The 56,767-nt window shown below is 63.1% G+C and carries 48 protein-coding genes and 9 tRNA genes (2 of these 57 only partly in view); 33 read left to right on the plus strand and 24 right to left on the minus strand.

The features are described 5' to 3' along the window. The 6 genes from AC5WNJ_RS01285 to AC5WNJ_RS01310 all read left to right on the plus strand — a co-directional run. Window positions 1-532, plus strand: the 3' portion of a protein-coding gene (locus tag AC5WNJ_RS01285) for a sulfite exporter TauE/SafE family protein (RefSeq protein WP_253062861.1). It extends 248 nt beyond the left edge of the window; only the last 532 of its 780 coding nucleotides appear in the window; the start codon falls outside the window, past its left edge; it ends in the stop codon at window positions 530-532. Between the two features lie 179 nt (window positions 533-711). Then, entirely contained in the window at window positions 712-1,707 is a 996-nt protein-coding gene (locus AC5WNJ_RS01290; protein ID WP_253062863.1) for a zinc-dependent alcohol dehydrogenase family protein, read from the plus strand. A 65-nt stretch (window positions 1,708-1,772) separates the two neighbouring features. Next, window positions 1,773-1,904 (plus strand): entericidin A/B family lipoprotein, encoded by a 132-nt coding sequence (locus AC5WNJ_RS01295; protein ID WP_084589348.1) that lies wholly within the window; start codon window positions 1,773-1,775, stop codon window positions 1,902-1,904. 21 nt (window positions 1,905-1,925) lie between these two features. Beyond that, entirely contained in the window at window positions 1,926-2,057 is a 132-nt protein-coding gene (locus AC5WNJ_RS01300) for an entericidin A/B family lipoprotein (protein WP_495930344.1), read from the plus strand. 151 nt (window positions 2,058-2,208) lie between these two features. Beyond that, complete coding sequence (locus tag AC5WNJ_RS01305; protein ID WP_043333217.1) at window positions 2,209-2,340, plus strand: entericidin A/B family lipoprotein; 132 nt, start codon at window positions 2,209-2,211, stop codon at window positions 2,338-2,340. A 124-nt stretch (window positions 2,341-2,464) separates the two neighbouring features. Then, window positions 2,465-3,352, plus strand: coding sequence for a LysR family transcriptional regulator (locus tag AC5WNJ_RS01310; RefSeq protein ID WP_253062865.1), 888 nt, complete (start codon window positions 2,465-2,467; stop codon window positions 3,350-3,352). A 69-nt stretch (window positions 3,353-3,421) separates the two neighbouring features. Here AC5WNJ_RS01310 and trhO read toward each other — a convergent pair whose 3' ends face one another. Then, a complete protein-coding gene (trhO, locus tag AC5WNJ_RS01315; RefSeq protein WP_253062867.1) occupies window positions 3,422-4,531 on the minus strand; it encodes an oxygen-dependent tRNA uridine(34) hydroxylase TrhO in 1,110 nt (369 codons plus the stop codon). A gap of 336 nt (window positions 4,532-4,867) precedes the next feature. Here trhO and AC5WNJ_RS01320 point away from each other — a divergent pair, with 336 nt between their 5' ends. The 5 genes from AC5WNJ_RS01320 (at window position 4,868) to AC5WNJ_RS01340 (ending at window position 10,200) form a co-directional block, all read left to right on the plus strand. Continuing rightward, window positions 4,868-5,659 (plus strand): formate dehydrogenase accessory sulfurtransferase FdhD, encoded by a 792-nt coding sequence (locus AC5WNJ_RS01320; RefSeq protein WP_253062869.1) that lies wholly within the window; start codon window positions 4,868-4,870, stop codon window positions 5,657-5,659. 31 nt (window positions 5,660-5,690) lie between these two features. Beyond that, on the plus strand, window positions 5,691-8,078 hold the full coding sequence (locus tag AC5WNJ_RS01325) for an FdhF/YdeP family oxidoreductase (RefSeq protein WP_253062871.1): 2,388 nt from the start codon (window positions 5,691-5,693) through the stop codon (window positions 8,076-8,078). 172 nt (window positions 8,079-8,250) lie between these two features. Further along, window positions 8,251-8,691 carry a VOC family protein gene (locus AC5WNJ_RS01330; RefSeq protein WP_176676014.1) on the plus strand — a complete coding sequence of 147 codons (441 nt, stop codon included), beginning with the start codon at window positions 8,251-8,253 and terminating at the stop codon, window positions 8,689-8,691. 332 nt (window positions 8,692-9,023) lie between these two features. After that, on the plus strand, window positions 9,024-9,812 hold the full coding sequence (locus tag AC5WNJ_RS01335; RefSeq protein WP_253062873.1) for a GGDEF domain-containing protein: 789 nt from the start codon (window positions 9,024-9,026) through the stop codon (window positions 9,810-9,812). Continuing rightward, window positions 9,787-10,200 carry a GGDEF domain-containing protein gene (locus AC5WNJ_RS01340; RefSeq protein ID WP_495930345.1) on the plus strand — a complete coding sequence of 138 codons (414 nt, stop codon included), beginning with the start codon at window positions 9,787-9,789 and terminating at the stop codon, window positions 10,198-10,200. Before AC5WNJ_RS01335 ends, AC5WNJ_RS01340 begins: the two co-directional genes overlap by 26 nt. 52 nt (window positions 10,201-10,252) lie before the next feature. Here the strand turns inward: AC5WNJ_RS01340 and AC5WNJ_RS01345 are convergent, their stop codons facing one another. Continuing rightward, window positions 10,253-10,936 (minus strand): phosphatase PAP2 family protein, encoded by a 684-nt coding sequence (locus AC5WNJ_RS01345; protein WP_253062877.1) that lies wholly within the window; start codon window positions 10,934-10,936, stop codon window positions 10,253-10,255. 532 nt (window positions 10,937-11,468) lie between these two features. Here AC5WNJ_RS01345 and AC5WNJ_RS01350 point away from each other — a divergent pair. Further along, window positions 11,469-11,975, plus strand: a complete 507-nt coding sequence (locus AC5WNJ_RS01350; RefSeq protein WP_253062879.1) for an META domain-containing protein — start codon at window positions 11,469-11,471, stop codon at window positions 11,973-11,975. A 111-nt stretch (window positions 11,976-12,086) separates the two neighbouring features. On the opposite strand, the gene AC5WNJ_RS01355 is transcribed toward AC5WNJ_RS01350, so the two are convergent. Further along, window positions 12,087-14,930, minus strand: coding sequence for a valine--tRNA ligase (locus AC5WNJ_RS01355; RefSeq protein ID WP_253062881.1), 2,844 nt, complete (start codon window positions 14,928-14,930; stop codon window positions 12,087-12,089). A 263-nt stretch (window positions 14,931-15,193) separates the two neighbouring features. Here AC5WNJ_RS01355 and AC5WNJ_RS01360 point away from each other — a divergent pair, with 263 nt between their 5' ends. Beyond that, entirely contained in the window at window positions 15,194-18,148 is a 2,955-nt protein-coding gene (locus AC5WNJ_RS01360; protein ID WP_253062883.1) for an ATP-binding protein, read from the plus strand. 15 nt (window positions 18,149-18,163) lie between these two features. Here the strand turns inward: AC5WNJ_RS01360 and AC5WNJ_RS01365 are convergent, their stop codons facing one another. The 3 genes from AC5WNJ_RS01365 to AC5WNJ_RS01375 form a co-directional block, all read right to left on the minus strand. Further along, window positions 18,164-18,634, minus strand: coding sequence for a DNA polymerase III subunit chi (locus AC5WNJ_RS01365; protein WP_176676019.1), 471 nt, complete (start codon window positions 18,632-18,634; stop codon window positions 18,164-18,166). A 262-nt stretch (window positions 18,635-18,896) separates the two neighbouring features. Next, window positions 18,897-19,991 (minus strand): branched-chain amino acid aminotransferase, encoded by a 1,095-nt coding sequence (locus AC5WNJ_RS01370; RefSeq protein WP_253062893.1) that lies wholly within the window; start codon window positions 19,989-19,991, stop codon window positions 18,897-18,899. 145 nt (window positions 19,992-20,136) lie between these two features. Then, a complete protein-coding gene (locus AC5WNJ_RS01375) occupies window positions 20,137-21,657 on the minus strand; it encodes a leucyl aminopeptidase (RefSeq protein WP_253062895.1) in 1,521 nt (506 codons plus the stop codon). 412 nt (window positions 21,658-22,069) lie between these two features. On the opposite strand from AC5WNJ_RS01375, the gene lptF reads away from it, so the two are divergent. Genes lptF through AC5WNJ_RS01390 form a run of 3 tightly spaced genes read left to right on the plus strand, consistent with a single transcriptional unit; the run spans window position 22,070 to window position 24,703 of the window. Then, window positions 22,070-23,164, plus strand: coding sequence for an LPS export ABC transporter permease LptF (gene lptF, locus AC5WNJ_RS01380; RefSeq protein ID WP_253062897.1), 1,095 nt, complete (start codon window positions 22,070-22,072; stop codon window positions 23,162-23,164). Next, window positions 23,164-24,246, plus strand: a complete 1,083-nt coding sequence (lptG, locus tag AC5WNJ_RS01385) for an LPS export ABC transporter permease LptG (RefSeq protein WP_253062899.1) — start codon at window positions 23,164-23,166, stop codon at window positions 24,244-24,246. The genes lptF and lptG overlap by 1 nt, the downstream gene beginning before the upstream one ends. Continuing rightward, complete coding sequence (locus AC5WNJ_RS01390) at window positions 24,239-24,703, plus strand: RDD family protein (RefSeq protein ID WP_253062901.1); 465 nt, start codon at window positions 24,239-24,241, stop codon at window positions 24,701-24,703. Before lptG ends, AC5WNJ_RS01390 begins: the two co-directional genes overlap by 8 nt. 146 nt (window positions 24,704-24,849) lie before the next feature. On the opposite strand, the gene AC5WNJ_RS01395 is transcribed toward AC5WNJ_RS01390, so the two are convergent. Continuing rightward, window positions 24,850-25,674, minus strand: coding sequence for a hypothetical protein (locus AC5WNJ_RS01395; RefSeq protein ID WP_176676024.1), 825 nt, complete (start codon window positions 25,672-25,674; stop codon window positions 24,850-24,852). Between the two features lie 617 nt (window positions 25,675-26,291). On the opposite strand from AC5WNJ_RS01395, the gene AC5WNJ_RS01400 reads away from it, so the two are divergent. Continuing rightward, the gene (locus tag AC5WNJ_RS01400; RefSeq protein ID WP_176676025.1) at window positions 26,292-26,495 is read left to right on the plus strand and encodes a bacterioferritin-associated ferredoxin; all 204 of its coding nucleotides are present in this window, start codon (window positions 26,292-26,294) and stop codon (window positions 26,493-26,495) included. 398 nt (window positions 26,496-26,893) lie between these two features. After that, window positions 26,894-27,373, plus strand: coding sequence for a bacterioferritin (bfr, locus tag AC5WNJ_RS01405; RefSeq protein ID WP_131431198.1), 480 nt, complete (start codon window positions 26,894-26,896; stop codon window positions 27,371-27,373). 109 nt (window positions 27,374-27,482) lie between these two features. Here the strand turns inward: bfr and AC5WNJ_RS01410 are convergent, their stop codons facing one another. The 8 genes from AC5WNJ_RS01410 to bufA2 all read right to left on the minus strand — a co-directional run bounded on the left by AC5WNJ_RS01410 (window position 27,483) and on the right by bufA2 (window position 34,077). Continuing rightward, window positions 27,483-28,604, minus strand: coding sequence for a 5-(carboxyamino)imidazole ribonucleotide synthase (locus AC5WNJ_RS01410; RefSeq protein WP_253062903.1), 1,122 nt, complete (start codon window positions 28,602-28,604; stop codon window positions 27,483-27,485). Window positions 28,605-28,607: 3 nt separating this feature from the next. Next, the gene (gene purE / locus AC5WNJ_RS01415) at window positions 28,608-29,126 is read right to left on the minus strand and encodes a 5-(carboxyamino)imidazole ribonucleotide mutase (RefSeq protein ID WP_043333193.1); all 519 of its coding nucleotides are present in this window, start codon (window positions 29,124-29,126) and stop codon (window positions 28,608-28,610) included. 216 nt (window positions 29,127-29,342) lie between these two features. After that, window positions 29,343-29,600: a DUF1653 domain-containing protein gene (locus AC5WNJ_RS01420; RefSeq protein WP_225996526.1), complete on the minus strand. Its 258-nt coding sequence runs from the start codon at window positions 29,598-29,600 to the stop codon at window positions 29,343-29,345. An 80-nt stretch (window positions 29,601-29,680) separates the two neighbouring features. Further along, a complete protein-coding gene (gene tcdA / locus AC5WNJ_RS01425) occupies window positions 29,681-30,574 on the minus strand; it encodes a tRNA cyclic N6-threonylcarbamoyladenosine(37) synthase TcdA (protein WP_175090077.1) in 894 nt (297 codons plus the stop codon). 230 nt (window positions 30,575-30,804) lie between these two features. After that, window positions 30,805-31,626, minus strand: a complete 822-nt coding sequence (locus AC5WNJ_RS01430) for a pseudouridine synthase (protein ID WP_253063169.1) — start codon at window positions 31,624-31,626, stop codon at window positions 30,805-30,807. Window positions 31,627-31,853: 227 nt separating this feature from the next. After that, window positions 31,854-32,690: an HvfC/BufC N-terminal domain-containing protein gene (locus tag AC5WNJ_RS01435; protein ID WP_253062905.1), complete on the minus strand. Its 837-nt coding sequence runs from the start codon at window positions 32,688-32,690 to the stop codon at window positions 31,854-31,856. Further along, window positions 32,687-33,646, minus strand: coding sequence for an MNIO family bufferin maturase (gene bufB, locus AC5WNJ_RS01440; RefSeq protein WP_253062907.1), 960 nt, complete (start codon window positions 33,644-33,646; stop codon window positions 32,687-32,689). The genes AC5WNJ_RS01435 and bufB overlap by 4 nt, the downstream gene beginning before the upstream one ends. 164 nt (window positions 33,647-33,810) lie before the next feature. Further along, window positions 33,811-34,077 (minus strand): BufA2 family periplasmic bufferin-type metallophore, encoded by a 267-nt coding sequence (gene bufA2 / locus AC5WNJ_RS01445; protein ID WP_253062909.1) that lies wholly within the window; start codon window positions 34,075-34,077, stop codon window positions 33,811-33,813. A 270-nt stretch (window positions 34,078-34,347) separates the two neighbouring features. On the opposite strand from bufA2, the gene AC5WNJ_RS01450 reads away from it, so the two are divergent. After that, complete coding sequence (locus AC5WNJ_RS01450; protein ID WP_253062911.1) at window positions 34,348-36,846, plus strand: fatty acid cis/trans isomerase; 2,499 nt, start codon at window positions 34,348-34,350, stop codon at window positions 36,844-36,846. Window positions 36,847-37,059: 213 nt separating this feature from the next. On the opposite strand, the gene fnr is transcribed toward AC5WNJ_RS01450, so the two are convergent. The 4 genes from fnr to AC5WNJ_RS01470 all read right to left on the minus strand — a co-directional run bounded on the left by fnr (window position 37,060) and on the right by AC5WNJ_RS01470 (window position 40,575). Then, window positions 37,060-37,809, minus strand: coding sequence for a fumarate/nitrate reduction transcriptional regulator Fnr (gene fnr / locus AC5WNJ_RS01455; RefSeq protein WP_253062913.1), 750 nt, complete (start codon window positions 37,807-37,809; stop codon window positions 37,060-37,062). Window positions 37,810-38,178: 369 nt separating this feature from the next. After that, entirely contained in the window at window positions 38,179-38,448 is a 270-nt protein-coding gene (locus AC5WNJ_RS01460) for a hypothetical protein (RefSeq protein ID WP_176676031.1), read from the minus strand. Between the two features lie 22 nt (window positions 38,449-38,470). Beyond that, the gene (locus AC5WNJ_RS01465) at window positions 38,471-39,088 is read right to left on the minus strand and encodes a cbb3-type cytochrome c oxidase subunit II (RefSeq protein WP_253062915.1); all 618 of its coding nucleotides are present in this window, start codon (window positions 39,086-39,088) and stop codon (window positions 38,471-38,473) included. Next, window positions 39,085-40,575: a cbb3-type cytochrome c oxidase subunit I gene (locus AC5WNJ_RS01470; RefSeq protein ID WP_253062917.1), complete on the minus strand. Its 1,491-nt coding sequence runs from the start codon at window positions 40,573-40,575 to the stop codon at window positions 39,085-39,087. The genes AC5WNJ_RS01465 and AC5WNJ_RS01470 overlap by 4 nt, the downstream gene beginning before the upstream one ends. A 322-nt stretch (window positions 40,576-40,897) precedes the next feature. Here AC5WNJ_RS01470 and AC5WNJ_RS01475 point away from each other — a divergent pair, with 322 nt between their 5' ends. From AC5WNJ_RS01475 to AC5WNJ_RS01530, 12 genes are all read left to right on the plus strand, one after another. Continuing rightward, window positions 40,898-41,764 (plus strand): alpha/beta family hydrolase, encoded by an 867-nt coding sequence (locus AC5WNJ_RS01475; protein ID WP_495930346.1) that lies wholly within the window; start codon window positions 40,898-40,900, stop codon window positions 41,762-41,764. A 216-nt stretch (window positions 41,765-41,980) separates the two neighbouring features. Next, window positions 41,981-42,056, plus strand: a tRNA-Val gene (locus AC5WNJ_RS01480). A gap of 78 nt (window positions 42,057-42,134) precedes the next feature. After that, window positions 42,135-42,211, plus strand: a tRNA-Asp gene (locus AC5WNJ_RS01485). A gap of 41 nt (window positions 42,212-42,252) precedes the next feature. Next, a tRNA-Asp gene (locus AC5WNJ_RS01490) sits at window positions 42,253-42,329 on the plus strand. A gap of 49 nt (window positions 42,330-42,378) precedes the next feature. Beyond that, window positions 42,379-42,455: transfer RNA gene (locus tag AC5WNJ_RS01495), tRNA-Val, on the plus strand. A gap of 4 nt (window positions 42,456-42,459) precedes the next feature. Beyond that, window positions 42,460-42,536 (plus strand) — tRNA-Asp (locus tag AC5WNJ_RS01500). Window positions 42,537-43,006: 470 nt separating this feature from the next. Further along, window positions 43,007-45,034: an FAD-dependent oxidoreductase gene (locus AC5WNJ_RS01505; protein WP_495930347.1), complete on the plus strand. Its 2,028-nt coding sequence runs from the start codon at window positions 43,007-43,009 to the stop codon at window positions 45,032-45,034. 203 nt (window positions 45,035-45,237) lie between these two features. Next, window positions 45,238-46,311, plus strand: coding sequence for a 1-aminocyclopropane-1-carboxylate deaminase/D-cysteine desulfhydrase (locus AC5WNJ_RS01510; RefSeq protein WP_253062923.1), 1,074 nt, complete (start codon window positions 45,238-45,240; stop codon window positions 46,309-46,311). A gap of 199 nt (window positions 46,312-46,510) precedes the next feature. Further along, window positions 46,511-47,596 (plus strand): threonine aldolase family protein, encoded by a 1,086-nt coding sequence (locus tag AC5WNJ_RS01515; RefSeq protein WP_253062925.1) that lies wholly within the window; start codon window positions 46,511-46,513, stop codon window positions 47,594-47,596. A gap of 693 nt (window positions 47,597-48,289) precedes the next feature. Beyond that, on the plus strand, window positions 48,290-50,212 hold the full coding sequence (locus tag AC5WNJ_RS01520; RefSeq protein WP_175089999.1) for a PrkA family serine protein kinase: 1,923 nt from the start codon (window positions 48,290-48,292) through the stop codon (window positions 50,210-50,212). A 97-nt stretch (window positions 50,213-50,309) separates the two neighbouring features. Next, a complete protein-coding gene (locus AC5WNJ_RS01525; protein WP_107335619.1) occupies window positions 50,310-51,593 on the plus strand; it encodes a YeaH/YhbH family protein in 1,284 nt (427 codons plus the stop codon). An 83-nt stretch (window positions 51,594-51,676) separates the two neighbouring features. Next, on the plus strand, window positions 51,677-53,242 hold the full coding sequence (locus tag AC5WNJ_RS01530; protein WP_253063171.1) for a SpoVR family protein: 1,566 nt from the start codon (window positions 51,677-51,679) through the stop codon (window positions 53,240-53,242). A 178-nt stretch (window positions 53,243-53,420) separates the two neighbouring features. Here the strand turns inward: AC5WNJ_RS01530 and AC5WNJ_RS01535 are convergent, their stop codons facing one another. Then, window positions 53,421-53,738 carry a high-potential iron-sulfur protein gene (locus tag AC5WNJ_RS01535; protein ID WP_253062927.1) on the minus strand — a complete coding sequence of 106 codons (318 nt, stop codon included), beginning with the start codon at window positions 53,736-53,738 and terminating at the stop codon, window positions 53,421-53,423. A 448-nt stretch (window positions 53,739-54,186) separates the two neighbouring features. On the opposite strand from AC5WNJ_RS01535, the gene AC5WNJ_RS01540 reads away from it, so the two are divergent. After that, on the plus strand, window positions 54,187-55,053 hold the full coding sequence (locus AC5WNJ_RS01540) for a DNA/RNA non-specific endonuclease (RefSeq protein WP_253062929.1): 867 nt from the start codon (window positions 54,187-54,189) through the stop codon (window positions 55,051-55,053). Between the two features lie 331 nt (window positions 55,054-55,384). Here AC5WNJ_RS01540 and AC5WNJ_RS01545 read toward each other — a convergent pair. The 4 genes from AC5WNJ_RS01545 to AC5WNJ_RS01560 form a co-directional block, all read right to left on the minus strand. Next, a tRNA-Leu gene (locus tag AC5WNJ_RS01545) sits at window positions 55,385-55,471 on the minus strand. Window positions 55,472-55,571: 100 nt separating this feature from the next. After that, window positions 55,572-55,658: transfer RNA gene (locus AC5WNJ_RS01550), tRNA-Leu, on the minus strand. Between the two features lie 42 nt (window positions 55,659-55,700). After that, window positions 55,701-55,787, minus strand: a tRNA-Leu gene (locus AC5WNJ_RS01555). A 123-nt stretch (window positions 55,788-55,910) separates the two neighbouring features. Then, window positions 55,911-55,997 (minus strand) — tRNA-Leu (locus AC5WNJ_RS01560). A 340-nt stretch (window positions 55,998-56,337) separates the two neighbouring features. Between AC5WNJ_RS01560 and rnr the strand changes: the two genes are divergently transcribed. Next, a protein-coding gene (gene rnr / locus AC5WNJ_RS01565; RefSeq protein WP_253062930.1) for a ribonuclease R crosses the window boundary here: on the plus strand, window positions 56,338-56,767 show its 5' portion. The gene runs 2,282 nt beyond the window's last position; the window shows 430 of its 2,712 coding nt (coding positions 1-430); its start codon is at window positions 56,338-56,340; the stop codon falls past the right edge of the window.

Genomic DNA, 56,767 nt, shown 5'->3' on the forward strand with positions numbered 1-56,767 from the left:
GGTGGCCTGGCGGCTGGCCGTACCCGCCGTGGCAGGCGCCATGCTGGGGGCCTGGCTGGCGACCCGTATCAGTGCCGAGGCCTTCGAGAGCGTTCTGATCGTGGTGATGGTGGTGTGTTCGATCATGATGCTGCTGCCGACGCCACGCATCGACACCCGTGAACTGACGCCGGAGCGCATCACGCCCGTGGTGGTGATGGCGATGTTCGGCATCGGCATTTATGGTGGCTTCATCCAGGTCGGTGTCGGCGTGCTGTTCATCGTGGTGCTCTACCGGCTGCTCAAGATCGACCTGACCCAGGTCAACGTCTTCAAGGTCTTCATCGTGTTGATGTATACCCTGCCGGCGCTGGCGGTGTTCGTGTTCGATGGTCAGGTGCGCTGGGCCTATGGTCTGGTGCTGGCGGTCGGCAACATGAGCGGCGCCTTTCTCGGCGCGCGGGTCAACATGAGTCCCGCGGGTGCGCGGTGGGTCAAGTGGCTGACGGTCGCGGTCATCTTCATCATCGTGCTCAAGCTGGCACTGACCTGATGCTGGCCTGATGCTGGCCTTATGCTGACCTTATGTTAGACACGGAGTAAGCTCGAGGTAGTCTTAACGGAACGCCGGCCTGTCCTGTCGACACACCGGTATACCGCTCACCTCTTATTCATGATGGCGCCGAGCCCGGCTATGGCGTCTCTTCCTTCATCGTTCAGGAGTCTTTCCTCATGCAAGCCATGGTCATCGAGCAGTACGGCGGTCCCGAAGTGTTCGTCGAGCGCGAACTGGAGACCCCGACACCGGCGCGGGGGCAGGTGCGTATCAAGGTGACGGCTTCCAGCATCAATCCCATCGAGACCAAGCTGCGCAGCGGGCTGGTCAAGTCGCACCCGGAATTCCCGGCCATTCTCAATGGCGATGTCTCCGGGGTGATCGATGCCGTCGGCGAAGGCGTGACGGACTTCTCCGTCGGGGATGAAGTGCTGGGCTGTGCCGGTGGTGTCAAGGGCTGGCAGGGCGCTCTGGCGGACTACATGATCGCCGACACCCGGGTGATCGTGAAGCGCCCGAGCCTGGCGGCGCTGACGCTGGAAGAGTGCGCGGCCTTGCCGCTGGTATTCCTGACGGCCTGGACGGCGCTGGTCTCGCGCGGTCAGATCAAGGAAGGCGAGCACGTGCTGATCCACGCCGGCACCGGCGGCGTCGGCCATGTCGCGGTACAGATCGCCAAGTATCTCGGCGCGCATGTCACCACCACCGTGTCCAGCGAAGCCAAGGCGGACCTCGCACGCCAGCTGGGGGCGGACGAGATCATCAACTACCGCGAGGAAGCGGTCGCGGACTACGTGACTCGCCTGACCTCCGGGCGTGGCTTCGATCTGGTCTTCGACACCGTCGGTGGCGACAACCTGGATCGCTCCATCGAGGCCACCGCGACCTCCGGTCGTCTGTGCTCCATCAATACCCGCTCGACCCACGACCTGACCCAGCTGCACTCCAAGAACCTGTCGCTGCACGTCATCTTCCGCTCGGTACCGCTGCTGACAGGTATTGGTATGGACGACCAGCCGGAGCTGCTCAACGCCCTGAGCGAGATGCTGGAGGCCGGCGCGGTACGTCCGCTGCTCGACGAGCACCAGTTCAGCTTCCGTGACGTCGCCAAGGCGCATGAGTTGCTGGAATCCGGCGAGGCGCTGGGCAAGATTCTGCTGGTAAATCGTTGAGTATTGGCACCTTCGGCCAGTGAGAGTGTCTTACCTTCGTTGGCCGTTGATCAGGAAGAGAAGTGATGAGAATGACGCGTTTGATGGTGGCTGCCCTGTTGGTGGCCAGTGTGAGTCTGGCCGGCTGCAATACCGTGGCCGGTTTCGGCAAGGACCTGGAGCATCTGGGCGGTTCGATCGACAACGCCGCCAGCTGATTGCCCAAGAGAGGAATGCCCATGCGACGATTCATGATGATGACTGGCACCGCGCTGCTGTTCGGCCTGCTGTTGGGTGGCTGCAATACCGTGGAAGGTTTCGGGGAAGATCTCGAACACCAAGGGGGTTCCATCGAGGAATCGGCCAGTTGATGGCACTGTCCATGACATGGGCGGCGAGTGAACAAAACATGAATCTCACCCCTTGAAAGCCCATGAGGTGGCCCAAGGTATGAGGGTAGAGGCGCAGGAACTGGCGTCTTTACGAGATTCCTCGATATTCACTACCGCAAGGAGCATGACCATGTCCCGCACCATTGCACTCATCTTCGCCTCTTTCTTCACTCTGGCAGCGCTTTCCGGCTGCAACACCGTTGACGGTGCCGGCCAGGATGTCGAGCATGCTGGCGAAGCTGTCCAGGACGCCGCGCAATAAGCGACGCTCCGGATAGTGGTGATATCCAACGCCCGGCCATCGCGCCGGGCGTTTTCGTGTCTGACCCGCTGGCCATTGCCTGTCATCATGCCAGCCTTCCTTCAGCAAGAATCAAGGCCCCGACATGGATCATCGACAGTTGAGTTTTCTGGTCGCGCTGGCAAGCGAGCGCCATTTCGGTCGTGCGGCGCGAGTCTGCCATGTCACTCAGCCGACGCTATCGGCGCGCCTCAAGCAACTCGAGGAAGAGCTGGGTACGGCGTTGATCGTGCGCGGTCATCGCTTCGAGGGCTTCACGCCGGAAGGCGAGCGCGTGCTGACGCATGCTCGGCGCATTCTCGCTGAGCTGGATGAGCTGAAGGGAGACCTGTCACCGGACGCGGTGCTGACCGGGCGCCTGTCGCTGGGCGTGGTGCCATCGGCGCTGGCAGCGGTCGGCGAGTTCCTGCCGCGACTGCGCGAGGCCTTTCCGCAGCTCTCGCTGCGCCTGCGCGAGCTGTCGACCTCGTCGCTGGCCCAGGGGCTCGAGGATGGCGAGCTGGATCTCGCGGTCGGCTACCCCGCGGCGCCGGCCATGAGCGGCTTCGCCTGTCGTCCGCTCTATCAGGAGCATTCGGCGCTGATCGCCAGTCAGACGCATTTCCGCCTGCCCGACGCGCCGCAGTGGGAGTGCCTGCGTGACTATCCGCTGGTGTTGCTGACGCCGGAGATGCAGCAGCGGCGACGCCTCAATCAGCAGTTCGAGCTGCTGGGGCTGCAGCCTTCGCCCTTGCTGGAGGCCAATTCGGTTTCCGGCCTCGGCGCGATGCTGGAGGCTGGCCTGGGGGTCAGCGTGCTGGCGGAGAACCTGGCCGATTCGCGGCTTGGTGAAAAGCTGATCGCGCGCCGACTGCCCGGGGAGGGCGAGACGGTCGGGCTGTTGTGGCGCAGTGGACAGCAACGTAGCCGACGGCTGGACGCCGTGCTTGAGCTGCTGCGTTCGCTGCCTCACTCGGCGGGTGTGGCCGATTGAGGGAGCCTGCAATGCAGAACACCCCGTCGAGACGGGGTGTTCGGGTAGCGAAAGCGGTGTTGGCTGCTATCAGCGCTTCTTGCTGGGCTTCTCGCTGGCCTTCAGCGCGGCACGGCGGGCGGCTTCACGCTGCTGCTGCTTGGCATCCCGGCGTGCCTGCATCTGGGCGACGGCGTCCATGCCCAGATGGGCTTCGCCACGTTCTCTGGCGAGGCGAATCTGGTTCTCGCGTTCGGCGAAGCGCGCCTTCTGGGCGTCGCTCAGCTTGTCGTAGCAACGTGGGCAGCTGACGCCTTTCTGGTAGCGCTCGCTCTGCTTGTCTTCCTCGGTGATCGGCAGGCGGCAGGCATGGCACTGATCGTACTGGCCGGGACGCAGCTGGTGGTCGACGGTGACGCGCTCATCGAACACGAAGCACTCGCCCTGCCACAGGGTCTCTTCCTCGGGCACCTCTTCCAGATACTTCAGGATACCGCCCTTGAGGTGATAGACCTCATCGAAGCCCTGCTCCTTGAGATAGGCCGTGGACTTCTCGCAGCGAATGCCGCCGGTGCAGAACATCGCCACCTTGCGGTGCTGTGTCGGGTCCAGCTCACGCGAGACATAGTCCGGGAAATCACGGAAGGCAGTGGTGTTCGGGTTGACGGCACCGGCGAAGGTCCCCACTTCCACTTCGTAGTCATTGCGCGTGTCGATCAGCAGTACTTCAGGATCGGAGATCAGCGCATTCCAGTCCTTCGGCTCCACATAGGTCCCGACGGTGTGACGCGGGTCGATGCCCTCGACGCCCATGGTGACGATCTCGCGCTTGAGCTTGACCTTGGCGCGCAGGAAGGGCGCCTGTTCGGCCAGCGACTGCTTGGTGTCGAGCTCGGCCAGGCGCGGGTCCGATGTCAGCCAGGCGAGCAGCGCATCGATGCCGGCGCGTGAGCCGGACACGGTACCGTTGATGCCTTCGCGGGCCAGCAGCAGGGTGCCGCGGATGGCGTGCTCGTTCATCACTGTCAGCAGCGGGTCGCGCAACGCCTCGAAGTCCTCGAGGGTGACGAACTTGTAAAGTGCGCAGACCACATGCTGCGGCGCCAGCGGGCTGGGGCGGGCGGAGGCAGTCGTGCTGCTGGTCAGCTGCGGGGTGCTGGCCTGATCAGGCGTGGCAGTCAGGTCGGGAGTGTCGGTCATGCGAAGGTCCTCATGCGGGCCGGAACGTAAATCCGGAGCAGGATGATCGAGAGATGAGAGCGGCCGGCGGACGGGGGATAGCGCGACAGCAGGCGCACCCTCAAGGGGCGGCGACGCATTTTACGCGACTCGCGCGCGAATTTCTCGCCCGCCGCGATGCCCCGCCTGCCCGGCATCGACCGGACGCCATCTTCATTGTCGGTGTCTATCAATTGGCGGCTCGGCTCAATTGGTCGCCCTCATGGCATGGCGGTAGGATATTCCCATATTGCGCAGAGGTCGGGTGAGGGTTGCGCGCACCGTTCTCGCCACGCATCTGCGCCACGGAGAGCCGTAATGAAAGATTCGCTCTATCAACAAGCGCCAGGCGCTGCAGGCTACACGGATGCCTGCGAGGTGCCGCTGCGCGAGCTGGATGGCCCATCGGAGCTGCCGGTGAGCCTGGCGCTCAATGACACTGCGATGGGCACCTTGCTGGCCAGCCCAGAGGCCCTTGAGCCGCTGGCGCTGGGGCATGCCTTCACCGCGGGCTGGATCACGCGGCGTGACGAGGTCTCGGCGATCCATCTCTCGCGGCTGCGCCATGGGCTGGCGGTGCGTCTCGAGGTCAGTGACTCGCTGGTGCGCAAGGCTGAGCGTCACCAGCGGCGTGAGAGCAGTGTCTCGAGCTGCGGCGCCTGTGGCGTGCAGGACGAAGCGGAGCTGATGGCGGGACTCATGCGTCTGCCGCCACGGGCAGCGCTGGCGCCCGATGCACTGATGCGCGGGCTGAAACGTCTGGAGCGCGCCACGCGCCGCGGCATGCATCTGGCGCTGGGGCTGGACAGCGAAGGCGGTCTGATCTCGCAGGGCGCCGATATCGGTCGCCACAATGCGCTGGACCGCGTGATCGGCATGAGCCTCGACAGTGGTGTGTGGCCCGAGGCGTTGCTGGTGTCGAGCCGCTGCAGCCTGGAGCTGGTGCAGAAGACCATCCGTGCGCGCATTTCGACCCTGATCACCCTCGCGGTACCCTCGCGCCTCGCCGTCGAGACCGCCCGCGCCTGCGACCTCAATCTGATCTGTGCCCACCGCGGGCGTCGACTCGAACTGCTCAGCGGTCACGCTGATCGCCCTCGTTCATCCTAGCTCCTGTTCCTTCTAGCCACTGGATCCTGACATGACCGACATTGCTGCCCCCGAGATCGAGACGCCTGCGTCTGCCAGCCTGCCCCGTGAGGATGCGCAACAGACGCGTCATCCGCGCATTGCCGCCTATTCCGGGCCGGCAGGTGGCTGGGGTGCGCTCAAGAGCGTCGGTCAGCATGTCAGTCACTCCAGGGCGCCGTGGAAGAGCGTGCGCTCCCTGCTCAAGGCCAATCAGGACAAGGGCTTCGACTGCCCGGGTTGTGCCTGGGGGGACCCGGAACACGGCTCCTCCTTCGAATTCTGCGAGAACGGTGCCAAGGCGGTGGCCTGGGAAGTGACCGCCAAGCGTGTCACACCGCGCTTCTTCGCTCAGCATACCGTCACGGAGCTGCTGGGCTGGGACGACTTCATGCTCGAGGATCAGGGCCGCCTGACCGAACCGATGCGCTACGACGCGGCCAGCGATCGCTATATGCCGATCAGCTGGGACGCGGCCTTCGCGCTTGTCGCCGAGCACCTCAGCGCGCTGACGTCGCCGGATGAGGCGCTGTTCTACACCTCGGGGCGTGCCAGCAACGAGGCGGCCTATCTCTATCAGCTGTTCGTGCGTCTGTTCGGCACCAACAACTTCCCCGACTGCTCCAACATGTGCCACGAGGCCAGCGGTGTCGGCATGAAGACGAGCCTCGGCGTCGGCAAGGGCACGGTGCTGCTGGAGGACTTCGAGCATGCCGATGCCATCTTCGTGTTCGGTCAGAACCCCGGCACCAATCACCCGCGCATGCTGGGCGATCTGCGGCGTGCCTCACGGCGTGGCGCGCGCATCGTCAGCTTCAACCCGCTGCGTGAGCGGGGGCTGGAGCGCTTTGCCGACCCGCAGTCGCCGCTGGAGATGATGACCCTCTCCAGCCAGCCCATCAGCCATCGCTATTACCAGCCGCGCATGGGCGGCGACATGGCGGCGGTGCGTGGCATGGCCAAGGCGCTGTTCGCGATGGAGGCGCGGGGCGAATTTACGCGCGCCGCCAGCTTCATCGAGGCGCATACCCATGGCGTCGAGGCCTGGCAGGCGCTGGTCGAGGCGACCGAGTGGGCAACCCTCGAGGACCAGTCCGGCCTGACGCGCGCTCAGCTCGAGGAGGCGGCCGCCATCTTCGCGGGTGCCGGCAACGTCATCTGCACTTGGGCAATGGGCATCACCCAGCATCTGCATGCCGTCGAGAGTGTGCGCGAGATCGTCAATCTGCTGTTGCTCGGCGGGCACTTCGGCCGCCCCGGTGCCGGGGCCTGTCCGGTGCGTGGCCATTCCAACGTCCAGGGCGATCGCACCATGGGCATCGACGAGAAGGCGCCCACTTGGCTGATCGATGCGCTGGAAGCGCGCTACGGCGTCAGCATGCCGCGTGCGCCGGGCTACAACACCGTGGAGAGCCTGGCGGCGCTGGAGCAGGGCAAGGCGAAGACCTTCATCGCGCTGGGCGGCAACTTCACGCGTGCCACGCCGGACAGCGAGCGAACCGAGGCCGCGATGCGCAACCTCGAGCTCAACGTCCAGATCAGCACCAAGCTCAACCGCAGTCATCTGGTGATGGGCAAGCAGACCGATGCGCTGATTCTGCCGTGTCTCGGTCGCAGCGAGATCGATCGCTCCTCACAGGTGGCTTCCCAGCACATCAGCGTCGAGGACTCGATGTCGATGGTGCATTCAAGCGCCGGCATCAAGGCGCCAGCCAGCCCGGCATTGCGCTCCGAGCCCGCCATCATCGCGGCGATCGCGCGTGCGACCCTTGCCAGCGTACTGCCTGCGCGCGGCGTGAATGACCCGGTGGACTGGGAGGCGCTGAGCGAGAACTATGATCTGATCCGTGACGAGATCGCGGCGGTCATCCCCGGTTTCGCCGACTTCAATGCGCGTCTGGCTCACAAGCGTGGCTTCCACCTCGTCAACCCGGTACGCGAACTGCGCTTCGCCACCGCCAGTGGTCAGGCCGAGTTCTCGGCCGCCGCATTGCCGGAGTCCGTTCTGCATCAGCAGCTGGCGCGGCGTGACGGCTGGCTGACGCTGCAGACCATGCGCAGTCACGATCAGTACAACACCACCGTCTATGGCTACAACGACCGCTATCGTGGCGTGTCGGGTCAGCGGCGGGTGATCTTCATCAATGGTGAAGACCTGGCGCGGCTGGGGCTGGCCGACGGTGATTGGGTCGACATGCTCGGCGAGCCGCGTCCGGACGGCAGCGAGCGACGTGCGCCGCAGTTCCGTCTGGTCGAGTACGACATCCCGGCCGGTTGCATCGGGGCCTACTATCCGGAAACCAACGTGCTGGTCGCGTTGGAAAGTCACGGCGCTGATACCGGCACGCCATCCTCCAAGGCGGTGCCCGTACGCCTGGAGCGCAGTTCACGCATCGCCTGATGGCGCGAGATGCCAGCCGCAGGGTGCATGCATCGCCACACTGCCGTGCCGCGAGGAGACTCGTCGCGCGGCAGTCGCGTGTCTAGAATATCCCGTGCGCCGAGCCAGCTGCGCTCGGCCACGCCTTTTCCATCCTCAGTGCTGCCTCAGCCACCGTTCAAGAGAGTGATCCATGCAATATCTGCACACCATGCTGCGTATCCGTGATGTCGACGCTTCACTGCATTTCTTCCGTGACCTGCTCGGCATGGTCGAGATCTCGCGCAAGGATTCCGAGAAGGGCCGCTTCACGCTGATCTTCCTGGCAGCCCCGCAGGATGCCGAACGCGCCCGTGAGATGAAGGCGCCGATGCTGGAGCTGACCCATAACTGGGACCCGGAGGAATATGAAGGTGGGCGCAACTTCGGCCATCTGGCCTATCGCGTCGAGGATATCTACGCTACCTGTCAGCATCTGATGGACAACGGCGTGACCATCAACCGCCCGCCGCGTGACGGCCACATGGCGTTCGTGAAAAGCCCGGATGGGATTTCGCTGGAGCTGCTGCAGGCCGGTGACGCCCTTGAGCCGCAGGAACCCTGGGCCTCCATGAGCAATACTGGCAGCTGGTAAGCAAGGTCGCATATTGACGTGCGCGTAAGCGTCGCATCCAGGCAACGCAATAGCCGAATTACGACTGGTGCATCGCCCATCAGGGCTTATGATGTAATGAAGCTCATAAGCCCCGTAGCATGATGCGTGACATATCGTGCTCGGCCTTAGTGGAGTGTCATCGCGGCAGGCAGGTATACCTTCTTCCTTTTTCCTGCTGCCCGCCTGCCGCGATGTTGCACCTCCTTGAGTCGCGTGAGGGACCGCCACGCGGACACTGCCTAGCTGGCAAGGACTGCCTGATGCCGAGAGTCATAAGAGCCTGGCTACGTCATGAACCACGATTGCTCGCCGTGGAGCATCGTCGTTTCTACCATGCCTATCTTTGGGTCTATCTGATGCTGATGGGCCTCTTCGTGGTGTGGGTTCCCTTCTTCACTCTCTTCAACGAGCCGCGGCTGGCATTCGTCAGCGGCATCATGGCGCTCGTGTCCGTGCTGGGCGTGATGATGCATCGGGCGCATCAGCTGACGCTGGGCCTGGCCCTGATGATGAGCGCCTTGACGCTGATGGCCTGGCTCTCGGTTTTCTGCTTCGGGCTCTCGGCGGGCTATGAGTACTATTTCTTCATCGTGATGGCCGGGATTCATCTGGCACCGCTGGCGCCGCGCATTCGTGTGGTGACGACACTGATGCTGTTCATGGCAGCTGTCTCGGCATTGATGGTCTCGCCAGTCCTGTATGAGGGAGACCTCTTGCCGACCTGGATGCTGCAGTCTGCCAACCTGTTCGCGGTCTTCCTGATGATGGTCACCTTCCTGTGGCGCATGCTGGCGCTTACCGAACACTTCGAGCGCCAGTATCTGAAGGATGCCAGTCGTGATGAGTTGACCGAATTGCTCAATCGCCGCCAGATATTCCGCCACGCCGAGGACTGGTGGGGTGACGGAGTGCCCTGTGCGGTCTTGATGCTGGATGCCGACAACTTCAAGCGCGTCAATGACCTGCATGGTCATGCCGTCGGTGATGAAGTGCTGCGCCATCTGGGCCGCCTGCTGACGGCCACACTGCGTCAGGGCGATCGCGCCGGGCGTGTCGGGGGGGGAGGAGTTCCTGGTGCTGCTGCCGCGTATCGGGCGTAGCGAGGCCATCTCCGTGGCGGGACGCATGCGCTCCCTGCTGGCCAAGTCTCCTCCGGTCTTCGCCGGCAAGTCGGTGCCGGTCACGGTTTCCATCGGCGTTGCCATCAGTCATGAGGTCGATTCGCTGGATGAGCTGATGCAGCTGGCCGACAGGCGGCTGTATCGCGCCAAGCACAATGGGCGTGATCAGGTGGTGGCCGGTGGGGAACATGAGATGACAGGCTTTGCCACGGCCGATGTCAGCCCTCCACCTCCCGGCAATGACGGCGGCGGACTTGGCAAGGCAGAGGCCATGGAGGAGGGCACTCGCGACAAGGAGGATGACCGCCAGGAAAAGCAGCATCACAAGGACTCCAGCCCTTTCTCGCGGAAGCCCCTCGTTGGCTGACATGCGCTCGTTTCCGCTTTTACTCCTGCCATTTCACGAGTGCAGCTCTTGATCAGGAGCGCTGCTTCAATCGGGCCAGCGCGTTCTCCATGCCACGGGCAACGGTGGCCGCCAGTGGTGTGCACAGCACCCAGGGCAACGCGATCAGTGCAATGCTGAGCGAGCCCAGATAGACATCGCTGAACCAGTGAGCGCCGACCATGATCCGCGGAGCGCTCAGGAGTACCACGAACGCCAGACTGAACAGCGCGATGCGGTGCGGTGCGAAGGCCAGCATGAAACTCGCGAATACCATCAGCATCAGGCCGTGATCCCCCGGGAAGCTGTTCGACGCCGAATCCTTGGTCTTGAAGGACACCAGCTCGGAGAGATGCTGTGCGTGGCTGAAGACGCGCGTCGGGCTGGCATGGCCATAGCTGATGGCGCGCAGCACGAACAGCGAGAGCAGGCCCGCCGTCAGCAGCATGGTGATGCCGATGCTGGTCCAGCGGCGGTAGCGGGCAGGCTGTTGATCATTGAGCATCGCCCAGCAGAACAATACTCCCATCATGGCGAAGGCCACGGCGTCGAAGGCGCGCGTGTTCAGAATGCCGAGCAGCGCGTCCCAGCGTGGATTGAGCGGTGTGATGAACTGGTTGAAGCCCCAGAAGACATCGCTGTCGAGGGGGGGCCAGAAATCCAGCGCCGGTATCCACCAGCACGCCAGCAGCGCCACTCCCAGCGCATTCAGGAGCACCAGTCGTCGCGGGTTGAATCCTGTCTGCGCCCTGCGCGGGCGAGGCGGGGGCGAGGGTTGCACGTACGGGGCCTGCTGCGAACCACTGGTTCGCTGTGAAGACGCAGTATCAGCGGCGTGCATGGAAGGACTGTCGGGGGCGGCGGGAGTCATGTCGTGTCAGCTCTGCAGGGCTTATGTCGGGATAGGCGCACTCAGGCCGGTAGCTCGCTGGCTTGGTGGCCAGATGGCTCGAGACAGGCGACGTTGAGTGGCGATCTGGTCGAAATTCTAGAGCAGGCTCCGCTTTGGAAACACTGTTTTCAAATTTTGCGAGGTGGACAGATGGTTGCGTCCATCGCGCTGGTGGCAAGCTGGCGGCAGCCTGACAGGTGACACTCAGACGTATGGCGTGAAGGCTTGTCGTTCATGACAGCCGTGCGCATGATCGCTACCCTTGCTGTCATGTCCGTCCCTTACCCACCGTTCTTTCCGCCTGCCGGGTGACTGCCGTTGCCGGCAATGCCACTGGCGGGCGCCACAGGAGTCATCCATGTCCGTTACCGTGCGTCGTCTCTCGCGTTGTACCTCCGTGGGGTTCGCTATTTCCTTGCTGGCTGGCTGCGCGGCCATGACGCAGCCTCCGCAGGGCAGTGCCTCCTCGGGTGCCGCTGTTCCTGCCCTGGTGGGCACCCAATGGAGTTTCTCTGCCACGGATGCCAGCGAAGAGGCCCCCAATTTCCTGTTGCAGGCCCCGACCCCCGAGCAGCTGGCAGACGAGGAGGATGACCGCCTGCGCCTGGTGGGCAGCAATGGTTGCAACCGCCTGATGGGGCCGGTGGTGCTGGATGAGTCTCGTCAGACGCTGGATATCGGTCCGCTGGCCTCGACCATGAAGATGTGTCCCAATCCTGAGCAGTCCAATGCTTTCAACCGCATGCTGGAAGAGGTGGCCAGCTATCAGGTCGTCGGCAGTGGCGAGACTGCTCGGCTGCGCGTGATGGATGATACTGGCTATCTGCTGGCCACCTTCCTGCCGTTGGAAGACGTCGCCGAGTAACGCGTTCGATGTGCTGGTAGAGGTGATCCGCTAGCGGACTGCCAGAAACGAGAAAGCCCCCTGCACCGTTCGGTGCAGGGGGCTTTTGCTTGCGTACAGAGCGAGCGCGACTTACAGCGCTTCGATCTTGACGCGCTGGCTTTCCAGCAGCGCAAGTTCCGCCTGGGCATCGGCCAGCTTGGCGCGCTCCTTCTCGACCACATCGGCCGGTGCACGACCGACGAACTTCTCGTTGCCGAGCTTGTTCTCGAGGCCGGTGATGACCTTCTGCTGCTTCTCGTGCTCCTTGTCGATGCGCTTGAGCTCGGCTTCCTTGTCGATCAGGCCTGCCATCGGCACCAGCACTTCCAGCTCACCGACGCGCTGGATGGCGGACATCGGGGCTTCGTCGCCTGCCGCCAGGAAGGTGATGCTTTCCAGACGTGCCAGCTTGGAGAGGAACAGGCGGTTGGCTTCCAGGCGCTCGGCATCGCCAGCTGCGCCGTTCTGCAGGAAGACTTCCAGCGGCTTGGCCGGGGACAGGTTGAGCTCGCCGCGCACGTTGCGGATGGCGATGATGATGCCTTTCAGCCACTCGATATCGCGGATGGCCTGCTCATCGATCCGGTCGGCTTCGGCCTGCGGCCACGCCTGGCTCATGATGCTCTCGCCTTCCACCGGCTTGCCGGCGTGCGGTGCGATACGTTGCCAGATCTCCTCGGAGATGAACGGCATCATCGGGTGGATCAGGCGCAGGATGGTCTCGAGAGCGCGCACCAGGGTGCGACGTGTGCCGCGCTTGGCTTCGATGCTGGCGTTGTCGTCCCACAGCACCGGCTTGGACAGCTCCAGATACCAGTCGCAGTACTCGTTCCAGATGAACTCGTAGAGCGCCTGGGAGGCGTGGTCGAAGCGGAACTCTTCCAGCGCGCGGGTGACCTGCTGCTCGGTCTGCTGCAGGCGCGCGATGATCCAGCGATCGGCCAGCGACAGCTCGACGGCTTCGTCGTTGACGCCGCAATCCTGGTCTTCGGCATTCATCAGCACGTAGCGCGCCGCATTCCACAGCTTGTTGCAGAAGTTGCGATAGCCATCGAGACGGCCCATGTCGAACTTCACGTCACGCCCGGTGGAGGCGAGTGACAGCAGGGTGTAGCGCAGCGCATCGGTGCCGTGAGGCTCGATGCCCTCCGGGAATTCGTTGCGGGTGGCCTTGGCGATCGCCTTGGCCTTCTTGGGCTGCATCATGTTGCCGGTACGCTTCTCGACCAGCTCCTCGATGCCGATGCCGTCGATCAGGTCGATGGGGTCGAGCACGTTGCCCTTGGACTTGGACATCTTCTGACCGAGGCTGTCGCGCACCAGACCATGCACGTAGACCTTGCGGAACGGCACTTCACCCTTGAACTTCAGGGTGAACATGATCATCCGCGCCACCCAGAAGAAGATGATGTCGAAGCCGGTGACCAGCACGTCGGTGGAGTGGAAGGTCTTGAGCTCCTCCGTGTCCGCCGGCCAGCCGAGGGTGCCGAAGGTCCACAGCGCAGAGCTGAACCAGGTGTCGAGGACGTCTTCGTCCTGACGCAGTTCGACGTCGGCACCCAGGTGGTTCTCGGCGCGGACTTCTTCTTCATTGCGGCCGACATAGACGTTGCCGTCGTTGTCATACCAGGCCGGAATGCGGTGGCCCCACCACAGCTGGCGCGAGATGCACCAGTCCTGCAGGTCACGCATCCACGCGAAGTACATGTTCTCGTAGTTCTTGGGCACGAACTCGATGTCGCCGTTCTCGACCGCTTCGATGGCCGGGCGTGCCAGCTCCTCGACGGCCACGAACCACTGGTCCGTCAGCAGCGGCTCGATGACATCGCCGGAGCGGTCACCGTGCGGCAGGGTATTGTTGACGGCCTCGACCTGCTCCAGCAGGCCCAGCGCGTCCATGTCGGCGACCAGCTTCTCGCGGGCGACGAAGCGATCCAGACCGGCGTAGGCCCCCGGCAGGCTGGCGTCTTCCAGGGGCTGCGGACGGCCCTGGAGGTCATAGATCTCGGCGCGCTCCAGGATGGTGGCATCCTGGCTCATCACGTTGATCAGCAGATGGCCCTGACGCTTGCCGACTTCGTAGTCATTGAAGTCGTGGGCCGGGGTGATCTTGACGCAACCGGAGCCCTTTTCCATGTCGGCGTGTTCATCGGCGACGATGGGGATGCGGCGGCCGACCAGCGGCAGTTCGATGAACTTGCCGACCAGGCTCGCGTAGCGCTCATCCTTGGGATTGACGGCCACGCCGGTGTCACCCAGCAGGGTTTCCGGGCGTGTGGTGGCGACGATGACGTAGTCCTTGCCATCGGCGGTCTTGACGCCATCGGCCAGCGGGTAGCGGAAGTGCCAGAAGCTGCCTTGCTGCTCGCGGTTCTCGACCTCGAGATCGGAAATCGCGGTGTGCAGGGTCGGGTCCCAGTTGACCAGACGCTTGCCACGGTAGATCAGGTCTTCCTTGTGCAGACGCACGAAGACTTCCTGCACCGCCTTGTAGAAGCCGTCATCCATGGTGAAGCGTTCGCGGCTCCAGTCGATGCTGGTGCCCATGCGACGCAGCTGGCGGGTGATGTTGCCGCCGGACTCTTCCTTCCACTCCCAGATCTTGTCGGTGAAGGCTTCGCGGCCGAGATCATGGCGGGTCTTGCCTTCTTCGGCGGCGACCTTGCGCTCGACCAGCATCTGGGTGGCGATACCGGCGTGGTCGGTGCCTACCTGCCACAGGGTGTTGCGACCCTGCATGCGGCGCCAGCGGACCAGGGTGTCCATGATGGAATCCTGGAAGGCATGGCCCATGTGCAGGGAGCCGGTAACGTTGGGCGGCGGGATGACCAATGAGAAGCTCTCGCCCTGGCCTGATGGCGCAAAGCGGTTGTCGGATTCCCAGCGCTCGTACCAGCGCGTCTCGATGGCGTTCGGTTGGTAGGTCTTGTCCATGGGTCTGCATTGATCCGGTTGGGCGGGGCGTCCCGCGCCGGCTCAAGGAGCGGTCAGCGCAGGCAGAAAATGGGCTCGATTATAGCGCCGCTGATGTCGGGCGTCATTCGGTCTTGGCGGGCAGGCTCTCGTGGCGTCCGGCAGACGCAGCTTTCATAAAGCAGGCAACATCCACGCACTGATGCCGTATCCTGTTGCGATCTCATCAGGCCGAGGCTTGCCGCCTCGCACACTTCCCATTTTCTCACGCTCGCGGAGCCGCAATGCCCAAGCCTCGCCCCACGGACGGTGCCCCTCGTCCGACTCGTCGTTGGGTCTGGCATGAACTGCTGCGTCATGCGCTGGTGCCATTGCTGGTGCTCGAGGTGGCGCTGCTGGGCTGCTATCTGGTGCTGCACTGGCTGGTCTCCGGGCAGCAGGACTCCACGCGCAGTGAGCGGGTGAATACCCAGCTCGAGCAGCTGACCCATTACGAGGCAGAGCATATCAGCCTGCTGGCGGATGACTGGCGCAGCGATGTCCGCCAGCTGGCGCGCAGTGCTCTGCGTCACATGGATACCCCCGTGACGGCCCGCCAGCGCGAGCAGGAGCTGAAGCGCCACATGAGCGCGGGCGACGGCACCCTGTACGTCGCCAAGAATGATGGTGGCGCCGGCTCCTACTACTCCTCGCTGGTGCCCAGCTATCTGCAGGACCACGACAAGGTGGTGCGTCTCTCGGCAATGGACGCTCAGGTGTCGGACATGCTCGCCACGCAACCCGAGCTGCGCCAGATCTGGTTCTCCGGCTACGATGGCTATTTCCGCATGTTGCCGTGGACCGATATCCGCAACATCTTCACGCCCGGCGTCGACCTCACCAGCTACGGCTTCTACTACCTGGCGGATGACCGCAACAACCCGAGTCGTGGCGCCGTCCTCACGCCGCCTTACCAGGACCCGGTCGGCAGCGGGTGGCTGGTCTCGACGCTGATGCCGGTCCATCGCGGCGACTTCCTCGAAGGCGTGGTCGGGATCGATGTCACCCTCGATTCTCTGGTCGAGCGGCTCGAGAATGCCGAGCTGCCCTGGGGCGCCTATCTGATTCTGGTGAGTGGCGATGTCGTCATGGCCATGCCGCGTGTCGGCGAGCAGGATTTCGGTCCCCAGCCCGATCCCGAAGTGGTGCCGATGCCGCTGCTGCACGATCGCTTCCTCGATACGGCGCATGATGTCGAGAACTCCCCGGCCATGGCGCACCTGCTGCGCAGCATCTCGGATGAGGCGCAGGGCGTGCGCAGCGTTTCCTTGCTCGCAGGTGAGCGGCTGGTCGGTTGGCAATCGGTGCCGGGCACCGACTGGCGGTTGCTGGCGGTGGTGGATGCGCAGCAGGTCAACAGCGGCATCGATATCTGGAATGAGCGTTTCAACCAGCTGGGCTACGTGATGCTGGTGGGACTGATTCTGTTCTTCTTCGCCCTGCTGGTGGTGATGCGCTGGCGGGCCGAGACCATGGCGGCCACCCTGTCCGAATCACTGGCACGCCTCAGCGACATGGCACTGCGCATCGGTCGCGGCCAGCCCGTAGTCCGCGAGCGCTTCCAGCTGCAGGAGCTGGACCAGGCCGGCGAGGCATTGCGCGAAGCGGCCCAGCGGCGCGATCAGATCGAGCTTGAGCGCGCCGAAGGGGCGCGGCACGTCGAGATGGTGATGGCGGCCTCCGGCGATGCCACCTGGCGCTACGACTTCGAACAGGACGATCTCTACCTGCACGAGAATTTCTTCCTGATGCTGGGGCTGCCGGTCCGCGCCAGCATGCACCTGGCGGACCTTGATGCCATGACGCACCCGGAAGACCTCGTCGGTCTGCTCGAGGCGCGCTGGCGAGTCATGCACGGTGAGAGCTGGGCCGAGGCACGTGACGTGCGCTATCGGCATGCGCGTGGTCACTGGGTCTGGGTGCAGATTCGCGGCCAGATCACCCGGCGTGATCATGAGGGCCGGCCACAGCGCGCGACCGGGCTTGCGCTGGACATCCAGCGTCACAAGCAGTCGCTCAAGCTGCTGGAGGCGGCCCGCGACAGTGCCACCGAGGCCAGTCAGTCCAAGTCGCGTTTCTTCTCGAGTTTCAGTCACGAGATTCGCACCCCGCTCAATGCCATCATGGGCTTCACGGACCTGCTCTGTGAGGAAGCCGACCTGACCCGCGAGCAGCGCCGCTACGTGGATGAGGCCAGTCATGCGGCGGCACAGCTGTCGGCGCTGATCGAGGACGTGCTGCAGATGTCGAGTCTGGAGGCTGGTGATCTGCCGCTGGATTGCCAACCCCTCTCGGTGGGCCAGAAGCTGATACGGCTGGCGGGGCAATATCAGCCGCGCCTGGAGAGTGCCAATCTGACGCTATCGCTGGCACTGGAAGGCGAGTCATTGTGGCTGAATGCCGACCAGCGTCGCCTGGATCAGATTCTCGGTAACCTGATGGGCAACGCCATCAAGTACAACCGCGAGGGGGGCTGGATCCGTCTGGCTATCGGCCAGGAGCGCAATGCCAGCGGGGTGGAGATGGGCTGGGTGGAAATCACCGATGGCGGCTTTGGCTTTGATTCCGCGCAGGCGGTCCAGCTGTTTCAGCCGTTCTCGCGTCTGGGGCGTGAAGACTCAGGGATCGAGGGTACCGGGCTCGGGCTGGCGCTGTCGCGGGAGCTTGCCCGCCGCATGGGCGGTGACATCACGGCACGGGGCGAGCTGGGCGAGGGCGCCAGCTTCCGGGTCTGGTTGCCGCTGGCGGATGTCAGTGCCCATGAGCGCGTCGTCCAGGCGGCGTGGTCGGCGGAGAAGGGATTGCCGGTACCCTGTCGCTGGCTGGTGATCAGCACGCGGGCGCAGGACCGTCTGCGCCTCGAGGTGATCGGCAGTCACGTCGCCAATCTGGAGATCATCATCGCCAGCAGTGCGGCCCAGGCGTTGCGCCTGGTGCGAGATGTCTGCCCGTGTCTGGTCATCTTCGGCGATGTGCCGGACATGAACGTGGCGGCGCTGTTCGCCGAGATCCAGCGTATGCCACGTGAGCTGCCGTTGTGGGCTGTGCGAATCGGGGAGCGTGACGCCAGCGAGGCTGCAGGCGGTCTGCCCGAGGCCTTCTTCGACAGCGGTGAAAGTCCGCCCGACATGGACGATATCGAGCGCTGGATGACACATCTGATGGTCAGCTTCCAGCGTGCCTGCGATACGGACCGCTGACGCATGGCGTGTCGTTCAGCTGACGCCCTTGAGCTGATGTGAGCGCACGGCATAACCGCGTGACTTGTAGGTGCGCCAGCATTCGCGCTTGGTTACCAGCACATCCTGATGCTGATTGATGATCTCGGCGACGCGCTCGAAGCGTGAGAACCATTCGGGGATCTTGGGGTGCAGGTTGAGCAGCGCCTCGATACCCGGCGCCGGGGCGTCCTGCCAGCCGATGGTGACCGGCGGGCGCGGCACGTCATCGGCGTGTTCGGCCTCGCGGGCGGCCATGTCGAGATCGATATCCAGCGCATGGGGCACGAAGCTTTCCGGGCGGAATTGCCACAGATGCTCATCGAACTGACGTGCCATCGCCTCGTCCTCGACATGCACATGCAGGCGAAAGCCCTTGGCGTGGATGGTCTCGGCCAGCCGGCAGGCGAATTCCAGCCGGGCTTCCAGCGTGGTGTCGGGCAGGATGTAGAAGTCGATCTGGGTCATGGGCACCGCTCGGGCAAGGAATTCTCGAGCGCTCAGGATACCGCACTCGCCGCGTGGCTTCGATGCAGCCTGCCTCCCGTGACATCTTTCCGCAGTCAGATATCCGCGCCCCAGAAACTCCAAGGCCCGCCTCTATGCGAGGCGGGCCTTGGAGTTTCGGTCATCCTTCAAGCCACATGGGCAGGCTCGAGGGCGTGTTTCAGAGCACTTGTGTCAGAGTGCTTATGTCCAAGCACTCATGTAAAAACTCATGTCAGTGCACTTATGCCAGACGCGTCATCCAGCCACGCGTGTCTTCGGCGCGACCGTATTGCAGGTCCAGCAGCTGGCTGCGCAGACGCATGGCGACATCGCCGGCATTGGCGGTCAGGTCGAGGCGACCGTCTTCGCTGACCAGCTCGCCCACCGGGGTGATGACCGCCGCGGTGCCACAGGCGAACACCTCGGTGATCTCGCCGGAGGCGATACCTTCACGCCACTCGTCGATGCTGATCGGGCGCTCTTCCGGCGTCAGCCCCAGATCGGTCGCCATGGTCAGGATGGAGTCACGGGTGACACCTTCCAGAATGGTGCCGGTCAGGCGCGGCGTGACCAGACGGCCGTCCTTGAAGACGAAGAACAGGTTCATGCCGCCCAGTTCCTCGACCCACTTGTTCTCGGCGGCGTCCAGGAACACGACCTGGTCACAGCCATTGGCGGAGGCTTCGCTCTGCGCGGCCAGTGAACCCGCGTAGTTGCCGCCGCACTTGGCGAAACCGGTACCGCCGGCGGCCGCACGGTTGTAGTGCGAGGACAGCCAGATGGAGACCGGCTTGATGCCGCCCTTGAAGTAGGCCGCCACCGGTGAGGCGATCACGTAGTAATCGACCTCACGCGACGGACGCACGCCGAGGAAGGCTTCGCTGGCGATCATGAACGGACGCAGATAGAGGCTGCATTCGTCACTGACGCTGGCCGGAGTCGGTACCCAGGCGCTGTCCTGCGCGAGCAGGGCCTTGAGTGAGCCGACGAAGTCCTCGTCGGACAGCTCCGGCAGTGCCAGACGGCGGGCGGAGTTGCGGAAACGTGCGGCGTTCTTCTCGGGGCGGAAGGTCCACACCGAGCCGTCTTCATGACGGTAGGCCTTGATGCCTTCGAAGATTTCCTGGGCGTAGTGCAGTACCGAGGCGGCCGGGTCGAGGCTCAGCGGGCCGTAGGGGCGGACTTCATGGCCGTGCCAGCCGCCGTCGGCGGTCCAGCGTACATGGGCCATGTGATCGCTGAAGTGACGGCCGAAGCCGGGATTGGCCAGAATGGTGTCGCGAACGGCAGCATCCGCCGGTTGCGTGGACGCGCGGACGTCGAAGCCTTTGGTCACGTGGGTGTCTCCGTAGCAGCGAGACCCCCGGCGTGGAACGCCGGGGGTCGAATCATTTTTATAGGACCTCTCGGGTCAGCGATGCCGGGTGGCGAGCCGACTCGCGTGTCTCAACGCTAGCACGCCATCGAGAGCATGCGAAGCCTCAGGCGGTCTCTTCCAGCGGGGCGCTGAGTTCCGCTTCGCGATCCAGCAGGTATTGGGTCAGCAGGCCCACCGGGCGGCCGCTGGCGCCTTTCTGCTTGCCGGACATCCAGGCGGTGCCGGCGATGTCCAGATGCGCCCACGGGAAGGTGTCCGCGAAGCGGGACAGGAAGCAACCTGCGGTGATCATGCCGGCTTCGCGACCGCCGATGTTGGCGATGTCGGCGAAGTTGGAATCCAGCTGCGTCTGATACTCGTCCCACAGCGGCATGTGCCAGGCACGGTCCCAGGCTTCTTCGCCGGCGTCGAGCAGGTCGAGCGCCAGATCATCATCGTTGGAGATCAGACCGGTGGCATGATTGCCCAGCGCGATGACGCAGGCGCCGGTCAGGGTGGCGATGTCGATGACGCTGGCCGGCTCGAAGCGCTCGGCGTAGGTCAGCGCATCGCACAGCACCAGACGGCCTTCGGCGTCGGTGTTGAGGACTTCGACGGTCAGACCCTTCAGGGTCTTGATGATGTCGCCCGGCTTGGTGGCGCGGCCGTCCGGCATGTTCTCGGCGCTGGCCACGATGGCCACCACGTTGAGCTTCGGCTTGAGTTCCAGCACGGTGCGCATGGTGCCGAACACGCTGGCCGCGCCGCCCATGTCGTACTTCATCTCGTCCATGCCGGCACCCGGCTTGAGCGAGATGCCGCCGGTATCGAAGGTGATGCCCTTGCCGACCAGCACGTGCGGAGCTTCGTTCTCGTCTTCCGCGCCGCGGTATTCCATCACGATCAGGCGGCTCGGCTCTTCACTGCCGCGGCCGACCGACAGCAGGGACAGGGCGCCCAGCTCCTCGAGCTCTTCCTCGCCGAGCACGGTCACTTTCAGGGCGCCATCCGAGGCGGCACCCAGTTGCTCGGCACGCTCGCCCAGGTAGCGCGGCGTGCAGATGTTACCCGGCAGATTGCCCAGCGTGCGCGCTTCATTGACGCCCATGCCGATGGCGGCACCGACGCGCAGGCCGGCTTCCAGTTCGGGCTGACGCTGCTTGTCGGCACTCACCACGCTCAGGCGGGTCAGAGAGACGGGCTCGCCCGGCTTGCTCTTCATCTCGGTGAAGCGATAGGCAGTACGCAGTGCGCTCTCGGCGATCATGCGCGCCATCCAGTCAGCCTCACGCAGCTCGAGATTCAGCTCGAGGCCAGCGAAGGCCGCGTCTTCGACGGGCAGCTTGAGCAGGGCAGTCATGGCGGCATCGAGGCCACGCTTGTAACGGCTTTCGTCGAGCTTTTCCTCGCTGCCGAAACCGGCCAGCAGCAGGCGCTGAGCGCCGAGGCCCGGAGCGAAGGGCACCAGCAGGGTATTGCCGAGCTCGGGCTTGAAGTCGCCGCGCTCGATCAGCTGGGAAATCAGCTTCTCGCTGGCATCGTCGAGTCGTGCCGCAGCACCGGTGAGGTCGCCCTCGATGACAGGTACCACGATGCAGGCGGTTTCAAGCTGGGCCGGATTGGCAGTGACTACAGGAAATTCCATGGCAACTCCACGCGCGCGAGTGAGGGTACGAAGATGAACAATACAAGGATGAAGGATGTCGTCAGGCCAGGCGTGCCCGGCTCGCGGCGACATCGGGGGCATGATCTGGATGGGGGCGCAGACCGCTCATGACAAGCTGAGCTGGCATGCACGAGTGAGGGCAGTCCATCATGTCAGGCTGTCCACGTGCAATGCCTGGAGCCGCGACAAGGCAGCATCCTTTCTGGATAATGCTGCTGCATGAGGGGGATCCGCTCCCGTCCAGTCTTCAGACCCGTGCCGCCAGTGTACGCAAAGGCTGCGCACCATGCATGAGGGGGATGATGTCTTCATGTGATCACGACCATTCCTCCACCGGCTATCATCGATCTGGTCAACACGCTCGCTTGCGAGCGGGAAACAGGAGTTCCACTTGATCATCTTCCGCTACCTGACACGCGAGATACTCACCACCATGGCCGCCGTGGCCGGGGTGCTGATGCTTGTCATCATGGGCAGCCGATTCATCCGCTATTTCAGTGATGCGGCGGAGGGGGATTTCCCGGCGTCGATTCTCGGCAGCCTGATGCTCTATCACCTGCCGGGGTTCTTCGAGCTGCTGCTGCCGCTGTCCTTCTTCCTTGCCGTGTTGCTGGCCTTCGGTCAGCTGTACATGAACAGCGAGATCACCGTGCTGGTCGCTTGTGGCGTCGGCCCGGAACGCCTGCTGCGTGTCACCCTGCTGCCGGCGCTGTTGATCACGGCGCTGGTCGCGGCCTGCAGCCTCTATCTGACGCCTGCCGGCGCGCTCAAGAATGAGCTGTTGCTCGAGCAGCAGAAGCAGAAGACCGACTTCTCGATACTCGGCGCGGGACGCTTCCAGGAGATCGGCAATCGCACCGTCTATGCCGAGAGCATGAGCGATGACAACAGCGAGCTGGAAAACGTCTTCATCGCCGAGGCAGGTGACAGCAATGCCGCCAGCACGCCCGACAGCGAACCGAGCCAATCGGTGGTGCGCGCCGAGCGTGCCTTCCAGGAAGTCAGCCCCGAGACGGGCAGCCGCTATCTGGTATTGAGCGACGGCACGCGCTACGGGGTGGAGCCGGGCAAGGCGATCGCCCAGCGACTGGGCTTTGATCGCTATGGCGTGCGCATCACCGAGGGTCAGGACGCCGCAGCCCTCAAGGATGACATCGAGCTTGCCAGCACGGCACAGCTCTGGACATCCGATTCGGCAGAGGCCACTGCGCAGCTGCAGTGGCGCATCTCGCTGCCGTTGATGGTGCCGATCCTGATGCTGATCGGCCTGCCGCTGGCTCGCGTCAATCCGCGTCAGGGGCGTTTCGCGCGCCTGCTGCCGGCCATCTTCGTGCACATCACCTATCTCAGTCTGTTGATCGCGGCGCAGAATGCCGTCGCGTCCGAGAAGTACCCGGCCGCCATCGGCCTGTGGCCCATTCACGGCGTCTATCTGGCGCTCGGCATCTGGCTGAGCTGGCGCGACAACCGCGGAGGTGGCCGCTGATGCTGCTTGATCGCCTCGACCGTTACATCGCCCGCAATGTGCTGGTGGCCATGCTGGTGGTGCAGGTACTGATTCTCGGGCTCGACCTGATGATCACCTACATCAATGATCTGGGGGACGTGAAAGGCGACTACGGCGCCTTCGAAGTGCTCCTCTATCTGCTGATGCGTCTGCCGTCGCGCTTCTATGAATTCGTGCCGGTCGGCGTACTGCTGGGCGCCCTGATCGGGCTGGGCAGCATGGCCTCGAGCAATGAGCTGACCATCATGCGCGCCGCCGGTCGTTCACTGACGCGCATTCTGTGGGGCGTGATGAAGCCGCTGGGGCTGGTCATCGCCATCACCATGGCGGTAGGTGAATACGTCGCCCCCGTCACCGAACTGCAGGCCGACGCCTGGCGCGCCGAGAAGCAGCAGGGCGCAGGCGCCGTCTATGCCGAGGGTGGCGGCTGGCAGCGCGAGGGCAACGACTACTACCGATTCGGCTCGATTCGCAGCGATGATGTGGTGCTCAACGTGACCCGCTATCGCTTCGATGACGAGCGCCATCTGACCCAGGCGCTCTACGCCAGGCGCGCCGTCTGGCAGGACGATGGCTGGACGCTGGAGGCAGTGCAGACCACCACCTTCGAGTCCCAGGATGGCGAGCCGAGCGCCACCACGGTGGCTCAGCAGGAGACTCGCGAGTGGGACACCCAGCTGACGCCGGACCTGCTCAAGCTGGTCATCAGCGACCCCAAGCAGCAGTCAGCCTCCGACCTGTGGCGCTACTCCCGCTACCTGCAGGACCAGGAGCTGTCGGCCAACCAGCCGCTGCTCTACTTCTGGCAGAAGATTCTGCAGCCGCTGACACTGGCGGCTCTGGTGCTGGTGGCCGCCTCCTTCGTGTTCGGGCCATTGCGCACGGTGGCGGCGGGCACACGGGTCTTCTACGGCATCGTGGTCGGCCTGCTGTTCAAGTATTTGCAGGACCTGCTCGCCCCGGCCTCGGTGGTGTTCGGCTTCGCGCCCATCTGGGCGGTGCTGGCGCCGATGCTGGTCTGTTACGTGATCGGCCTGCTGCTGATCCGGCGCAGTGGCTAGGGGCGCCCCGTACTCTCGCCGCCGTCTCGACCCGCAGGGAGTGCGCCCTGCGGGCCTGATGCGGCGTCTGGGCGGCGTGGTCTATGACGCCTTCCTCGTGATGGCGTTGTTGATCGTGCTGGGCTTCATCGGTGTCGCCGTCAATGGCGGTGAGGCCAATCAGTCGCCGCTGTTCCGCAGTCTGTTGCTGGTGGCGATGTTCGCCTTCTTCGGCGGCTGCTGGAGCCGTAGCGGCATGACGCTGGGCATGCAGGCCTGGCGACTGCGCATCGAGACGCCGCAGGGCCATGTCCCGACGCTGCTGCAGTGCCTGATACGCTTCGTGGTTGCCGGGCTGTCATTGGGCGCCTGCGGGCTGGGGTACGTCTGGCAGCTGTGGGACCCTGAGCAGCGCAGCTGGCAGGACATCGCCTCCGGTACTCGCGTGGTGGTGCTGCCCAAGCCGCGGCGCGAGTGAAGCGCCTCTGGCGCGTGCGCCGTGCAGGAAAGCAGTGAGCTCATCCAGAAGTTATCTCAGCCAGACGTGAGCTCAGCCAGACAAGAAAACGCCCCGCCAGTCATCGACTGGCGGGGCGTTGTGTTTTCCGCGAGTGCAGGGCGTGATCAGACGCCCAGCAGGCCATCCAGTCGCGTGATGATGCGCTCCACGCTGGCGCGTGACACCACCAGGCTGTCTTCCTGCGTCGTCGTCTCGGGCAGCTCGCGCGGCAGGTCGATCACCGCGGTGCCCATGCCCTCCAGGCGTACGCCTTCACGGTAGCGCACGAAGGACAGCTGTCCGATCGGACGCTGGCCACCGTGGTCGAGGCGCGCCAGACGCGTGAAGGCGCTGACGGTATCGAGCACCGGCGCGCTGGTCAGCGGCAGGTGTGTCAGGCGCCATGCCAACCAGCCGTCGATGTCGACGGCTTCGTCGCGCAGGGTGGCAAACCAATGGCGTGCCTGATCCAGGCGGTAGCGAGCACGGCCCTGCTTGTCGAGCCACAGCACGTCGGCGCTGGCCTGGCGCGGGCTTTCCAGCTCGCCCGGCAGGTACAGCCAGGATTCGGTCAGGCGCTGCAGGGCACCCGGCAGCGGCTCATCCAGGGTGCGCTCGCTCAGAGAGTCCAGCGCCGCGCTCAGGTCGCCCTGTTCCGCGCTCTCGCCGGTGTTGGAGTAACCGACGTTGTAGCGCCAGACACGGTCGGATATTTCCTGGGTGACCACGTGGTCATGGGGCAGAGCGATATGGCTCATCAGCTCACGCGCGTTGCAATGCTCATCCACCAGGCCTTCACGGCGGGCTTCACGATAGAGATTGCGCAGCAGCGGGGTCAGCGGCAGGCGGTGGTGGTCACCGAAGCAGCTGCCGGCGTCGCGGACGGCGTCCAGATCAAGTGGTAGGTGGGACGTGGCGTGATGATCGGCGGTGGCGAGTTGTACTGACATGACATCGGGCTCCTTGCGGATTGGCGTTCGGAAATCGGCAGATAGGGCAACAGCAGACGGATTCAGGCCGGTCACGGCTTCAGCATGGCGCCCATCATCGGCATGCCGATGCGGCTCATGGCCATGAGGAGGTGAAGCGACGGAATCTCTTGCAGTGTCCTGTTCATGTTCTTTCCTGATTGCCTGGCGGGGCGTGGCAGTCATTTGCCTTCCTCGTGACGCGGCGCTTTCCGTGAGCGAGGAGCTGGGCTGCGTTCGAGTGACCCGCCTGAGTGATCGACTAGCGATGACTCATTATGTTTTGGTGTGATTGTTTTTCGAATTGCATAAAAAATCGTTATACATACTAGCGGCCTCGTGTGAAATCGCAACCCTACCTTTCTGTCAGCCACGAGCCATCATTCTTTATACGGCGCTGACTTTGCCCACGGCAATCGCTTTGTGAGGCTGATGTGGCCTGCTTATGACATCGTGTGTTCCGCAACCGTAAACCGACCCGAAATCGCCTCGCTAAGTATTTGATATAACTTGTGAATGAGAATTTTTTGCAGTCAGGTGTTGCGCATGTTTCTGCGAATCATTTACATTTGTCTCACTTGAAGTGAGCGAGGTGAGCCATGTACGTCTGTCTGTGCAAAGGTGTGTCAGACCACAAGATCCGCGAAGTCGTGGAACAGGGAGCGCGCAGCTTCCGCGAAGTCCGTGAGCAGACCGGATGCGCGACCCAGTGCGGCAAATGTGCCTGCATGGCCAAGACCATCACTCGCGAAGCGGTCGCGCGTGAAATGATGCCGACAGAGGATCTTGCCTACGCGGTGTGACGCAGGCTTGAGCCGAGGCTCGCTTGCCGGCGACTGACACCTCAGTCACCACGCTGGCCACTACTGCGTGATCCGTTCTCGTCGAGTCCCGGCAAGGACTCGCGTCCCTGACGCCCGCCATCTGGTCTCAAGACCGGGTGGCGGGCGTTTTCGCATGGGCGCCAGGCAAGCCGGTATCGGCCGCCACATGACAACGCGGATACCAATCTTTCCCATTTGCGCCTAAAAGTCGATAACTTGTTGCCATGTCTCGAAAAAATCATGTTTTTGCGCCATACTTGCTACACCTGACCGAGAGGGCGCGCCTGATGTGCCCGCGCTGCGGCTGATGCATGCCGTCATCAGGCGCAGTAGAGAACCTGACGCAGCAGCAACCCTGACAAGAGAGGAATGGCGACATGAAAGGCGATCCCAAGATCATCGAGCATCTCAACACCATACTGGCCAACGAACTGGTCGCCATCAATCAGTACTTCCTGCATGCACGCATGTACAAGGACTGGGGCCTCAAGCGCCTGGCCAAGTGGGAATACGACGAGTCCATCGAAGAGATGCGTCACGCCGATACCCTGATCGAGCGCATCCTGTTCCTGGAAGGTCTGCCCAACCTGCAGGACCTCGGCAAGCTGCGCATCGGCGAGAACACCAAGGAAATGCTCGAGTGCGATCTGGCGCTGGAGCACCAGGCACATGGCGATCTGAAGGAAGCGATCGCCTACGCCGAACAGATTCGCGATTACACCTCGCGTGATCTGTTCCGCAAGATCCTCGACGACGAGGAAGAGCATATCGATCATCTGGAGACCGAGCTGGGTCTGATCGAGAAGGTCGGCATCGAACTCTACCTGCAGAAGCAGATCCACCACGAGATCGACTGATTCCGTGGCGGCTCGCTGAGTCGTGGCGAAACGAAAACGCCCCCGCTGCCGATGGCAGCGGGGGCGTCTTGTCTTGGGCTGTGCAAATCTTCAGTGGTGCAGAACCGGCTTACTTGCCCAGTTCATTGACCAGCAGCGCTTCGGCAGCCGCGAGGCGTGCGTCGAGGCTCTCCTTGTCGCCAGCCAGCACCGTGATGTGGCCGATCTTGCGTCCCGCGCGCGGTGCCTTGCCGTAGTCGTGCAGGCGCGCGCCGGGGATGGCGAGCACGGCGTCACGTTCCGGCATGCGGCCGATGATATTGAGCATCGCGCAGGGCGTGAGCAGTGCGGTCTCGCCCAGCGGCATGCCGGCGACGGCACGCAGGTGATTCTCGAACTGGCTGGTGACGGCGCCTTCGATGCTCCAGTGACCCGAGTTGTGCACACGCGGGGCGATCTCGTTGGCCAGCAGGCGCTCGCTGCCATCGGCGTTCTTGACGACGAAGAACTCGAAGGCCATCACGCCGACGTAGTCGAGTTCGTGCATCACCTTGAAGGCCGCCGCCTCGGCTTCGGCCTGCATGCCGTGGGAGTCGAGCGGCGTGGAGCAGTGCAGGATGCCGCTGCGATGTTCATTGCGCGACAGCGGCCAGGCGCGTGTCTCGCCATCACGACCACGTACCGCGATCACCGAGACTTCGTGATCGAAGGCGATGAAGCCTTCCAGGATCAGCGGCACGCTGCCGAGTTCAGCGAAGGTGTCGGCGACGTCTGCCATCTCGCGCAGTACCTTCTGGCCCTTGCCGTCATAGCCCAGCGTGCGTGTCTTGAGCACGGCGGGCAGACCGATGGTCGCGACGCCCGCTTCAAGATCCGCCTGGCTGTCGACCAGCGCCAGCGGCGGCACCTCGATGCCCAGACGCATGAACAGCGACTTCTCGCTCCAGCGGTCACGCGCGGTATCCAGGGCGCCAGCCGGCGGGAAGGTCGGGCGCTCGGCCGCCAGACGCGCGACGGAGTCCGCCGGCACGTTCTCGAACTCGAAGGTGACGGCGTCAGACGCCGCTACCAGCTGCGTCAGGGCAGCATCATCCTGCCAATCGGCGCAGAGGTGATGGCCGTGGACGCGACCGCAGGGCGAATCCGAAGGATCAAGGAAGGTGAAGCGGGCATTCAGGGCGGCGCCGGCCTGAGCCAACATGCGGCCCAGCTGACCGCCGCCGACGATACCGAAGCGGAACGGCTGGCTCATGGCTTACTCGCCTCCGTGGGACAGGCTGGGTGCGTCGGGGCGCGGGTCCGGATTGTCGAGCACACGGTCGGTCTGCTCGGCACGGAAGTTGATCAGTGCGGTGCGGATGGCCGGGTACTTGTTGGCCAGCTGGCTGGCGGCCAGCAGCGCGGCATTCACGGCACCGGCGCGGCCGATGGCCAGTGTGCCGGTGGGGATGCCGGCGGGCATCTGCACGATGGAGAGCAGGGAATCGACACCTGACAGCATGCTGGACTGCACCGGCACGCCCAGCACCGGCAGCCAGGTCTTGGCGGCACACATGCCCGGCAGATGCGCCGCGCCGCCGGCACCGGCGATGATGACCTCAAGGCCACGCTCGGCAGCGGTATCGGCATAGTCGAACAGCAGGTCGGGCGTGCGATGGGCAGAGACGACCTTGACCTCGTGTTCGATCCCCAGCGCTTCCAGGGTTTCGACCGTATGGCACATGGTCGCCCAATCCGATTTTGATCCCATGATGACACCAACCAGTGCGCTCATGCTTCCTCCGCTCTTGACGTGGTATGAACCAGCTCACAGTGCCTGCCAGAAGTGCCGGGCAATGCGCTGTGTGGGCGTGGCCGAGCCGTGTGGGCAGATCATGCCCGCAAGCGGCTCAATGCGTATGTCTGGAAAAACAAGCGGCGCAGTATAGCACCGCGACCGACAGGCGGCATGTACCTGTCTGGACGGTCAGGATGTGGGTGCGCCCGTGGATCAGCAGGACCACGCCGAGACCAGCGCGAAGCGTGGCACCGGCTCGCCCTGGATCTCGACGTTCTCCATGAACATGCTCAGCGGGCGCACCCACAGCCCGCATTCACCATACAAGGCACGATAGACCACCAGCAGCTCTTCGGTCTCGCTGTGGCGACTGGTGCCGATAACTTCGTACTGCGCGCCCTTGTAGTGGCGGTAGAGACCCGGCACGGGACGATTTTCCGGCAGCGGCGGCATGGCGGGCAGGTCAGTCATGGCGATTTCCTTGAGGGTGAAGCAAGAAGCAAGAAGCAAGAAGCAAGAAGCAGTGAAGCCAACAGCGAGAAGCAGGCGTATCAGTCGGCAGCATTCGGCGCCTGGGCGTCATCAGCCACAGAGGTGTCATCGGCGGCAGGCGTGGCCTTGGCACCGCGGCGTGCGATGCGCGCCAGCGCGCGGGCAGCGGCGGTGAAGCCGAAGCTGCCGGTGACGAAGGTGGCCGCACCGAAGCCGCCGGCGCAATCCAGGCGTGTGGCGCTGTCGCCGGGCTTGGTGGCACACACCTCGCCGTCGGCGCCGGGGTAGGTCAGCTGCTCGTCGGAATAGACGCACTCGACATCGAATCGGCGCTTCAGGTTGCGGCTGAAATTGTAGTCGCGACGCAGCAGTGAGCGAACGCGTGCCAGCAGCGGGTCCTGCTCGGTGCGGGCAAGATCACCGATCTGGATGCGCGTCGGGTCGAGCTGGCCACCGGCGCCGCCCGTCACGGTCAGGCCCAGCTTGCGCCGCTTGCACCAGGCGATCAGCGCCGTCTTGGCAGGCACGCTGTCGATGGCGTCGATGACGTGATCGAGGTCGTCGTGGATCAGCTCGGCGAGATTGTCCGGCGTGACGAAGGCTGAGATGGCGTGGATCTTCATCTGCGGCGCGATCAGCTGGCAGCGCTCGGCCAGCACCTCGACCTTGGGACGGCCGATCTGGCCATCCAGCGCATGCAGCTGACGATTGACGTTGGAGACGCAGACATCATCGAGATCGATCAGCGTCATCTCGCCGATGCCGGAGCGAGCCAGTGCCTCGGCGCTCCAGCTGCCGACGCCGCCGACACCGATCACCGCGACATGCGCGTGGCGGAAGTGGGCGAAGGCGCTGGCACCGTAGAGGCGACGGATGCCGCCGAAGCGGAAGTCGTAGTCGTCTTCTGCAGGGGCCTGGCTGGCAGCGCCGGCCGCAAAGAAGCTCTCCAGCATCCGTTCGCTGGCGGAGGGCGTGCTGTCGTGGGTCGACGGCTCGCCTGAGGGCTTGCGGTCAGGGCTCTGTTCTTCAGAGCTTTTGTTTTCAGAGCTTTTGTTTTCAGAACTTTTGCTTTCAGAGCTCTGCTGTTCTGGGCTCATGTCGGTCGAGTCCGGGGTGTCGGAAGAGGTGGTCATGCGCAGCTCGCGAATCTCGGGGGAACGGGTGGCAATCGGCAGGGGCACGCTCAGTCAGCCAGGACGCCGTCGGTCGCATCGAGCCAATGTCTGCTCGGGCGCTCTGCCAGGTGTTCAGCGTAGCGTTCGGGCAGATGGCCCAGCCAGCCGAAGCGCTCCATCACTGCCGCGTAGGCACCTTCTGGCGGGCACGACAGGCTCAGCCAGCCGCCCTCGGGATGGGGAAGCTCGAGCCCGACAGCTGCCAGCAGCAGGCGCGGGCATTCCAGTGTCGTGGCGAAGTAGCGATTGTAATTGCCCTTGCCATGCTTGGCATCGCCGATGATCGGGTAGCCACGGCGTGACAGGTGACGGCGAATCTGATGGCGGCGGCCGGTCAGCGGACGGGCCTCGACCAGCGAGAAGCGCGACTGCGGATAGCGATCGATGGCGATGGGCAGCTCGACCTGTGCTAGGCGGCGCGTGTCGGTGATGGCTTCCTGCTCTGGCATCTCGGCCTTGGGCAGCTTGCCGTCTTCCTTGCGCAGACCGTAATCGAGGCGTTGTTGCTCGGGCGCGACGCCGCGCACGATCGCCAGATAGCGCTTGCTGACCTGCTGCTCCTCGAAGGCGGTGCTCAGCTTGCGCGCCGCCTGGGGCGAGAGGCCGAACACCATCAGCCCTGATGTCGGACGATCGAGGCGATGCACGGGGAAGACATGCTGGCCGATCTGGTCGCGCAGGCGCTGAAGCAGAAACTCGGTCTCGTGCTTGTCGATGGGGCTGCGGTGCACCAGCAGGCCCGATGGCTTGTGAGCCACCACCAGCACCTCATCCTGGAACAGGATGTCGAGTGGCTTGGCGGATTCAGTCAGCTCAACAGGCTCGGTCATCTCAGCAGACTCGGCCTCGAGAGGCGTGGGCGTGGCGTCCGTCATCGGCGCAGGTGTCTGAGGCGCCGTCGGCGCGTCGGAGTACGGAGCATCAGGAGAAGAGGACATGGGCATCACGGCAGCAGGAAGACGAAAGCCGACCATCACAATGAGGGTCGGCGTGTATTGTCCGGCTTTCGTCGCTGGCTGTCATGTCCGGCGTGGCGTCGGGCGCGCGGTTGCCTATGTCAGGGCCTGATCAGCAAACCGTCGGCGAGCCACTGCACCAGCAGGTTGATCGCCACGCCCGGGGCTTGTTCTGCCCCCACCTGCGGCGTCAGCAGCTCACCGAGCCGGCCGAAGCTCAGGCCCTTGTCTCCGGCTGCGAGGATGGTGCCGAGAGCCAGGTCTTCCAGTGCATCGAGAGAGCGATAGTGCACCTCGGGCGCGCCAGCGGTGGGTTGGCGCCAGACGATCCAGGGCGTAGGCGTGTCGGACTCGACCGGCGCGCGAGGCGGCTCATCGTTGTCGATGGCCTTCCAGATGGCCGGCGTATCGAAATGGAACATGAAGCGCTGCAGTGACGGATGCGCTGCCAGGGTCAGCTCCGGCCACTCCTCGGGGGCCAGTGTCTGCAGGGCCTCTGCACTCAGCGGAGTGCTGTCCACCACATCCAGTGCCAGCCCCAATGCCCATTCAAAGGCGGCCATCTCGGTGACCAGAGAGCGCTCGGGTTCGCGCGCCGCGACGAAGGCCGGGAAATGCTGGCCTGCCCAGCGAATCGAATAATGACTCGGCGGGTGGGCCGCGAGGTAGTCACGACACAGCAGCCCGAAGGCGTCATCGCCGATCAGGGTGTGAACGGCCTCGAAATCTCCGCCGAAGACCTCGAAGAGCCGCAGTCGATAGGCCATCGCGTAGATGTCGAGGCGCTCCTCGGCACTGGCAAGCTGATCACTGATGACGGACTCGGCCGCCGCGCTGCGGGTGTCAGGGCTAGGTGTCGCGAGGTAGGCGCCCGTGGTCTCCTGCAGCTGCGCCAAGGCGCTGCGATCAGCACCGCCTGCGGGGCTCGCTTGCGTCATGCGCGCAGCCCTCCGTGGTCTGCCGTCTGGTCCTTGTGCGCGGCATCCGCCAGCGGACGACCACTGCGGCGGCGCAACTCGGCATACTCCTGCATCAATTCCGACCACGGCGGGAAGTTGTCGTCGCGCTCGATCATGGTGGCGACATCGCCGAAGCGCTTCCGCGCGGCGTCATACAGCGTCCACACGGCGTCCGGGACGGGCTGGTCATGGGTGTCGATGCACAGCTCGCCGCCCGAGACTTCCTGCCGGATATGCCCGGCCAGATGATGCTGCCAGACACGCTCTGCCGGCATGGCGTCCAGATAGGTCAGCGGGTCGAAGCCATGATTGTGGCTCGAGACGATGACGTTGTTCAGGTCAAGCAGGATCAGGCAGTCGGCACGGCGGCTGACCTCGGCCAGAAACTCCCATTCGCTCATCTCGTCAGGGCGCCAGGTCAGGTAGCTGGAGACGTTTTCCAGCAATAACTGACGGCCGAGCGCGTTCTGGACCTGATCGATGCGTTCGGCCAGATGATCGATGGTGGCATCGGTATAGGGCAGCGGCAGCAGGTCATGGAACTGATGCGCGCCGGTACGCGTCCAGCACAGGTGGTCGGAGACCCACAGCGGTTCGATCCGCTCGCAGAGTGCACGCAGCTCGCGCAGGTAGCGGCTATCGATGGGATGGCTGCCGCCGATGGATAGCGAGACGCCATGCAAGGCGATGGGGTAGTGTTCGCGGACTCGCTCGAGATGATGAAGTGGCTTGCCACCGGCGCTCAATCCGCCTCCCCTCACGCCACCGGATTCGCTTGTGCCGAAGCCCATGTAGTTCTCGCTGATGGCCTCGAACCAGTCAATATCCGGCAGCGTCGTCAGAATCTCGTGGTAGTACTCGGGGCGCAGACCCAGCCCTTGCCCGATACCGGCGCTGGCGGGGGTAGGCAGGCGAGCGGTGACAGCTGTCGTCATGCGGGAATCCTCTTCTCGACGGGGCGGATCGCGAAGCAGTTGGGCTGAATGGCTTCGGCGCGAGCCTGAAGTCACAACCGGAAACGGGAGAACGGTGTGCCGTCCTCCCGTCGGGAATTCGCCACAGGCGCCTGCCAGGGCAGACGCCTGTGCGTGCCTGAGGATCAGCCCTCGATGACAGTACCCCCTTCGCCGACACAGGATTCAGCGCTGGCAGTGTACGACCAGCCTTGGCCCTTGCAGGCGTTGTGACCCTTGCAGGCGCTGTTGGCAGTCGCGCATTCGGAGGTGCCCTTGCAGGAGTTGATGCCGGAGCACTTCACGGCATTGTCACCGGCGTGCACCGGCAGTGAGGTCAGAGCGGCAGTGGAGAACAGCGCGGCGGCAGCGGCAGCGAAGGTAGCGGCAGTAACGGTCTTCTTCATGGTCATGATGGCTTCCTATCGGGCAGGGCCCGTATTTTTTGAATTATGGATCAGGAACATCGTGGTACCCGCTAGCGTCAGACAGCTCGTTCAGGCGGGTCATGACGTCATACGCCGTCAAAACAAGGTTGGATGCGCAGGCGCCAGAAAAAATCTGACATCATTGTTCACTATGCTTGGAAAGGCAGTCCTGGCGAGTTCGTGAGCCTGCTTATGGTACGCTTTCGCTATCATCTGCCTGATTGCCGATATCCCTTTCTCTTGCTGGAGTTCCCCATGCCGGACCTACTTCGACGCCTGTGGCGCATACCGCGCTGGCGCTGGAGCATCGTGCTCGTTCTACTGTTGGGGGGCTGCAGTGCCGTCGCGATTCATCAGCTCGATGAGCGTTTCGGCCCCGCGTCACCGCGTGAGCGGGTGGTGTCGCGGGACACTGTTGCCGGACGTCAGTGGGAGGATGAGGTCAAGCCGGTGATCGAGACGCGCTGCGTGGTCTGTCATGGCTGCTACGACGCTCCCTGTCAGCTCAAGATGTCATCGGCGGCCGGGATCGATCGCGGCATGAATCCGGCGCCGGTCTACGATGGCACGCGCCTGCTGGCGGCCAATCTGACCCGGATGTTCGAAGATGCGGACACCACCGAGCAGTGGCGCAGCATGGACTTCTCGCCGGTGCTCAATGAGCGCTTCGACTCTCCGGCCGCCAATCTGGAGGGCAGTGTGCTGTTCCGTGCGCTCAGCCAGAAGCGCAAGGCGCCGCTGCCGGTGACGGAAGATGGCCTGCTGCCGGAAGACCGCTTCGACCTGTCGCTCAATCGCAGTCAGGTGTGTGCCCCCGTCGAGGGATACGACAAGTTCGCCGAAGACCATCCTGACTGGGGCATGCCCTACGCCCTGCCACAGGTCAGCGATGAAGAGCACCGCACGCTGGTGAACTGGCTGGCCAAGGGTGGCGCGATGACGGGCCCGGCACCGCTGCCCCAGGCGCTGATGCCGCACATCGAGCAGGCCGAGCGCTTCTTCAATGGCGACAGCCTCAAGCAACGCCTGATGAATCGCTATATCTACGAGCATCTCTTCCTGAGCCATGTGTATTTCCCGGGCATCAAGGGCGCGGACGGACGGCCGATCTTCTTCAAGCTGGTGCGTTCCAGCACCCCGCCGGGCGAGCCGATCAAGCGCATCTCCACGCGCCGTCCCTACGACCCACCCTACGCCGCCTACACCGCCGATGAGCGCGCGAGCATGCCCCACGATGACGCCGGGCGTCCGCGGGTCTATTACCGTCTGTGGCAGGAGCGCGCGACGATCCTGGCCAAGAATCATCTGCCCTATGCGCTGAATGATGCGCGCTTCAAGCGCTGGCAGGCGCTGTTCCTGACCCCGGATTACCCGGTGGATGACCTGCCGGATTACGACCTCAAGACGGCCTCGAATCCTTTCCTGACCTTCGAGGCCATCCCGGCCGAATCACGCTATCGCTTCATGCTGGATGAGTCGCAGAACACCATCATGGGCTTCATCAAGGGGCCGGTCTGTCGCGGGCAGGTCGCGGTGGATGTGATCAATGATCACTTCTGGGTCGGCTTCACGGACCCGAAGATGTTCAGTCACCCGGAAGTGGAGCGCACCCTGGCCGAGGAAGGGGAGAATCTCAGTCTGCCCGCCGAGCAGAGCAGCAATGCGTTGCCGATCAGCTCCTGGGTCAAGTTCGAAAGCAAGCAGGCCGCCTACCTCAAGGCCAAGCAGCGTCTGATGTCACAAGCCTATCTGGATGGCGACCTGCGCCTGGATACGCGGGTGATGTGGGACGGCAGCGGCTGGGACGAGGGCCCCGGCCAGGGGCGCAACCCCAACGCGGCGCTGACCATCTATCGCCACTTCGACAATGCTGCGGTGATGAAGGGGCTGGTCGGCGGTGTGCCCAAGACCGGCTGGATCATCGACTACCCGATGCTGGAACGTATCCACTATCTGTTGGTCGCTGGCTTCGATGTCTACGGCAACCTGGGACATCAGCTGATCACGCGGCTGTATATGGACTTCCTGCGCATGGAAGGCGAGAACAATCTGTTGGCACTGTTGCCGGCGGGGGAGCGCCAGGCGGTACATGACAGCTGGTATCGTGATGTCGACCCGGGGCTTGGGGGGCTGCTGTTCAAGAAGCCGCCGCAGTTCGATGCCCCCAGTGACATTGTCTGGACACCGCAGGAGCTCTCGTCGCCGGAGCAGGCCCGCCTTGGCCTGATGCGGCGCATGCAGGAGCGCCTCGCGCCGGAACTCGGTCATGAGCGCAGTCTGAACAATGTCGTGGATGAGCACGTGCGACATGAGTTGCAGGCCCTCGCTGCGGTGCAGGGAGTCTCGGCCAGCCTGATGCCGGAGGTGACGATCGTCGCGCTGGAGGATGGCACTGATGACTCGCCGCGCCTTTACAGCGTGCTGCGCAATTCCGCCCACGCCAACATCACCAGCCTCTTCGATGAGGAGGAAAATCGCCGTCCTGAGGAAGACACTCTCGATGTCTTGCGGGGCGTGGCGGGCGATTACCCGAATGCCTTCTGGCGATTGACGCCTGACACTCTGACGGGGCTGGCAGAGCGGGTGGCGGCACTCGAGAGCGAAGAGGACTACCGCGCCCTGCAGGCCGATATCGGGGTGCGCCGGACTGACCCGCGCTTCTGGGAGTTCTCCGACAGCGTGCTGCGCACCAACTATGCTGATCGCCCTGTCGAAGCGGGTCTGCTGGACTATAACCGCCTCGAGAACCGCTGATTGCCAGCGGGGCTTGAGCGGCCGAAGCACGCTCTGTCGTCAGGACTGTCTGGGTTGTCGGACTGTTTCGATGACTGACGACTGGCCTGACGGAAAGCAGAAGCCCGCCACGCAAATTGCGTGGCGGGCTTCTGACTTGTGTGGTGCCGACATGGCGTCCTGCGGTAGATCAGCGCAGTGTCGCACCGCGTGATGTGCTGTCAGCAGGCGTCATCAGCGACCGCCCTGACACTCGCCCTCGGCCAGCTCGATCAGGCCATCCAGATGCAGGATATGCACCTCGCGGGCACGAATGTCGACCAGCCCCTGGGTCTGGAAGCGGGTCAGGATGCGGCTGATGGTTTCGACGGCCAGTCCCAGATAGTTGCCGATATCGGCGCGCGCCATCGAGAGGCGGAAGCTGTATGGCGAATAGCCTCGGCGACGGAAGCGCTGTGACAGGTTGACCAGGAAGCTCGCCAGCCGCTCATCGGCTGTCTTGCGCGACAGCAGCATCATCATGCGGCGATCTTCGTGCAATTCCTTGCTCAGGCTCTTGAACAGCTGGGTTCTCAGCTCAGGCATCTGCTCCGAGAGCGCATTGAGTCGGTCGAAGGGAATCTCGCAGACGGTGGTGGTCTCCAGAGCCACCGCGGTGCCGGGATAGCAATTGCTGTCGATGGCATCGAGTCCGGCCAGCTCGCTGGGCAGGTAGAAGCCGGTCAGCTGCTCCATACCGCTGTTTTCATTGGTGACCTGCTTGAGACTTCCGGAGCGCACCGTGAAGACGCAATCGAAGGCATCGCCCTGGGTGAAGAGGACTTCCCCTTTTCTGAGTGGCGCGCGACGGCGGATGATGGCGTCAAACTGGTCGATATCTTCCATGTTCAGTGCCAGTGGCAGGCACAGTGAACTCAGCGAACAGGTCTGGCAGCGGGCTTCATGGGCGCGCAAGCGGTGTGATGCCTGTGCATTGGCCGTCATGGTGACTCTCCTGAGGAATGTCACCGCTACCCCTGGGGCAGGGCAGCGGGAGGGGTCTTTCGGGCGCAACGAATGGTGGGGCGGGGCCTTGTCGCCCGCCGCTGCCCTGCTGAGCCGCAGTGTATCGAGCGGCCAGGGTCTGAGCGCTCATCGGCCGAGGCAGCGCAATTCCGTGACGCCATAATATTAGATTTTATTAATTCATTATCCTGCCCAACCCATGGGCGTTGCAAGGTGTGTGAACTTTAGGCCTGGTTGGCCCCGTGTGACCATACCGCGACGACCTGCCTCAGCTGAAGGTGTGAGTCAGTATGCAGTGGCCAGCGCTCAGTCATCAGTCGCTGGTCATCAGTCGCTGGCCATCTGGGCTCAGCCAGCTGCGCCGAGCAGCAGGATCAGCGCGGCAGCCAGCGTCGCCAGTGCCAGAATGCCCCAGGCACGTGGCGCTGGTGTGTCAGGCTGACGTACGCCGTTGATGCGATGTTCCTGCATGGGGCCATCGCCTTCGCGCTCGTTGCTGTCAGCGCGCGAAAGACTGCCCAGTGCCAGCATGGCGAACAACACCAGGCTGCCCAGCGTGAGGGCCAGCACCCAGAGATTCCAGAACAGGGGGAGGCCAGTTGTCTCCAGCAGATTCATGTCGTGTCTCCTGAGGGGGCTGTCATGGGCCACGGCTGGCGGTGTCCCTCGCAGGGGCGGCCTGCTGCAGGTAGGCGAGCAGAGCCGTGATTTCGGCAGTGCCACGCACGTCATTGGGGGCGGCAAGAATCTCGTCTTCCGCGTAGGGTACGCCCAGGCCTTGCAGGGCTCGCATGCGTGCCGCGATACCTTCGCCGCTCAACGCCCGCTCGAACAGCCACGGGTAGGCAGGCATCGCTGAGTCCGGCACCTGACTGCGCGGGTCATGCAGATGCAGGCGCTGCCAGGCATCGTCATGCTGCGCAGGCAGCTGGCTCAAATCCGTCCCCCAGCGCTCGACGCCCCACAGCGAAGGGCGGTCGTAGAAGCGTGCCCGGGTGGTCGTCGCATCGCCGTGGCGCGCCGTGTCGCCCGGTAGATCGCGCACCATGCGTGTGTGGCACTGCTGACAGCCCTCGCGTTGATAGATGCGCTGCCCCTCCAGTGCCAGGGCGCTCAGCGGTTTGAGGTCTTCGGGCGCGCTGGAGAGGCTGGGGTGAGCTCCAAGCGGCACCAGCTGGGCGAGGGCGCCGAGGCTCATGGTGAGCAGGCATAGTGCCGTCATCAGGCCGGCGTGACGTTCGAGCAGGACATGTCTCATGCGTAGTGCCCTCCCGAGGATGTGGCAGGGGGCGTGGCCGAGGGGGATGCAGGAGGCATGGCAGGCTGTGATGATGTCTTCCGCGAGCCGAAATTCGGGAGCTGGCGCTCATGAGCGGCTTGCCGTTCGCTCTTGTGGACAGCCAGGGTGTGCATCACGTTGAGGAGCATCAGCAGCATGCCGAGCGCCCAGCAGACGAGCCCGCCCAACGAAATCATCATCGGCATGCGGGCCGCTGCCAGCACCTCGCTCAGGGTGTATAGCGGTCTGCCGTCATCTGCCAGCACATGCCACATGCTGCCTTGAAGCAGCGTGGTGGCCCAGCTGGCGGCAATGCACAGCAGGGTGCCGATGATGGCCAGCAGGGCATGGGTCTTGAGCAGCGCGAGGGAGCGCATCGGGGGCAGCAGGTGATAGGCCATCACGATGGCGACTGTCGCGACCACCCCCAGGCTTGCTGCCGGCGACAGGCTGTTGGCGGCACTGAAGGTCAGGGCATTGAGGGTCGGCAATGACAGCAGGCTGTATTCAAGAACCGCAAGGGCGAAGCTGATCAGAGCTGCCGCCAGCAGGCAGATCAGCGGATCCCGGCGCACTGAGTGCCAATCCTCCTTGAGTGTCATCAGGCCATTGAGGCTGAGTGCCAGCCCCGGCGCCAGTAGCAGGAGGCCCATCGCCATGCCCAGCGTCTGGCTCCAGGCCGGCAGGGCGCTCGCGAACAGCAGCGGAGCACCTCCCCATGTCACCAGCAGCACCAGCATCCAGAAGCTGGTGGTTGCCAGCCGATGCGAGTGGAGCGGCCGCCGCGAGCGGCTCATCACCATGTGATGGAGCAAGGCAATGAGGCCGAATGCGAACATGCCGCCGGGGAGTGGCCCGGCCTGCCAGCGCTGAATCAGTGCCTCGAGGCTGCCCGTGAAGAGCGGTATCGATTCCAGCAGACCGATCGGCACGCTGAGGGAGATCAGAACATGCTGCATCAACACCAGCATCAGGCCGGCGATGAAGTACCAGCAGGCCACCGGCAGGCGGCGCAGCGTGCGCTGTTCCAATACCGTGAAGAAGACCCACGCCACGGCCAACCAGACGAGGGTCATCAGCAGATCGACGAGCCAGGGGGCTTCGGCCATGTACTGGCCCGAGGAGTAGCCTGCGACAATCGCCAGTGCGCCGAGCGCGACCACGGCCTGCCAGCCGAGGAAGGTGAACTGCATCAGCTTGAGCGTGAAAGGGGGCAGTGCGATATCCGGTATCGCCGTCTCGGCGTCCGTGCGTGATTCGCGTTGCAGGACGCTGTGCATGGCGATGGAGTAACCACCGGCGATCACTGCCGAGCCGCCCAGACCGTAGAGCAGCAGGTGGTGCTGCAAGGGGGCGAGGCGGCCGTAGCTCAGCCAGGCCACTTCCGGCCCCAGCGAGGGCCATAGCCAGATGAGGTTGAGCCATACGGCCAGACAGAGGCTGAGCAGGCCCCAGATGACGGCCATGCGAGCGAAATCATGGCTTGCGTGATGATGATGGTTCACGCGGGATTGGCAGGCCGAAGCCTCAAGAGCTGTACGCATATCACGACCTCGTCGGCAGTGGGCGAAAGCGCAGTGCTGGTGGTGACGGTGCTGGAAGCGGCGCTGCGGGAGCGGCCATATCACCGACGCCACTGTTCAGGGCGGCAGAGCTGGCGCTGAGCGATATCACGCGCGACCATGACCGACTGACAGGCCATCCCTCGCGCTGGAATGCAGCGTTTACCCCTCATCGGTTCCAGCGTTGTCTGGCGCGAGCCGTACGAGATCAACAGGAGAATTTCGCTTGCCCGCCGTCACTTCATCATCGGACGAAGATGCCAATGCGTCCAATACGGCTGAGGTCCCCAGCCCCTACGCCGAGGAAGGCTTTCGTGTCGCCAGCCTGGCCGACGTCGCCTCGGAGCTTGCTGCTCGCCAGACCATGTCCCACGACGCGCTGACAGCGCGAGGGCCGTGGCGAGGCTGGTTGGCGGAACTGGGCCCGCTTGAGATCCATGGGCGTCCTGAGCGTGCCCTGCTGTTGCATGCCCATGGTGCCGGTGCCGGGCGTGAGATCGACTTCCATCAACGGTTCGCTGCTGCCTGCCTGGCGCATGACATGGCATGGCTGGCATTCGATTTCAGCTATCTCGTCAGGATGCGCTGCGAAAGCCGCCGCCGACCGCCACCCCGGCTGCCCAGGCTGATCGAGGAGATGGCGCGCTGGTGTCAGGCGCTGATGGCGTGTGTGGCAGACGTCGACTCCTTGCGATCTCTGCCCTGGCTGGTCGGCGGCAAGTCGATGGGCAGTCGTGTGGCCTCCCATCTGTTGGTGGAATTGGCCCATATGGCGCATGCGCCGTTGCCGGTCGGGTGGTACGCGCTGGGCTATCCCTTCCATCCCACGGGCAAGCCCGACAAGTTGCGCATCGACCATCTGCCGGCTATCCCGATGGCGGGTGTGATCTGTCAGGGCAGCCGCGATCCCTTCGGCACTCGAGAGGAAGTGACGGCATATCCGTTGCCGGAAAGCCTCACCTTGCATTGGCTGAATGATGGCGAACATGATTTCAAACCACGAAAAGTGAGTGGCGAGACGCGTGAAGGACTGATTTCGCGTGCAGCACAGGCCTTGGCCCATCACCCGGCATTGGGCGGAAAGCGGCAGTGAATCATCATTATTTGCGGGGCATTACCCAGGCCTTCGATGGCGACAGCGGCATGTCAGAATGATGACGCAACGCTGATGTTTACTGGCCTGCAGGCGAGATGCAGCGGGAAAGTCCTGTCTTATCAATACTCTGTCGCGGACGATTGCTGAAATTGCGCGTAAAAAAAGTATTGACTCATGGGCCGGATTCCGTAGAATGCAGCGCCAACGAGACAGGGGTGGTTAGCTCAGTTGGTAGAGCACCAGCCTTACAAGCTGGGGGTCACTGGTTCGAACCCAGTACCACCCACCATTTGAAAAAAGTCATTGCTTTTCAAAGCGTTACTTGATTAAATGGCCTGGTTCGTTAGCAGAAGCAAGCGTTTGTCGTGGACCGGTAGTTCAGTTGGTTAGAATGCCGGCCTGTCACGCCGGAGGTCGCGGGTTCGAGTCCCGTCCGGTCCGCCATTCTCGTTTGTCATGCGCCCGATGTTGAGTTGTTCTGAAGTGGACCGGTAGTTCAGTTGGTTAGAATGCCGGCCTGTCACGCCGGAGGTCGCGGGTTCGAGTCCCGTCCGGTCCGCCATCAGAATCGCGAGATATCACCGCTGCTTGCAGCAAAGATCGTTTGTGTTGGGTGATTAGCTCAGTTGGTTAGAGCACAAGCTTCACATGCTTGGGGTCACTGGTTCGAATCCAGTATCACCCACCAATGCGGACCGGTAGTTCAGTTGGTTAGAATGCCGGCCTGTCACGCCGGAGGTCGCGGGTTCGAGTCCCGTCCGGTCCGCCATTCGATCTACAAGAATTCGTGAAACCCGAGCTTTCGAGCTCGGGTTTTTGCGTTTCTGGCTGTCGGAAAGTCTTCAGTACTGATCCAGCCTCGCTTGTCTCCCGTTCTTGTCTCCCGTTCTTACCTCTCTACGTCTCGACCTGGCCCTGTCCCGGCTTGTCGGCCTTCTCGGTGCACATCGCGACGCTCCCCTTTCCCCGTTGACGGGTATCCTGCACGGTTTTCCTCTCGCTGCCGTCATTACTGGTCTCATTCGCGATGTGGCCTTTGGGAGTATTGAGCCCATGGCGCGATGCTCTACACTAGGATCACTCGTTTCATACGATCGTTTGCCATCTATCCTCAGCCGTTGATGTCCTGACAGCCTCCTGCTGATGACCATGATTCATGAGTGTTGCTGATGAGAATGGCGGCGGCGCGATACAACAATGATTGTCCGAGGTGCTCGAGACAGCCAAGGAGAGACCGCAATGACTGCCTATCCGAATATCTTCCGTCCGCTGACGTTGGGCCATATCACGCTCAAGAACCGTGTGCTGATGGGCTCGATGCACACGGGGCTTGAGGAGACTCCCAATGGCTTCGCGCGCCTGGCGGCGTTCTATCGTGAGCGTGCACGCCACGGTGTGGCGCTGATCGTCACGGGCGGTATCGCGCCGAACGCGGAAGGGGCTGTCATGCAGGGGGCCGCGAAGCTGACCACCCCGGAGGAGGCGGAGCACCATCGCGAGGTCACCGAGGCGGTGCACGCCGAGGATGGGCGCATCTGTCTGCAGATCCTTCATGCGGGGCGTTATGCTTACTCACCGGATCAGGTCGCGCCCTCGGCGATTCAGGCGCCGATCAACCCCTTCACGCCACGCGCGCTGAGCACCTCAGAGGTCAAGGAGCAGATCGCCGACTACGTGCGCTGCGCCAGCCTGGCACGCGAGGCCGGCTATGACGGCGTCGAGGTGATGGGCTCAGAAGGCTATTTCATCAACCAGTTCATCTGTCGGCGCACCAATCAGCGCGAGGATGAGTACGGTGGCAGCTTCGAGAATCGCATCCGCCTGGCGGTGGAGATCGTCGCCGGTATTCGTGCCGCGCTGGGTGAGGACTTCCTGATCATCTATCGCCTCTCGATGCTGGATCTGGTCGACGAGGGCAGCACCTGGGAGGAAGTGGTCGCGCTCGGCAAGGCCATCGAGGCGGCGGGGGCGAGCCTGATCAATACCGGCATCGGCTGGCATGAGGCGCGTGTGCCGACCATCGTCACCAGCGTGCCGCGCGCTGTCTTCACCGGGCTGACCCAGCGCATGAAGCAGGAACTCAGTCTGCCGCTGATCACCACCAATCGCATCAACATGCCCGAGGTTGCCGAGTCGGTGCTGGCCGAGGGCCATGCCGACATGGTGTCGATGGCGCGGCCGTTCCTGGCGGATCCTCAATGGGTCAGCAAGGCCATGGCGGACGATGCTGCCATCATCAATACCTGCATCGCCTGCAATCAGGCGTGTCTCGATCACACCTTCCAGATGAAGCTGACCTCTTGCCTGGTCAATCCGCGCGCCTGTCATGAAACCGAGATGGTGATCGAACCCGCGCGACATGAGCGCCGTGTAGCAGTGGTGGGCGCAGGGCCTGCCGGCTTGTCTGCCGCCGTGACGGCGGCCGAGCGTGGCCACGAGGTGGTGCTGTTCGAGGCGCAGTCCGAGGTGGGGGGGCAGTTCAATTTCGCACGCCGCATTCCCGGCAAGGAAGAGTTCGACGAGACACTGCGTTACTTCAACGAGAAGCTGGTGCGTTGTGGGGTCGAGGTGCGTCTCAATACCCGCGCCACCGCCGAGATGCTGGCGGAATTCGATGCCGTGATTCTGGCCTCGGGCGTGAAGGCGAGGACGCCGGATATCGAGGGTGTCGAAGCCGGTATCGAGCGGGGGCAGGTGCTCAGCTATGCCGAGGCGATCAGCGCACCGGAGCGGGTCGGGCGTCGCGTGGCGTTGATCGGGGCTGGCGGGATCGGCTTCGATGTCGCGGAGCTGATGACCCACGTCGAGCCGTCGCCCTCGCTGGATGGTGAGCTTTGGTGCGAGGAGTGGGGGGTAGATCTCTCGGTCAGCACGCCTGGCGGCCTCAAGGCGCCCGTGATACCGCAGGCGCCACGTGAGGTGTGGCTGCTGCAGCGCAAGACCTCCAAGCCCGGCAAGGGGTTGGGCAAGACCACTGGCTGGGTGCATCGCGCGACCCTCAAGCAGCGTGGCGTCAAGATGGTCGCCGGCTGTGAGTATCGCTCGATCGACAGCGAAGGCCTGACCGTCAGCCTCAATGGCGAAGAGCAGCATCTGGCGCTGGATAGCATCGTGCTGTGCGCCGGGCAGGATTCGGTGCTGGAGCTCAAGGCGCCTCTGGAGGCGGCGGGGGTGGAGCTGCATATCGTCGGTGGCGCCGACAGGGCGGCAGAGCTGGATGCCAAGCGCGCGATCGCGCAGGGCACCATGGCGGCCGCAGCCCTTTGAGTTGACCGCGATCACGCATGGGGATATTCAGCGTTGAGCTGAGCCTGACCACTGCCTAGACTGATGGAAGCCATCGCGGACGCCGTGCCTTTGTTGCATGTGCCTCCGTGGTGGCTTTGTCGTCTTCAGAGTTTGCCTCAGGCGCCGCGCCAGCGGCTCGATGCGCTCTGATTACTGCCTTGCCGCCACGATGGGATCTGCTCATGTCACCGCACGCCACCGCCTCACGCCATGCCACCGCTGAGGCTCTGATGCCGGACGCCGAGGACAGCCCTTTGTCGTCGCAGAGGGAGGGCGCTCGGGCTTCATCATTGCTGGCCGCCTCCCCGCCGGTAGCCGAGACACTGGACAGCCTGCTGGATCTGTTCACGCCGCCAGCGGTCGAGCGCCTGGCGTGGCCGCTGGCCGATGAGGCCGGTGTGATCGTCGAGTGCCTGCGCGCTGACACGCTGGATAGCGAGATTTCCGGTAACAAGGCCTGGAAGTTGCGCCTGCCGCTGGCCAGGGCGTTGAGCGAGAAGCGGGGCATCATCAGCTGTGGAGGGGGGTGGTCGAACCATCTGCATGCATTGGCGGCGGCGGGTGCCAGATTGGGTATCGAGACGCATGGCCTGGTGCGCGGGCACCCCGAAGCGCCGCTGACGCCCACGCTCGCCGATGCACGTGACAATGGCATGCGCTTGAGTTTCGTCTCGCGAGCCGAGTACCGGCAGCGCGACCAGCCTGATTTTGCCAGGCGCCATGGCGAGGGAGTATGGATTCCCGAGGGTGGCGGTTGCGTGGAGGGTGTCGCCGGGCTGGCACCGTTGGCCCAGGCGTTGGCCGAGCCGGTGCCCGGCGAGTCTGCGCCGCAGCTGGTACTGCTGGCCTGTGGCAGCGGCACGACGCTTGCCGGGGTGCTGAGCGCGCTGGGCGAGCGCGATGGGCTGCGGGTCATCGGGGTGCCGACCATGAATCATGGCGATCAGCTCTACCATCGTGTGCGTCGCCTGCTGGCGGAGAGTGGCGGCAGCCAGCAGAAGACGCCGGAGTGGGGGCTGTGGCTGGGCGCGCAGGCCGGCGGCTTTGCCAAGGCGCCTGACTGGTTGATCCAGTTCATTCAGCGCTTCGAGGCTGAGACCGGCGTTGCGGTGGAGCCGGTCTACACCGCCAAACTGTTTGCGGCGCTGGCGCACCATCTGGCCAATGGTCTGATCGCACGCGGTACGCGCATTCGCGTGCTGCACAGCGGGGGCTTGCAGGGGCGACGAGGCTATCCGGCGTTGCAGGCCATCTGAGGGTGCTGCCGGGGTGAGTGTCATCTGGCTCGTCCCCTCCTGTGAGGCACCATCCGGTGGCTTGCGTGCAGCCTTCACCTGCCACTGGCGGCGACGTGCAGCGCTGTTATGATGGAGTTTCTGCAGCGGCTCCTGCCATCCGGGAGCCGTGTCTGTTTCACCGGACAGGGTGATCCCCTGTCCCGCTCTGGAAATTCCCATGACGACTGACGCCATTGCCCCGACCCCCGCTGCGACCTCTGCTGCCGATGAAGCGTGCACTTCACGCTTTCTGGCCAGTGACAACACGTCCGGTATCTGTCCCGAGGCGATGGCGTACATGATGCAGGCCAATCGTGATGACGATCTCGCCTACGGCAATGACCGCTGGACGCAGCAGGTCACCGACAGCTTCCGTCAGCTGTTCGAGACCGAGTGCGAGGTGTTCTTCGTCTTCAATGGCACCGCCGCCAACTCCCTGTCGCTGGCCCATCTGTGCCAGTCCTACCACAGTGTCATCTGCCACGAACTGGCCCATATCGAGACCGATGAATGCGGTGGGCCGGAGTTCTTCTCCAACGGTTCCAAGTTGCTCAACGCGCCGGGCCCCAACGGCAAGCTGACGCCGGAAGGCATCGAGCAGCTGGTCACCAAGCGCAGCGATATCCACTATCCGCGTCCGCGGGTGATCTCCCTGACCCAGTGCACCGAGGTCGGCACCGTCTACAGCCTGGAAGAGCTGCAGGCAATTCGTGAAGTGGCGGACCGTCATGACCTTCAGATCCATATGGATGGCGCCCGTTTCGCCAATGCCTGCGCCGCGCTGAATGTCTCGCCCGCTGAGCTGACCTGGAAGGCGGGCGTGGACGTGCTGTGCTTCTCCGGCACCAAGAATGGTCTGGCCATGGGAGAGGCGGTGATCTTCTTCGATCGCAAGCTGGCACGCGATTTCGATTATCGCTGCAAGCAGGCCGGTCAGCTGGCCTCCAAGATGCGCTTCATCGCGGCGCCCTGGATGGGGCTGCTGGAAAATGATGTCTGGCTGAACAACGCCCGTCATGCAAACGGCATGGCGCAGTATCTGGCCGAGCGACTCGAGGCGCTGGAGGGCATCGAGCTGCTGTTCCCCAGCGAGGCCAACAGCGTGTTCGCCAGCTTCCCCGAGCATGTGCTGGTAGCACTGCGTGAGCGTGGCTGGACCTTCTATACCTTCATCGGTGCGGGCGGCGCGCGCTTCGTCTGCTCCTGGAACACCACCACCGAGTTGCTCGACGCCTTGCTCAAGGATATTCGCGACGTGCTGTGAGTCTCTTGACTCAGGCAGTCCCCAAGGCGTGAGCGCCTCCCTCGAGATCCCCATCGCCCCGGCGATGGGGATTTTTTTGTGGCTTGTTGTCCGGTCTGGTCAACGTCATGCGTGACTGAGGCAATAGTCTGATCAGGTTGGTAGCCACTTCGTCGCCAGTCGTTGTCTTCATGGTCTTTGCGACGAAGCAGGAGGCTGTGTGAAGAGCGGCGGGGGTGGTCGGGTGAGAGGTGTGGACGCGATCATTCTTGCTCGACTGGCTGGTATGCAGTGTCGTCTGGGCGTGCGAGTGACTGGCGTCAACCGTCATTCTCTTCCTATGCTCAGGGTGTGCTGCGGTGCAACATGAGGTGGAGGGAGTACCCGCGGCAGCAGAGACATTGGTCGTGTTCCTGCTTCTTTCTTCAACGTGTTGTCAGGGGGATTCAGGCGCAATCGTAGTGTCTGCTGACCCTCTGGTTGCCGTAGATCCTGTGATGGCTGGCAGAACTGGCTGCGCTGGCGGAAAGTTCGTTGAATGCTTTCATTCACTGTATTGGACACCGGCACCCTATATCGACCTATGCTGATAAACACGCCGAGGCAGTCGTCCTGCGAACGCCATCCAGGCTTTGCAGGCGTAAGATTCCGCTGTCATGCATGAGTAGGCTCGGCGATGGTCCCAGCGACTGATGTCGCGACAAGGAGGCTTCCATGAGTATCTTCGATCACGTGCAGAGCCGCTACGAGCGGATTCAGCAAGAAGAGATGAGTCTCCAGGAGTACCTGGAGTTGTGCCGGCAGGACGCTACTGCCTACGCCAGCGCTGCCGAGCGTATGCTGGCGGCCATCGGTGAACCGGAGGTCATCGATACCGCCAAGGACCCCAGTCTTTCCCGTATCTTTTCCAACAAGCTGATCCGCCGCTATCCAAGCTTTGCCGAGTTCTATGGCATGGAAGAGGCGATCGAGCAGATCGTTTCCTACTTCCGGCATGCGGCGCAGGGACTGGAGGAGCGCAAGCAGATCCTGTATCTGCTCGGCCCGGTGGGCGGCGGCAAGTCGTCTCTGGCGGAGCGCCTCAAGCTGCTGATGGAGCAGATCCCCTTCTATGCCATCAAGGGCTCGCCGGTATTCGAGTCTCCGCTGGGGCTGTTCTCGCCGGAGGAAGATGGTGAGCTGATCGAGAAGGAGTACGGCATTCCTCGGCGCTGCATGCGCAGTGCAATGTCGCCGTGGGCCGCCAAGCGGCTCAAGGAATATGGCGGAGATATCAGCAAATTTCGCGTGGTCAAGCTCTACCCCTCGCGCCTCAATCAGATCGGTATCTCCAAGACCGAGCCGGGTGATGACAACAACCAGGACATCTCTGCGCTGGTCGGCAAGGTCGATATCCGTCAGCTGGAGCTCTATGCCCAGGACGACCCGGATGCCTACAGCTTCTCCGGCGGGCTGTGCAAGGCCAACCAGGGGCTGATGGAATTCGTCGAGATGTTCAAGGCGCCGATCAAGGTGCTGCACCCGCTGCTGACCGCGACCCAGGAGGGCAATTACAACCCGACGGAAGGCATGGGCGCGATTCCCTTCGATGGCGTGGTGCTGGCGCACTCCAACGAGAGCGAGTGGCAGGCATTTCGCAACAACCGCAACAACGAGGCCTTCCTTGATCGCGTCTATATCGTCAAGGTGCCTTACTGCCTGCGCGCCTCCGAGGAGGTCAAGATCTACGCCAAGCTGCTGGAGCATTCGTCGCTGAATCAGGCGCCCTGTGCCCCGGATACGCTGCGCATGCTGTCCCAGTTCATCGTGCTGTCGCGTCTGCGTGAGCCGGAGAATTCCAGCGTCTACTCGAAGATGCGCATCTATGACGGCGAGAACCTCAAGGATACCGATCCGCGCGCCAAATCGATCCAGGAATACCGCGACAGCGCCGGTGTTGACGAGGGGATGGATGGGCTCTCGACACGCTTTGCCTTCAAGATTCTCTCCAAGGTCTTCAACTTCGATGCCAGTGAGGTCGCGGCCAATCCGGTCCATCTGCTCTACGTGCTGGAGCAGCGCCTCGATCAGGAGCAGCTGCCCAAGGAAACCCATGAGCGCTACCTGCGCTATATCAAGGAATACCTGGCACCCCGCTACGTCGACTTCATCGGCAAGGAGATCCAGACCGCCTATCTCGAGTCCTATTCCGAGTATGGGCAGAACATCTTCGATCGCTATGTGACCTATGCCGACTTCTGGATCCAGGAGCAGGAGTATCGCGATCCCGAGACCGGTGAACTGCTGGACCGTCAGTCACTCAACGAGGAACTGGAGAAGATCGAGAAGCCCGCGGGCATCTCCAACCCGAAGGATTTCCGTCACGAGGTGGTCAACTTCGTGCTGCGCGCACGGGCGCAGAACAACGGTACCAACCCGAGCTGGCAGTCCTACGAGAAGCTGCGTGCGGTGATCGAGAAGAAGATGTTCGCCAATACCGAGGAGCTGCTGCCGGTCATCTCCTTCAATGCCAAGGCCTCGGCATCCGACCAGCGCAAGCACGAGGACTTCGTGGCGCGCATGGTGGATCGCGGCTACACCGAGAAGCAGGTGCGCCTGTTGTCCGAATGGTACCTGCGCGTACGCAAGTCGCAGTAAGCCCTGCCGACTGACGACAGGCCTGCCGGCGGGCACGATTGCCGCCGGCACTTGCCATCCGGCCATCCGCTGAGGGCGGGGCCGGCAAGGAGGGCGAATGAGTTATTTCATTGATCGACGCAGCAATGCACGCAACAAGAGTGCAGTGAATCGACAGCGCTTCATTCGGCGCTATCGCAGTCATATCAAGCGGGCGGTGGAGGATGCCGTCAATCGGCGCTCCATCACCGACATGGAGCGCGGTGAGGAAGTCTCCATCCCGACGCGTGACATTTCCGAGCCGGTCTTCCAGCACGGGCAGGGCGGCAAGCGGCGTGTGATCAATCCCGGCAACAAGGAATTTGTCGAAGGGGACCGCATGCGCCGGCCCGGCGGTGGTGGTGGGGGAGGTGGCAGTGGCGAAGGCCAGGCCTCCAATCAGGGCGAAGGGGAAGACGACTTTGCCTTCACCCTGTCGCGTGAGGAATTTCTCGAGTTCGTCTTCGACGGACTGGAACTGCCGCATCTGGAGCGCAAGCAGATCGCGGACATGGAAGAGGTGCGCCCAGTGCGCGCGGGGATTGCGCGTGACGGCACACCGGCACGTATCAACATCGTTCGCTCGATGCGCTCGGCACAGGCGCGGCGCATCGCGATGCGTTCCCCGATCAAGCGAGCGCTGAAGGAGGCTGTCGAAGCGCTGGAGCAGGAGGAGCGCAAGGACCCGGTGCTGCGCAACAAGGTGCGCATCAGTGAGCTCAAGGCGGAAATCGAGCGGCTCGAGGCGCGCCTCAAGGCGGTGCCGTTCCTCGATACCTATGATCTGCGCTACAACCACCTCATCAATCAGCCGATGCCGTCCAACAAGGCGGTGATGTTCTGCGTGATGGATGTCTCGGGGTCGATGACCCAGGCGCACAAGGACATCGGCAAGCGTTTCTTCCTGTTGCTGTATCTGTTCCTGGAGCGCAACTACGAGAAGGTCGAGCTGGTCTTCATCCGTCATCACACCGCTGCCAAGGAAGTCGATGAGGAGGAGTTCTTCTACTCCCGCGAGACCGGCGGCACCATCGTGTCCAGTGCCCTCACGCTGCTCGATGAGGTGATCGAATCGCGCTACCCGGCCGGCGAGTGGAATCTCTACGTGGCGCAAGCCTCGGATGGCGACAACTGGGACGACGATTCCACCAATTGTCGCGAACTGATGATCAAGAAGCTGATGCCGCGCCTGCAGTATTACGCCTATGTGGAGATCACGCCGCATGCCCATCAGGCGCTATGGGAGGAATACGAGCGGGTCGAGGCGGAATTTCCGGAACGTTTTGCCATGCAGCAGATTGTCGAGGCAGGCGACATCTACCCGGTATTCCGCGAGCTGTTCAAGCGCCGCATCAGCGCCTGATCACATCATGCGACGTGCCCGGCAGTCACGCCGGGTCAGGAGGCCTCATGAGTCATGGTCTTGATGGCGGTCTTGATGACCGAATGGGCAAGCACATCGATAGCCGGCTGGAAGATACCCAACCGGCCAGCGGGTCGGATTGGACCTTCGAATTGCTCGAGCATTTCGAAAGCGAGATCGCGCGCATCGCCGCGCAGTACAAGCTGGATATCTACCCCAACCAGATCGAGGTGATCACGTCCGAGCAGATGATGGATGCCTACGCCAGCATCGGCATGCCGGTCGGCTACCATCACTGGTCGTTCGGCAAGCAGTTCCTGTCGGTGGAGCAGGCGTATCGGCGAGGGCAGATGGGGCTGGCCTATGAGCTGGTGATCAACTCCGACCCGTGCATCGCCTATCTGATGGAAGAGAACACCCTGATGATGCAGATTCTGGTCATGGCGCATGCCTGCTATGGCCACAACAGCTTCTTCAAGGGCAATTATCTGTTCCGCACCTGGACGGATGCCTCGGCGATCATCGACTACCTCGTCTTCGCGCGGAAATACGTGTCCGAGTGCGAGGAGCGTCATGGCGTGGACGCCGTCGAGCAGCTGCTCGATGCCTGCCATGCGCTGCAGAACTATGGCGTGGATCGCTACAAGCGTCCTTCAGCCATCTCGCCGGAAGAGGAGGTCCAGCGTCAGCAGGAGCGAGAGGCCTACCTGCAGGCCCAGGTGAATGCGCTTTGGACCACGATTCCCCAGGCGGGCGAAGAGGATGAGGTGGTCGATGAGGTCAATGATCCTCTCGGTCTGCATCGCCGCGGACACTATCCGCCGGAACCGCAGGAGAACCTGCTCTATTTCATCGAGAAGAATGCCCCGTTGCTGGAGCCCTGGCAGCGCGAGCTGGTGCGTATCGTGCGCAAGCTGGCGCAGTACTTCTATCCGCAGCGCCAGACGCAGGTGATGAACGAGGGATGGGCATGTTTCTGGCACTACACCATCATGAATCAGCTCTACGATGAGGGGGTGATCGGCGAGGGCGTGATTCTCGAGTTCCTGCAGTCGCATACCTCGGTGGTGCAGCAGCCCGGCTTCGATCACCCGCATTACAACGGCATCAATCCCTATGCGCTGGGCTTCGCGATGTTCACCGATATCAAGCGTATCTGTGAGCACCCCGACGATGAGGATCGTGAGTGGTTCCCGGATATCGCCGGCAGCGACTGGCTGGAAACGGTGCACTTCGCGATGCGCAACTTCAAGGATGAGTCCTTCATCCAGCAATTCCTGTCGCCCAAGGTGATCCGGGATCTCAAGCTGTTCTCGCTGGTCGATGATGACAGCGATGAGCATCTCGTCATTGACGCCATTCACGACAGTCGTGGTTACAAGCGCATTCGTGAGGCGCTGTGCGTGCAGTACGCGCTGAGCCATCGTGAGCCGAATATCCAGGTGTGGGCCGCCAATATTCGCGGTGATCGCTCGCTGACCCTACGCCATGTGCAGGATGATCGCCGCCCGCTGGCGCGCAGCGTCTACCCCGTGATGCGCTATCTGCACCAGCTTTGGGGTTTCCCCGTTCATCTGGAGTCGATGGAGAGCGATGAGGTGGCAAGGCGCTACCAGTGGCCGCTGCCGGAGGATGCCAATCTCGGCTGACAGGGCTTCAGGGGGAGTTCATGGCGGCTCAAGGCGGTATCGAGGGGGGGGCTGACCTGACCGGCGCGCAATCGGCATGAGACAGGCATGAAAAAACCGCCGTGAGGACATCCTCGCGGCGGTTTTCTTGTTTCAGTGGGCTCTCGTGCTTTCAGCCAGAGAGCTTCGATTGAGCGCCTCAGGCCGGACGCTTGGTCCAGGACTGACACCAGCCCTTCGGCTCGACGCTATGGCTGGGAAAAAGCTGGCAGCCCTCGTTCTCGGGCTTGTAGAACATGCAGTTGGCGCAGTCCGAACCCGGCTTGAAGGCGGGATGATCCTCGGCCTCACTGGCGACCTCCACATAGTTGAGCGCCTTTGCCTGTGGGTTGGAGGTGTCCAGGCGCGGCAGGCCGGCGGCAAGGGCGCGTGGCGAGAGTATGGCGGCGCCCAGTGGCAGGGCTGCGAGCCCCAGCAGGCTATTGCGCATGAAGTTACGGCGGCTCTGATTGGCCATGGTCGGATTCCTTCTCATCAATGGAGCACAACCGTCGGGATGTGCTGCGGTCACGGCTCGCCTGTCAGGAGGCGCTTGCATGTCAGTCGTTGCAGTGTCGCGGGTGCCACTGGCACCTTGATGGGCACTCTGTGTGGCATTGCTGACCGCTTGCTGGCATTCATGGATGCAGGTGGCATGCCAGATGCTGAACATGTGGTCAGGTTCTGCGCCATCAGTGTTCGGGCAGATTTGTCAGGAGGTCTCTGCTCGCCGATGGTGCATCAAGCGGGTGCTACCTGTTTATTGTGGCTTGAGTTGGGGCAACCGTCAGCCTCGCTGGCATAACTCTGGCATGATGGAATCGACGCAGTAGCGTGAATGACATCGCTGTGGCCCGCGAGCCATGGCGAAATGATGAATGCATGCCTTGCCGAGGTAATTGCAACGACAAGAAGGAAATGGCGGGATGCTGGATGTGATGGATGATATTCGCTCGGCCGGCCGTAAGCTGTGGCGAGGCTTCGGGGTCAGCGTGGTGTTTGCACTGGTAGGGGGTGGGCTCTGGTGGTGGCAGGAGCGCGACTACCAGCAATTCTACGTCTGGCAGGGCGTGCCGCAGGCGCGTGCGCTGGACTGGAAGACGCTGGCGCGTGGCTTGCGCAGCGATGCCTATCTGGTGGGGTGGTCTGATCTGCGTGCCAACCCGTTGTGGGTGACATGGCGGCTCGAGAATACTCAAGGGTCGCGGCTGGGGGAGCGTCCTGACAAGTTCGAGCGCGACTGGCGCTCACTGTGGCCCGTCACGCCGGATAGCTATCGCAACAGTGGCTACGATCGTGGGCACCTGGCGCCCAACTACGCCATCGGCAAGATCTACGGCGTCAAGGCGCAGCATCAGACCTTCCGCATGACGAATATCTCGCCACAGACACCGGCGCTCAATCGCAAGCTTTGGCAACGGCTGGAAGCCGCCATCATGGACAGCATCCTGCCGCGTGAAGGTACGCTGTGGATCACGGCAGGACCGGTCTTCAGCGGCAGTATCGAGCGGCTGCCCAATCTGATCGAGATTCCCGATGCCTTCTACAAGATCATCATCTCGCCCGGTTCGGGCCGGCAGGCACCGCGTGCGTTGGCATTTCTCTTTCCGCAGCAGGTGAGGGGAGATGAGCCGCTGGATCGCTTTCTGGTCAGCATCGACCGCATCGAGTCACTGACAGGGCTGGACTTCTTCCATGAGCTTCCCGATGACGTCGAGCAGCGCCTCGAGGCACAAGTCGTGCGCGATGGCTGGCAGGTGGACAGTTTCAGTCGTACGCCATCACGTTATTGAGCGCACAGGGAGAGGCGGGTGACATAGGAGCCTAATCAGCGCCAAGCCAAGGTCCGACTGACAGGAACGTACTGAAGGAGTTCGGCGGACGGGTGCCGACTGAAGGGGTGTAGCTGAAAAGAGTTATCCACAATGTCTGGCGTGGCAATGGGTGTGGACAAGTTGCGTATGAGGAGGGCGGTATTTTCTTCGAAGCATGCGAAAGGCAACGCAGGGCAGGGCGCTGTGGGTCTAGGCAAAACAAGAGGGTGAGTCAGTCAGGATATTGCAAGGGGGGAGTATCGCGATGTGAGCAGCAGGTGCTGCGAGGATGCATCGGATATCAACTTGATGGTGCCCAGAAGAGGACTTGAACCTCCACGTCCATAAGGACACTAGCACCTGAAGCTAGCGCGTCTACCAATTCCGCCATCTGGGCATCAAGTTGTGTGCTGAAGCCTCAAGAGCTGAGTCTTGCAGCTGAACGAGCATGAGATCCTTGGTAGTGGATACCATGTTCCCTGTTCGAGTGCGCATCGTGGTGCCCAGAAGAGGACTTGAACCTCCACGTCCATAAGGACACTAGCACCTGAAGCTAGCGCGTCTACCAATTCCGCCATCTGGGCGAAGCGCGATACAGGGGTCGTTCGTTGTGAGTCTGACGTCCGTGGTGCCCAGGAGAGGACTTGAACCTCCACGTCCATAAGGACACTAGCACCTGAAGCTAGCGCGTCTACCAATTCCGCCACCTGGGCAGACATCAGAACTCGTTTCGGCCCGTAGACCCGGATCAGCAATCAAGTTATTGAAACTTAAATGCTTTACCCGCTTTCTGGTATCCATCTTAACGTGTGTCACGCCAACATGAAACCCGAAATTGGTGCCCAGAAGAGGACTTGAACCTCCACGTCCATACGGACACTAGCACCTGAAGCTAGCGCGTCTACCAATTCCGCCATCTGGGCAAGTGGTGCCGAATAATACGGATGTACTGCGGGAATGCAAGCTTTTTCTTTCATGCCTTGTTGAGCGGGCCGCAGAAAGCCTCTCTCGCTTCATGAGGATAGACAGAGGCCAGAGAGAGGACAGACAGATGAAGCTCATCGATTGGCGAGCTTTCAGACTTGAGAGTCTGGCCTCGGGCCGCCATTGAGAGCACTGAATGGCCCCTCCGCCGTGATGAGTGGCGGGGAATGGTTGGGTCGGCCCAAGGGTAGAGGCTATAATGCGCGGATGAGAGACAATCTGTCATTCCGTGCCGCGATCGCTGCCCGTCTCGAATTCATCGTCAAGGAATCCTGATTAATGACCCAATGGACGCTCAGCGACGACCCGCACGCGGAACGCGAAGCCCATAAGTACGACAAGCCCATCCCCAGCCGAGAGTTCTTGCTCGACAAGCTGGAAGAGTATGGCAAGCCCATTACCCACGAGAACATGAGCCGCATGCTCGGTTTCGAGGACGAGGAGCAGCAGGAAGCTGTGCGTCGTCGTCTCAATGCCATGGAGCGTGACGGTCAGGTGCTGCGCAATCGTCGCGGCGCCTATGCCCTGATCGACAAGCTGGACCTGATCCGTGGCCGCATCGTCGGTCACCGTGACGGCTTCGGCTTCCTGGCGCGCGAAGATGGCGTCAAGCCGGACCTCGCCGTGCCGCCGCGCCAGATGCGTCGTGTCTTCCATGGCGATCAGGTGCTGGCGCGCATCAGCGGCCGTGACCGTCGTGGCCGTGACG

This window comes from Cobetia sp. PDI-23MA, assembly GCF_059507735.1.

Excerpts from the sequence above, each read along its gene's own strand:
- AC5WNJ_RS01510 (WP_253062923.1), top strand. The coding sequence starts at position 45,238 with ATGTCACCGCACGCCACCGCCTCACGCCATGCCACCGCTGAGGCTCTG.
- AC5WNJ_RS01520 (WP_175089999.1), top strand. The coding sequence starts at position 48,290 with ATGAGTATCTTCGATCACGTGCAGAGCCGCTACGAGCGGATTCAGCAA.
- lptG (WP_253062899.1), top strand. The coding sequence starts at position 23,164 with ATGCTGCTTGATCGCCTCGACCGTTACATCGCCCGCAATGTGCTGGTG.
- AC5WNJ_RS01310 (WP_253062865.1), top strand. The coding sequence starts at position 2,465 with ATGGATCATCGACAGTTGAGTTTTCTGGTCGCGCTGGCAAGCGAGCGC.
- bufA2 (WP_253062909.1), bottom strand. The coding sequence starts at position 34,077 with ATGACCATGAAGAAGACCGTTACTGCCGCTACCTTCGCTGCCGCTGCC.
- bufB (WP_253062907.1), bottom strand. The coding sequence starts at position 33,646 with ATGACGACAGCTGTCACCGCTCGCCTGCCTACCCCCGCCAGCGCCGGT.
- AC5WNJ_RS01420 (WP_225996526.1), bottom strand. The coding sequence starts at position 29,600 with ATGACTGACCTGCCCGCCATGCCGCCGCTGCCGGAAAATCGTCCCGTG.
- AC5WNJ_RS01470 (WP_253062917.1), bottom strand. The coding sequence starts at position 40,575 with ATGGCCGTCATCTGGGGCCTGCTCAGCCTCTGTCTGGCCGTATGGCTC.
- AC5WNJ_RS01460 (WP_176676031.1), bottom strand. The coding sequence starts at position 38,448 with ATGAATCTGCTGGAGACAACTGGCCTCCCCCTGTTCTGGAATCTCTGG.
- AC5WNJ_RS01300 (WP_495930344.1), top strand. The coding sequence starts at position 1,926 with ATGCGACGATTCATGATGATGACTGGCACCGCGCTGCTGTTCGGCCTG.
- AC5WNJ_RS01515 (WP_253062925.1), top strand. The coding sequence starts at position 46,511 with ATGACGACTGACGCCATTGCCCCGACCCCCGCTGCGACCTCTGCTGCC.
- AC5WNJ_RS01530 (WP_253063171.1), top strand. The coding sequence starts at position 51,677 with ATGGGCAAGCACATCGATAGCCGGCTGGAAGATACCCAACCGGCCAGC.
- AC5WNJ_RS01505 (WP_495930347.1), top strand. The coding sequence starts at position 43,007 with ATGACTGCCTATCCGAATATCTTCCGTCCGCTGACGTTGGGCCATATC.
- AC5WNJ_RS01450 (WP_253062911.1), top strand. The coding sequence starts at position 34,348 with ATGCCGGACCTACTTCGACGCCTGTGGCGCATACCGCGCTGGCGCTGG.
- AC5WNJ_RS01360 (WP_253062883.1), top strand. The coding sequence starts at position 15,194 with ATGCCCAAGCCTCGCCCCACGGACGGTGCCCCTCGTCCGACTCGTCGT.
- AC5WNJ_RS01465 (WP_253062915.1), bottom strand. The coding sequence starts at position 39,088 with ATGAGACATGTCCTGCTCGAACGTCACGCCGGCCTGATGACGGCACTA.
- AC5WNJ_RS01435 (WP_253062905.1), bottom strand. The coding sequence starts at position 32,690 with ATGACGCAAGCGAGCCCCGCAGGCGGTGCTGATCGCAGCGCCTTGGCG.
- AC5WNJ_RS01535 (WP_253062927.1), bottom strand. The coding sequence starts at position 53,738 with ATGGCCAATCAGAGCCGCCGTAACTTCATGCGCAATAGCCTGCTGGGG.
- purE (WP_043333193.1), bottom strand. The coding sequence starts at position 29,126 with ATGAGCGCACTGGTTGGTGTCATCATGGGATCAAAATCGGATTGGGCG.
- AC5WNJ_RS01540 (WP_253062929.1), top strand. The coding sequence starts at position 54,187 with ATGCTGGATGTGATGGATGATATTCGCTCGGCCGGCCGTAAGCTGTGG.
- AC5WNJ_RS01325 (WP_253062871.1), top strand. The coding sequence starts at position 5,691 with ATGACCGACATTGCTGCCCCCGAGATCGAGACGCCTGCGTCTGCCAGC.
- bfr (WP_131431198.1), top strand. The coding sequence starts at position 26,894 with ATGAAAGGCGATCCCAAGATCATCGAGCATCTCAACACCATACTGGCC.
- AC5WNJ_RS01410 (WP_253062903.1), bottom strand. The coding sequence starts at position 28,604 with ATGAGCCAGCCGTTCCGCTTCGGTATCGTCGGCGGCGGTCAGCTGGGC.
- AC5WNJ_RS01290 (WP_253062863.1), top strand. The coding sequence starts at position 712 with ATGCAAGCCATGGTCATCGAGCAGTACGGCGGTCCCGAAGTGTTCGTC.
- AC5WNJ_RS01365 (WP_176676019.1), bottom strand. The coding sequence starts at position 18,634 with ATGACCCAGATCGACTTCTACATCCTGCCCGACACCACGCTGGAAGCC.
- AC5WNJ_RS01320 (WP_253062869.1), top strand. The coding sequence starts at position 4,868 with ATGAAAGATTCGCTCTATCAACAAGCGCCAGGCGCTGCAGGCTACACG.
- tcdA (WP_175090077.1), bottom strand. The coding sequence starts at position 30,574 with ATGCTGGAGAGCTTCTTTGCGGCCGGCGCTGCCAGCCAGGCCCCTGCA.
- AC5WNJ_RS01350 (WP_253062879.1), top strand. The coding sequence starts at position 11,469 with ATGTCCGTTACCGTGCGTCGTCTCTCGCGTTGTACCTCCGTGGGGTTC.
- AC5WNJ_RS01430 (WP_253063169.1), bottom strand. The coding sequence starts at position 31,626 with ATGACCGAGCCTGTTGAGCTGACTGAATCCGCCAAGCCACTCGACATC.
- AC5WNJ_RS01295 (WP_084589348.1), top strand. The coding sequence starts at position 1,773 with ATGAGAATGACGCGTTTGATGGTGGCTGCCCTGTTGGTGGCCAGTGTG.
- AC5WNJ_RS01375 (WP_253062895.1), bottom strand. The coding sequence starts at position 21,657 with ATGGAATTTCCTGTAGTCACTGCCAATCCGGCCCAGCTTGAAACCGCC.
- AC5WNJ_RS01400 (WP_176676025.1), top strand. The coding sequence starts at position 26,292 with ATGTACGTCTGTCTGTGCAAAGGTGTGTCAGACCACAAGATCCGCGAA.
- trhO (WP_253062867.1), bottom strand. The coding sequence starts at position 4,531 with ATGACCGACACTCCCGACCTGACTGCCACGCCTGATCAGGCCAGCACC.
- AC5WNJ_RS01395 (WP_176676024.1), bottom strand. The coding sequence starts at position 25,674 with ATGTCAGTACAACTCGCCACCGCCGATCATCACGCCACGTCCCACCTA.
- fnr (WP_253062913.1), bottom strand. The coding sequence starts at position 37,809 with ATGACGGCCAATGCACAGGCATCACACCGCTTGCGCGCCCATGAAGCC.
- AC5WNJ_RS01330 (WP_176676014.1), top strand. The coding sequence starts at position 8,251 with ATGCAATATCTGCACACCATGCTGCGTATCCGTGATGTCGACGCTTCA.
- AC5WNJ_RS01355 (WP_253062881.1), bottom strand. The coding sequence starts at position 14,930 with ATGGACAAGACCTACCAACCGAACGCCATCGAGACGCGCTGGTACGAG.
- AC5WNJ_RS01305 (WP_043333217.1), top strand. The coding sequence starts at position 2,209 with ATGTCCCGCACCATTGCACTCATCTTCGCCTCTTTCTTCACTCTGGCA.
- AC5WNJ_RS01525 (WP_107335619.1), top strand. The coding sequence starts at position 50,310 with ATGAGTTATTTCATTGATCGACGCAGCAATGCACGCAACAAGAGTGCA.